General features: G+C 38.9%; 47 protein-coding genes and 1 pseudogene. 45 read left to right on the forward strand and 3 right to left on the reverse strand.

Annotated features, from left to right (window positions below):
- Window positions 1-149: 149 nt before the first annotated feature.
- Complete coding sequence (locus HY841_07105) at window positions 150-1,241, reverse strand: glycosyltransferase (GenBank protein ID MBI4930512.1); 1,092 nt, start codon at window positions 1,239-1,241, stop codon at window positions 150-152.
- Window positions 1,242-1,324: 83 nt separating this feature from the next.
- Between HY841_07105 and trmB the strand changes: the two genes are divergently transcribed.
- The 24 genes from trmB (at window position 1,325) to HY841_07225 (ending at window position 32,846) form a co-directional block, all read left to right on the forward strand.
- A complete protein-coding gene (gene trmB / locus HY841_07110) occupies window positions 1,325-1,987 on the forward strand; it encodes a tRNA (guanosine(46)-N7)-methyltransferase TrmB (GenBank protein ID MBI4930513.1) in 663 nt (220 codons plus the stop codon).
- A gap of 167 nt (window positions 1,988-2,154) precedes the next feature.
- A complete protein-coding gene (locus HY841_07115; GenBank protein ID MBI4930514.1) occupies window positions 2,155-4,395 on the forward strand; it encodes a bifunctional (p)ppGpp synthetase/guanosine-3',5'-bis(diphosphate) 3'-pyrophosphohydrolase in 2,241 nt (746 codons plus the stop codon).
- Between the two features lie 23 nt (window positions 4,396-4,418).
- Entirely contained in the window at window positions 4,419-4,886 is a 468-nt protein-coding gene (locus tag HY841_07120) for a transcriptional repressor (protein ID MBI4930515.1), read from the forward strand.
- The gene (locus HY841_07125; protein MBI4930516.1) at window positions 4,865-5,269 is read left to right on the forward strand and encodes an STAS domain-containing protein; all 405 of its coding nucleotides are present in this window, start codon (window positions 4,865-4,867) and stop codon (window positions 5,267-5,269) included. Before HY841_07120 ends, HY841_07125 begins: the two co-directional genes overlap by 22 nt.
- Window positions 5,270-5,278: 9 nt before the next feature.
- On the forward strand, window positions 5,279-5,824 hold the full coding sequence (locus HY841_07130) for a hypothetical protein (GenBank protein ID MBI4930517.1): 546 nt from the start codon (window positions 5,279-5,281) through the stop codon (window positions 5,822-5,824).
- Window positions 5,821-7,656 carry a tetratricopeptide repeat protein gene (locus HY841_07135; protein ID MBI4930518.1) on the forward strand — a complete coding sequence of 612 codons (1,836 nt, stop codon included), beginning with the start codon at window positions 5,821-5,823 and terminating at the stop codon, window positions 7,654-7,656. Before HY841_07130 ends, HY841_07135 begins: the two co-directional genes overlap by 4 nt.
- A gap of 35 nt (window positions 7,657-7,691) precedes the next feature.
- Entirely contained in the window at window positions 7,692-8,465 is a 774-nt protein-coding gene (locus HY841_07140; protein MBI4930519.1) for a hypothetical protein, read from the forward strand.
- A gap of 347 nt (window positions 8,466-8,812) precedes the next feature.
- Window positions 8,813-10,699, forward strand: coding sequence for a 2-oxoacid:acceptor oxidoreductase subunit alpha (locus tag HY841_07145; GenBank protein ID MBI4930520.1), 1,887 nt, complete (start codon window positions 8,813-8,815; stop codon window positions 10,697-10,699).
- 208 nt (window positions 10,700-10,907) lie between these two features.
- The gene (locus HY841_07150) at window positions 10,908-11,864 is read left to right on the forward strand and encodes a 2-oxoglutarate oxidoreductase (protein ID MBI4930521.1); all 957 of its coding nucleotides are present in this window, start codon (window positions 10,908-10,910) and stop codon (window positions 11,862-11,864) included.
- Window positions 11,865-11,881: 17 nt separating this feature from the next.
- On the forward strand, window positions 11,882-14,398 hold the full coding sequence (locus HY841_07155) for a ferredoxin (GenBank protein MBI4930522.1): 2,517 nt from the start codon (window positions 11,882-11,884) through the stop codon (window positions 14,396-14,398).
- A 3-nt stretch (window positions 14,399-14,401) separates the two neighbouring features.
- Window positions 14,402-15,295, forward strand: a complete 894-nt coding sequence (locus HY841_07160) for a Fe-S cluster protein (GenBank protein MBI4930523.1) — start codon at window positions 14,402-14,404, stop codon at window positions 15,293-15,295.
- Window positions 15,296-15,448: 153 nt separating this feature from the next.
- On the forward strand, window positions 15,449-19,201 hold the full coding sequence (locus HY841_07165) for a 4Fe-4S binding protein (GenBank protein ID MBI4930524.1): 3,753 nt from the start codon (window positions 15,449-15,451) through the stop codon (window positions 19,199-19,201).
- A gap of 6 nt (window positions 19,202-19,207) precedes the next feature.
- Window positions 19,208-20,554, forward strand: coding sequence for an electron transport complex subunit RsxC (rsxC, locus tag HY841_07170; GenBank protein MBI4930525.1), 1,347 nt, complete (start codon window positions 19,208-19,210; stop codon window positions 20,552-20,554).
- Window positions 20,555-20,651: 97 nt separating this feature from the next.
- Complete coding sequence (locus HY841_07175; GenBank protein ID MBI4930526.1) at window positions 20,652-21,656, forward strand: RnfABCDGE type electron transport complex subunit D; 1,005 nt, start codon at window positions 20,652-20,654, stop codon at window positions 21,654-21,656.
- Window positions 21,656-22,369 carry an FMN-binding protein gene (locus HY841_07180; GenBank protein MBI4930527.1) on the forward strand — a complete coding sequence of 238 codons (714 nt, stop codon included), beginning with the start codon at window positions 21,656-21,658 and terminating at the stop codon, window positions 22,367-22,369. The genes HY841_07175 and HY841_07180 overlap by 1 nt, the downstream gene beginning before the upstream one ends.
- The gene (locus tag HY841_07185; GenBank protein MBI4930528.1) at window positions 22,366-23,001 is read left to right on the forward strand and encodes an electron transport complex subunit E; all 636 of its coding nucleotides are present in this window, start codon (window positions 22,366-22,368) and stop codon (window positions 22,999-23,001) included. The genes HY841_07180 and HY841_07185 overlap by 4 nt, the downstream gene beginning before the upstream one ends.
- 2 nt (window positions 23,002-23,003) lie before the next feature.
- Window positions 23,004-23,582: an electron transport complex subunit RsxA gene (locus HY841_07190; protein MBI4930529.1), complete on the forward strand. Its 579-nt coding sequence runs from the start codon at window positions 23,004-23,006 to the stop codon at window positions 23,580-23,582.
- Window position 23,583: 1 nt separating this feature from the next.
- Window positions 23,584-23,778 carry a hypothetical protein gene (locus tag HY841_07195; GenBank protein MBI4930530.1) on the forward strand — a complete coding sequence of 65 codons (195 nt, stop codon included), beginning with the start codon at window positions 23,584-23,586 and terminating at the stop codon, window positions 23,776-23,778.
- Window positions 23,775-24,215 (forward strand): hypothetical protein, encoded by a 441-nt coding sequence (locus tag HY841_07200; GenBank protein ID MBI4930531.1) that lies wholly within the window; start codon window positions 23,775-23,777, stop codon window positions 24,213-24,215. Before HY841_07195 ends, HY841_07200 begins: the two co-directional genes overlap by 4 nt.
- Window positions 24,216-24,257: 42 nt before the next feature.
- The gene (locus tag HY841_07205) at window positions 24,258-25,538 is read left to right on the forward strand and encodes a citrate transporter (protein MBI4930532.1); all 1,281 of its coding nucleotides are present in this window, start codon (window positions 24,258-24,260) and stop codon (window positions 25,536-25,538) included.
- Between the two features lie 224 nt (window positions 25,539-25,762).
- Window positions 25,763-26,125 carry a hypothetical protein gene (locus HY841_07210; GenBank protein MBI4930533.1) on the forward strand — a complete coding sequence of 121 codons (363 nt, stop codon included), beginning with the start codon at window positions 25,763-25,765 and terminating at the stop codon, window positions 26,123-26,125.
- 87 nt (window positions 26,126-26,212) lie between these two features.
- Window positions 26,213-30,571, forward strand: coding sequence for a CusA/CzcA family heavy metal efflux RND transporter (locus HY841_07215; GenBank protein MBI4930534.1), 4,359 nt, complete (start codon window positions 26,213-26,215; stop codon window positions 30,569-30,571).
- Between the two features lie 12 nt (window positions 30,572-30,583).
- Window positions 30,584-31,720, forward strand: coding sequence for an efflux RND transporter periplasmic adaptor subunit (locus HY841_07220; GenBank protein MBI4930535.1), 1,137 nt, complete (start codon window positions 30,584-30,586; stop codon window positions 31,718-31,720).
- 121 nt (window positions 31,721-31,841) lie between these two features.
- Complete coding sequence (locus tag HY841_07225; protein ID MBI4930536.1) at window positions 31,842-32,846, forward strand: gliding motility-associated C-terminal domain-containing protein; 1,005 nt, start codon at window positions 31,842-31,844, stop codon at window positions 32,844-32,846.
- A 67-nt stretch (window positions 32,847-32,913) separates the two neighbouring features.
- On the opposite strand, the gene HY841_07230 is transcribed toward HY841_07225, so the two are convergent.
- Complete coding sequence (locus HY841_07230; GenBank protein ID MBI4930537.1) at window positions 32,914-33,942, reverse strand: FAD:protein FMN transferase; 1,029 nt, start codon at window positions 33,940-33,942, stop codon at window positions 32,914-32,916.
- A 307-nt stretch (window positions 33,943-34,249) separates the two neighbouring features.
- Here HY841_07230 and HY841_07235 point away from each other — a divergent pair, with 307 nt between their 5' ends.
- From HY841_07235 to HY841_07315, 17 genes and pseudogenes are all read left to right on the forward strand, one after another.
- Window positions 34,250-36,166: a 2-oxoacid:acceptor oxidoreductase subunit alpha gene (locus tag HY841_07235; GenBank protein ID MBI4930538.1), complete on the forward strand. Its 1,917-nt coding sequence runs from the start codon at window positions 34,250-34,252 to the stop codon at window positions 36,164-36,166.
- Between the two features lie 20 nt (window positions 36,167-36,186).
- A complete protein-coding gene (locus tag HY841_07240; protein ID MBI4930539.1) occupies window positions 36,187-37,629 on the forward strand; it encodes a T9SS type A sorting domain-containing protein in 1,443 nt (480 codons plus the stop codon).
- 41 nt (window positions 37,630-37,670) lie between these two features.
- Window positions 37,671-38,054 carry a four helix bundle protein gene (locus HY841_07245; protein MBI4930540.1) on the forward strand — a complete coding sequence of 128 codons (384 nt, stop codon included), beginning with the start codon at window positions 37,671-37,673 and terminating at the stop codon, window positions 38,052-38,054.
- Window positions 38,055-38,099: 45 nt separating this feature from the next.
- A complete protein-coding gene (locus HY841_07250; GenBank protein MBI4930541.1) occupies window positions 38,100-39,131 on the forward strand; it encodes a 2-oxoacid:ferredoxin oxidoreductase subunit beta in 1,032 nt (343 codons plus the stop codon).
- 43 nt (window positions 39,132-39,174) lie between these two features.
- Window positions 39,175-41,547, forward strand: coding sequence for a T9SS type A sorting domain-containing protein (locus HY841_07255; GenBank protein MBI4930542.1), 2,373 nt, complete (start codon window positions 39,175-39,177; stop codon window positions 41,545-41,547).
- A gap of 6 nt (window positions 41,548-41,553) precedes the next feature.
- Window positions 41,554-41,928 (forward strand): carboxypeptidase regulatory-like domain-containing protein, encoded by a 375-nt coding sequence (locus HY841_07260; GenBank protein ID MBI4930543.1) that lies wholly within the window; start codon window positions 41,554-41,556, stop codon window positions 41,926-41,928.
- 287 nt (window positions 41,929-42,215) lie between these two features.
- A complete protein-coding gene (locus HY841_07265) occupies window positions 42,216-42,905 on the forward strand; it encodes a carboxypeptidase-like regulatory domain-containing protein (GenBank protein MBI4930544.1) in 690 nt (229 codons plus the stop codon).
- A gap of 72 nt (window positions 42,906-42,977) precedes the next feature.
- Window positions 42,978-43,421 carry a rhodanese-like domain-containing protein gene (locus HY841_07270; protein MBI4930545.1) on the forward strand — a complete coding sequence of 148 codons (444 nt, stop codon included), beginning with the start codon at window positions 42,978-42,980 and terminating at the stop codon, window positions 43,419-43,421.
- A 179-nt stretch (window positions 43,422-43,600) separates the two neighbouring features.
- Window positions 43,601-43,813 carry a cold shock domain-containing protein gene (locus HY841_07275; GenBank protein MBI4930546.1) on the forward strand — a complete coding sequence of 71 codons (213 nt, stop codon included), beginning with the start codon at window positions 43,601-43,603 and terminating at the stop codon, window positions 43,811-43,813.
- Window positions 43,814-43,958: 145 nt separating this feature from the next.
- Complete coding sequence (gene rffA / locus HY841_07280) at window positions 43,959-45,158, forward strand: dTDP-4-amino-4,6-dideoxygalactose transaminase (GenBank protein MBI4930547.1); 1,200 nt, start codon at window positions 43,959-43,961, stop codon at window positions 45,156-45,158.
- A 66-nt stretch (window positions 45,159-45,224) separates the two neighbouring features.
- On the forward strand, window positions 45,225-45,959 hold the full coding sequence (locus HY841_07285; protein MBI4930548.1) for a WbqC family protein: 735 nt from the start codon (window positions 45,225-45,227) through the stop codon (window positions 45,957-45,959).
- Between the two features lie 43 nt (window positions 45,960-46,002).
- On the forward strand, window positions 46,003-47,961 hold the full coding sequence (locus HY841_07290) for a hypothetical protein (GenBank protein ID MBI4930549.1): 1,959 nt from the start codon (window positions 46,003-46,005) through the stop codon (window positions 47,959-47,961).
- A gap of 14 nt (window positions 47,962-47,975) precedes the next feature.
- Window positions 47,976-48,917, forward strand: coding sequence for a glycosyltransferase family 2 protein (locus tag HY841_07295; GenBank protein MBI4930550.1), 942 nt, complete (start codon window positions 47,976-47,978; stop codon window positions 48,915-48,917).
- A 5-nt stretch (window positions 48,918-48,922) separates the two neighbouring features.
- Window positions 48,923-49,951, forward strand: a complete 1,029-nt coding sequence (locus HY841_07300; GenBank protein MBI4930551.1) for an NAD(P)-dependent oxidoreductase — start codon at window positions 48,923-48,925, stop codon at window positions 49,949-49,951.
- 44 nt (window positions 49,952-49,995) lie between these two features.
- Entirely contained in the window at window positions 49,996-50,526 is a 531-nt protein-coding gene (locus HY841_07305) for an acyltransferase (protein ID MBI4930552.1), read from the forward strand.
- 87 nt (window positions 50,527-50,613) lie between these two features.
- Window positions 50,614-50,802, forward strand: coding sequence for a cold shock domain-containing protein (locus tag HY841_07310; protein ID MBI4930553.1), 189 nt, complete (start codon window positions 50,614-50,616; stop codon window positions 50,800-50,802).
- Window positions 50,803-51,104: 302 nt separating this feature from the next.
- Window positions 51,105-52,211, forward strand: a pseudogene (locus HY841_07315) (DEAD/DEAH box helicase).
- A 338-nt stretch (window positions 52,212-52,549) separates the two neighbouring features.
- Here HY841_07315 and HY841_07320 read toward each other — a convergent pair.
- Window positions 52,550-53,080 carry an IS1 family transposase gene (locus HY841_07320; GenBank protein ID MBI4930554.1) on the reverse strand — a complete coding sequence of 177 codons (531 nt, stop codon included), beginning with the start codon at window positions 53,078-53,080 and terminating at the stop codon, window positions 52,550-52,552.
- A gap of 162 nt (window positions 53,081-53,242) precedes the next feature.
- On the opposite strand from HY841_07320, the gene HY841_07325 reads away from it, so the two are divergent.
- From HY841_07325 to HY841_07340, 4 genes are all read left to right on the forward strand, one after another.
- Complete coding sequence (locus HY841_07325; GenBank protein MBI4930555.1) at window positions 53,243-53,653, forward strand: LytTR family transcriptional regulator; 411 nt, start codon at window positions 53,243-53,245, stop codon at window positions 53,651-53,653.
- Between the two features lie 103 nt (window positions 53,654-53,756).
- Complete coding sequence (locus tag HY841_07330; protein MBI4930556.1) at window positions 53,757-53,957, forward strand: hypothetical protein; 201 nt, start codon at window positions 53,757-53,759, stop codon at window positions 53,955-53,957.
- Window positions 53,958-53,997: 40 nt separating this feature from the next.
- Complete coding sequence (locus tag HY841_07335) at window positions 53,998-54,813, forward strand: T9SS type A sorting domain-containing protein (GenBank protein MBI4930557.1); 816 nt, start codon at window positions 53,998-54,000, stop codon at window positions 54,811-54,813.
- Window positions 54,814-54,830: 17 nt separating this feature from the next.
- Window positions 54,831-55,133 (forward strand): hypothetical protein, encoded by a 303-nt coding sequence (locus tag HY841_07340; GenBank protein MBI4930558.1) that lies wholly within the window; start codon window positions 54,831-54,833, stop codon window positions 55,131-55,133.
- The last annotated feature ends 118 nt before the right edge of the window (window positions 55,134-55,251 follow it).

Here is a 55,251-nt window from a genome sequence, read left to right on the forward strand (position 1 = left end):
ATTGCGAGTGTTACTAATAAAATCAAACCGTTCAAATTGACAATGGTTGCGCTTTGGGGACGATTAATGAAAGTATTTGAAAAACAATATTTTACTTTATTCTTCCACATACTTGTCAATGGCAGTCCCGCTGTCATGCTGAACTTGTTTCAGCATCTGCAGAAAAAACTCCGTGAAGCAATCTCACAGAAAGAATCTACCGCGCTTTTAAATTCCTCTCCCGAATACTTTTCTATAAATCCGGAATAGTTTTCTGATTCCTTCAGCGCAATTTGTACATCAAATTCTTTCTGCGAAATCGAATAAGCAATTTTCTTTTCTGAAAAATACTTTGCCAGATACTCTTGTTCCGTTTGTCCGGGCGTTGGAACAAAGATTGCTTTCTTGCCAAGCACAGCTAAATCCATCACGGATGAATACCCCGGTCGGCATAAAATAATTTCCGAAGAGAGAATTTCTTTCTGCAATTCAAGAGAAGTTAAGTGCGAAACTATTTCAGCATTCTGGGAAATCTTTCTGCGCTCAGCTTTTTCTGTAATGCCTTGCACAATCAGAACTCTTTTCTTAATAGAAGAAGCTTGCTCCGTTATTTTTTTTTCAAAAAGAGTCCGCTGCGGTTCGGGGCCTGACAACACAACGAGAAATTTGTATTTATTTTCCACATGTAAAGTGGAGCTATGGGGGATTTGAAATCGTGAAAGCACTCCAATATATTTTGCGTTCTTCGGCAGAGGAAACTTATGGGCTAAATCTCCTGACAAATTATTTTTCTCAGCAACATCAGGAATCCAGCATTCAGAATATTTTGAAATATATTTTTTGTTAAGCTTATGAATCAGGTTTTCACCAAACGGGGACTTCACCATCAACTGGTGAGTCATAATCACACAAGGAATTTCTTTTGACCACAAACCAAATCTGTTATCAGAAATTACTGCATCAATCTTTTTCTCTTTAATTATTTTTTTCAGAAGTTTATGTTCGCGTTTAATGCCTGAAAGTATTTTCGGAATCTGGGAAGCCATTTTCAATACCATTGAACTGTTCTTCGGGTAGGAAATATTGTAACCGGACATTACTACAAATTCACACGATGGGAATTCTTTTTGCAGAAGTTGAATCGGTCTGCCGTCTGAGCCAATAATTACTTCACATTTTTTTTCAAGTAGATACCTTATTATAGGAATACATCTAGTGGCATGTCCGAGTCCCCAGTCGAGTGGTGCGATTAAAATTTTCATTGGTACAGATAACTAATCACTGCGAATCTACGAATTACGAATGTCTTTGATTCGTAGATTCGCAACCATCCGCTATCCGCACTATGCCTAAGAATAAACTCCAGCGCTTTGCAGAACTCCGCACTTTTGAGAATGTGCATGAATTTCTTTTTACGGAAAGGAAAAATGATTTCAAACTGAAAGGAAAATGGAATAAAGAATATTTCAAAAACGAAAATCCCATTGTGCTTGAACTTGGCTGCGGAAAAGGAGAATACTCCATCGGGCTGGCAGAAAAGTATTTCAACAAAAATTTTATCGGACTGGATATAAAAGGCGCGAGGATATGGCGTGGTTCCAAGAATGCGCAAGAAAAAAATCTGCACAACGTTGCATTTCTGAGAACACAAATTGAATTTATAGAAAGCTGTTTTGCGAAAGATGAAGTGAGCGAGATATGGCTAACCTTCCCCGACCCTCAGCCGAATAAAGAAAAAAAACGGCTAACACATATGATTTTTTTAAACCGCTACAAAAATGTTTTGAAACCAAATGGAATTGTCCATCTGAAAACCGACAGCGCTGAACTGCATGAATTCACTTTAGAAGTTATTACAGAGAATAAAATAAACTTGCTTGATTCTACAAATGATTTGTATGGTAACTCAGAACCCGCAAGAGAAGAAGTGAAATCAATTAAAACTCACTACGAAAAATTATTTACTGCGAAGGGAAAGAAAATAACTTACTTGAAATTCAGATTCTAGTTTACGTTAAGGATGAAGGCAATTGTCATGTCTTTTTTACGTTTAGTAAAAAAGTGACTGCTGACAAGCCTGACCCGAAGGGAAATGCCCAAGAAATTCCACGCTACTTCGTGACACCCCTTTTAGAAGGAGGAATATTCTTAACTTTGTAAGGAGAAAAAATATTTATGTCAAAAGTTACCCATGTACCAGTTATTGATACCGAAGAAGAAAAGAAAGAACTTCTCAGGCGCTACCGCGGGTTGCTGAAATCGTGCAGGAGAAAGTTAGACAAGAACGACAAACTTCAGATACGCAAGGCGTTTGATGTGGCGATGGAAGCGCATCAGAATGCGAGGCGAAAATCTGGCGAGCCCTACATTTATCATCCTATTGCCGTGGCGCAGATCTGCGCAGAAGAAATCGGACTGGGCGCCACTTCGGTCATCTGTGCGCTGCTGCACGATGTGGTGGAAGACACCGACATGACGCTTGCCGACATGCAGGGAATGTTTGGTGAAAAGGTTGCGCAGATCATTGATGGACTTACGAAAATAAAAGGGATGGAGGTGATTGATCCTACCAACTTTTCCATTCAGGCGGAAAATTTCCGTAAGATGCTTTTGACTTTGTCGGATGATGTGCGCGTAATCCTCATCAAACTTGCCGACCGATTGCACAACATGCGCACGCTCAACTCTATGAGCGAACATCAGCAGCGGAAAATTGCTTCTGAAACTTTATATTTATATGCGCCTCTTGCCCATCGTTTGGGATTGAACGCCATTAAAACCGAGTTGGAAGATTTAGGTTTGAAATACACTGAGCCCGAAGTGTATCACACTATTGAAACAAAATTAAAAGAGACAGAACCGGAGCGCAAAAAATACATTAATAAATTCATCGAGCCGGTTTTAGAAGCGCTGATTGAAAACGGATTCAAGCTGCGGATTTTCGGCAGGCCCAAATCCATTTTTTCTATCTACCACAAGATGCGAACTAAAAATCTTTCGTTTGAAGAAGTGTACGACATCTTTGCCATACGCGTAATTATTGACACGAAAGAGGAAAAAGAAAAATCGGATTGCTGGAGAGTTTATTCTGTGGTGACGGATTTTTACTATCCGAACCCTGAACGTTTGCGCGATTGGATTTCGACTCCCAAAGGAAACGGCTATGAGGCGCTTCACACCACGGTGATGGGTCCTGAAGGAAAATGGGTGGAAGTACAGATTCGCTCTGAGCGGATGGATGATATTGCCGAGCGTGGATTTGCCGCGCACTGGCGCTATAAAACCGGAGTGGAAGATGCGGTAGATAAAGAATCTCAGCTGGATGACTGGCTGAAAAAAATTCGCCACATGCTGGACAGCGCGGATGAAAACGCGCTTGATTTTTTAGACGATTTCAAACTCAATCTTTTCGCTGAAGAGATTTTTATTTTCACTCCGAAGGGAGAAATGCGCTCTCTTCCTTCATCTGCCACTGCGCTGGACTTTGCTTTTGAAATTCATTCAAAGGTTGGTGAACAGTGTATTGGCGCGAAGGTGAATCATAAACTCGTGCCACTCAGCTACGCACTTAACAGCGGTGACCAGGTGGAAATTCTTACTTCAGCAAAACAATCTCCGAAACAGGAATGGCTTGGATTTGTGGTGACGGCAAAAGCCAAATCAAAAATAAAATCCGCTCTCAAAGAAGAAAAAAGAAAAGTTTCTGAAAAAGGAAAAGAACTTTTGCAAAAACGGTTCAAAACGCTGAAGCTTTCTTTCTCGACCGAGAACATAAATAAAGTGGTTTCTGGCTTCAAACTTCCGAATGTGCAGGAGCTTCATTACCGGCTGGCGATAGGAAACATCAAGTCTGGAGAAATAAAAGATTTCAGAAAAGAAAAAAACAAACCGGTTGCTGAACTGAAGAAAGAAAATATTTCGCTCGAGCAGATGGTGAGCAATGTGCGCGGGGGAAAATCAGATGAATTACTGGTGATTGGTGATAACATGGATAAGATCGAGTACAAACTTTCTCCCTGCTGCCATCCGATTCCGGGCGATGATGTGTTCGGATTCATCACCATAAACGAAGGAATAAAAATTCACCGCGTGAATTGTTCGAACGCCACGAAGATGCTTGCCAACTATGCCTACCGTGTTGTGAAGGCGAAATGGACAAATCAGGAATTAATTTCTTTTCTGGCGGGAATAAAAGTTACAGGAAGTGACCGTGTGGGCATGGTGAACAATATCACAAAAATTATTTCTGATGAACTGAGTGTGAATATGCGCGCTCTCAGTTTTGATAGCAACGATGGCGTGTTTGAAGGAAAAATCATGCTTTTCGTTAACGACACCAAGCACCTCACCGAACTGATGACCAAACTGAAAAACGTGGATGGAGTGGTGAATGTTTCCCGATTCGATACGAATTAATATCTTCGCTCAATATATATTCCATGTCAGCAGTAAAAGATTCAGTTAAGAAAATTTTCACCGAATATTTGGAGCAGCACGGCCATCGCAAGACAAGAGAGCGCTATGCCATTTTGGATGAAATTTATTCCGACAACGGGCATTTTGATATTGATGCGCTCTACTCAAAAATGAAAAGCAAAAAACATCGTGTGAGCAGAGCTACTGTTTACAACACGATTGAACTCTTGCTCGACTGTGATTTAGTGGTCAAACATCATTTCGGAAAAAATATTTCACTTTTTGAAAAAGCATATGAATACAAACAGCACGACCATCTCATCTGTGAAGATTGCGGAAATGTTATGGAATTCTGCGATCCGCGCATCCAGCAGATAAGGAATAAGATGGGAGACATACTTGCATTTAACATCTCATCACATTCATTAAATTTGTATGCTCATTGCAGGAAACTTTCAGAAGCAGGAAAATGCGAAAACAAAAAAAAATAAAATACAAACCAAAACCAACCACCATGTTCTTTACTTATTCATCTGAGAAACAAGGCAACATTCACATCTTTATATTGAAAGGGGATTTGATTGACAAAAACCAGGCAGACAAACTCATAGAGGAAGTGAATGAAATCATTCTGAACAACCACATTCGGTTTGTAGTTGATTTGGGGAATTTAAAATATCTCAACAGTTCCGGGCTTACTATCTTAATTCAGATTCTGACGAAAGCACGCAAAGCAGGAGGAGAAGCGGTGATAGCTAATGTTGGAAAAAGAATTAAAGAACTTCTCGTCATCACAAAACTGAATACTGTTTTCACAGTAGCAGATACTGTTGAACAAGGAATTGCGAAATTGAATAAGCTAGTATCAAATTGACTTATTTCTGTGAAGCATTTTTGCCTATTGCTTATTGCCATTTGCTTGCTTTTCTTTTCCTGCAGGAATAAAACCGATTACTCCAAAGAAATTTTTCGTCTCGACAGCGCGAAAGTTGTTTTATTGAGTGCAGAAAAAAATCTCCTCTCAGTTGATACAAGCATGCTTCGATCTTCTTATAATTCCTGCGCTGAGAATTTACATTCCATTATGGAAAAACTTTCCAAAGATACAGTGAAGAAAAGAACGGCAATATTTTTGTCGGATGCTTATGAACAATCGGGCAACATTCTGAATCTGCTTGATAATAAAAAATATCTTGAACGCGCTTTAATAGAATCTCAGCAGAGAATCAGCGATCTGAAACACGATTTGACAGAAGATTTGATCGAGAAAAATAAATCAGATGCGTATGTCGTTAATGAAATGAACGCCTCGCAGAAAATTTATGAAGCAGTAAGTAAAGTAATAGAAAAAGCAAAAAACTCCTCAGCAAAATTAGATTCATTGAAAATACAAATTTCTTTTATTGCGGATAGTTTAAAATTAAAATGAAAAAAATCAGAAACATAATTTGCATCTTTCTTGCTTCTTGGCTCTTGGCTCTTGGCTCTGCATTCGCTCAACCGCAAACCACAGATGAAAAACTTGCTTTTCAATATCTCCAGAACAAAGAGTTTGACAAAGCGATTGTGTATTATGAAAAATTCTTCAGCAAGAAAGAGGGGATTACTTATTATAATCCCTTCCTGCTTTGCCTTGTAAAACTTCAGCAGTATGATAAGGCGGAAAAAATGATCAAGAAAGTCATCAAACAATATCCGAAGAATCCAACTTACATTGTTGACCTCGGTACATTGTACAAAGAAAAAAAAGAAACCGACAAAGGAAATTCTCAATATGAAAAAGCAATCAGGCAATTAAATCCTGACCAACAGCAAATCACTGCACTTGCAAATGCATTCATTCAATTGCAGGAATGGGATTTCGCAATTAGTACTTATAAAGAAGGAAGGAGATTGCTGAGAGGTTTTTACCCTTTTAGCGCGGAAATTGCGGATGTGTATTCAAAGAAAGGAGATATTGAAGGAATGGTGAATGAATATCTTTCTCTTCTTGACTATGGAGATGATCAACTGCAAATTGTTCAGAACGGATTACAGCCATCGTTCGTGGAAGACAAGGATGAGAAGAAAAATGAAATTATCAAAACAGAACTGATGAAAAAAATTCAGTCACAGCCCGACAAAACTGTTTTCTCTGAATTGCTGATTTGGTTTTTTATACAAGAGAAAAATTTCAATGGAGCGTATGTGCAATCAAAAGCGCTTGACAAACGAAAGCACGAAGAAGGAGAGCGCTTGATGGCGCTCGGACAATTATGCGTTTCAAACGAAGATTATGAAACTGGCGCGAAATGTTTTCAGTATGTAATTGAGAAAGGAAAAGAGAATTACAATTATATCAACGCAAGGATGGAATTACTGAATGCGTTGTACAAAAAAGTCACTACTAAATTTAATTATACGCAAGTAGATTTGCAGGAACTTGAAAAAAATTTCAATTCCACTCTGGCTGAACTCGGAAAAAGTTCCGGCACTGCCATCCTGATAAAAAATCTTGCGCACTTGCAGGGATTCTTCATGGGCAAAACAAAAGAAGCAAGCGATTTGCTGAATGAAGCCATCAAACTCCCGGGCATCAATGAAACAACACAGGCGGAATGCAAACTCGAACTCGGAGATATTCTTTTGATGACGGGAGAAATTTGGGATGCATCTCTTTTGTATTCCCAGGTTGAATTTGATTTCAAGCACGAGCCGCTTGGCAACGAAGCAAAATTCCGCAATGCGAAACTTTCTTATTTCAACGGAGAATTCAAATGGGCGCAGGCGCAGTTGGATGTACTCAAAGGTTCCACGGAAAAATTAATTGCGAATGACGCTATGTTCCTCTCCCTCACCATCAGCGACAATTTAAAAGAAGAGGGCGATTCACTCGCTCTTAGTATGTTCTCACGCGCTGATTTATTTGTTTTCAGAAATCAATTTGATAAATCTTTGCTCACACTGGATTCTATATTGCAAAAATTCCAGAACACTTCTCTCTCGGATGATATTCTCTATAAAAAATATCAGATCAAAATAAAAGAAGGAAAGTTTACAGAAGCAGGAGACCAGTTGCAGAAAATTCTCGACAATTATTCTTTCGATATTCTTGGAGATGACGCTATGTTCAAACTTGCTGAACTCAATGAACTTTATCTGAACAACACCGAAAAAGCAAAACAACTTTACGAAGAACTTCTCACCAAATTCCCAGGCAGTTTATTTACTGTGGAAGCAAGGAAAAGATTCAGGATATTGAGAGGAGACAGTGTTAATTAGTTTCTTATAAAAATCTACCTTAATATTTTTTCTTTATGATAAATAATAAACAGTTTTTATTGGCCGTACTATTTCTCCTGATGGTTTTAAATTCTCATAGCCAAACCAAGCATATCAAGCATCTGTTTTATTTTTCATGGGGATATAATAAAGAATGGTATGCAGATAATAATATCCGCATCAACCAGCCATCTCTTCAAAACAAGTACACATTTGAGAAAGTAAAGGGAGTTGACAAACCGGGATGGAACACCGGGATATTTAATAAAGATTTAACCATCCCTCAATACAATTACCGACTTGGTTATCGCATCAATAAAAAATGGAGCGCAGAATTAAATTTCGACCACACAAAATATCAGGTGCCTGACCAAACACTTCATATCACCGGAACATACCATAGGTCAACCATTGATTCTTCTTTTGCACGCACAGGTGATAATCTCACTTATCAATTGAACAATGGCGCGAATTTCTTTTTATTCAACGCAGTGAGGCTGGTAAATCTTTTAAAAACCGACTCTTCAAAAATAAATATAAACCTACTGCTGAAAGGCGGAATTGGGTTTGTTTATCCTCATGTAGAAAATACAATCATGAGTCAGAAAAATAATTCAGGTTTTCAGTTTGGCGGCTTTGATGCTGGAACAGAAGCGGGAATACAAATTACTTTTTTTAAATATGTTTACTTAGAGTACACCAACAAAGTTGTTTTTTCCAGATACCGCAACCTTCAATTATATGAAGGCACTGCAAAGCAAAATCTCTCCTGTTATGAGATGATTTTTTCTTTGGGAGTTTGGTTTTAGCCTCCGTTATTATCTCCGCAATTTTCCCAACAAGAATTCATTCGAACAAAAACCTGAGTAATCTCAGCATAATATCCCATCACTTTTAAAAAAGAAAAAAAAATTCATATTTTACTTATTATATTAATGACATTTATCATAGTTTAATATGACGGTTAAAGGTTATTTTACAAAAATATTTCAAAAAAAACTTATCCTATATTGAGATTACTCCGATTTCCGAAAAGACAAATACAGATTACACCGATGAAAGGCATAAACATAATCGGTGTAATCTTTCTAAAATCTGTGTAATCATATTATATAATTCCAGTAGCAACAATTTTTCTTAACAAAAATAAATGAGTATGAGCACCACACAAAGTATTCCGGTTGCAAAGAAAAGTAAAGGCAGTGCCGTTACTGTAAACCAGCATGTCGTTGAAATTGTAAGCGACTCCGGAGAAGGGGCACAAAAAGCCGGACAAAGTTTCGGTTCTATTTCTGCCAAGATGGGAAATGGAGTTTGGACGGTAGAGATTATTCCTGCCGAAATTCAGCCACCCGCAAGGTCAAGAGCAGGCGCTTCTGGTATTCGCATCCGTGTGGGCTCGGAGAAGGTTACAAACATGGGCGACCATGCCAATATTGTTGTCGCTCTGAACGAGCAAGTACTTTACGGACGAATATCTCAGGATGCTTATACTGAAGGCACGGTGATTTTACTGGAGAACAAATGGGCAAACAGCGATATTGATTCCATAAGAAAAGAATACGCAACGGCTCTGGCTGATTTTAAGTCCAAAGGATATAAAGTCATCGGAATTCCGATGGAAGAAGAATGTATGAAATTTGTTTCCGATGCGCGGAAAGGAAAAAACATGTGGGTGCTTGGTATGCTTTGCCATATCTACAACCGTGATTTAACAAAAGCGGAAGAGCAAATCAGATATATCTTCAAGAAGAAAGCGGAAAAAGTTTTTGAAGCGAATGTGAACCTTTTAAAAGGCGGATACAATTGGGCAAAAGAAAATTTAGAGCTCAATTTTGAAATTCCTCCCTTAGAGAATGCCGGTGACCAGGTTGTGATGAACGGAAACGAAGCCATTGCATTGGGCACCTTGGCAGCCGGAATCGAAGTATGCGCAATGTATCCGATTACTCCAGCAACTTCTGCTTCTCACAAACTTGCCGAGTGCATTGAAAATGCCGGAGGAATTCTTCATCAAGCCGAAGATGAAATTGCTGCGATTGGTTTCGCCATTGGTTCTTCCTACGCAGGAAAAACGGCCATTACAATTACTTCCGGACCCGGTCTTGCTTTGAAAACAGAATTTATCGGATTGGCTGTGATGGCTGAAGTTCCCTTAGTAATCGTAAATGTACAAAGAGGTGGCCCCTCAACAGGTTTACCTACCAAAGTTGAACAGGGTGATTTGTTAGCTTCCTTATACGGAGAAGCCGGAGATGCTCCGAAAATAATTATTGCTCCCGCAACTATTGAAGAATGTTTTCAGTTTGTAATTCTGGCACGAAAACTTGCTGAGGCGTTTCGCACTCCGGTTATTATACTGACTGACGCAAATCTTGCTACCGGTGTTTCACCTTTCCCTCGCCCGAAAATAAATGCAGAATGGCTTGCGGCTCCCATTGACCAAAGCCGCTGGAAAAAAGAAATCGCTCCTTACAACTGGGATCCTGAAACCGGGATAAGTCCTCGGCCAATCCCCGGACAGAAAGACGGCATGTACCGATTGACCGGACTAGCGCATGACCATAACAGCAAAGTGGCTTACGATCCGGAAATAAATCAGAAATCAAGTGAAGCCAGAAGCAGAAAGATGGCTGCTGTGCTGCAAACATTGAAACCGCCCAAAGTGAATGGTGATGAGAGCGGAGATTTACTGGTTGTTGGATGGGGTTCTACAAAAGGCGCAATTGAAGAAGCCGTTGCCTCAGCCAGAAAATCGGGACTTAAAGTAAGCAGTTTGCATATACATTTCTTAAGTCCGCTTGAGCCGGGATTAGAGGAAATATTTAAAAAATTTAAAAAGATAAAAACGGTTGAACTGAATTACAGCGATAAGATTGGCGATCCGCTTATCACCAAAAAGAGCAGACGATACGCTCAGTTAGCTTGGCTTCTCAGAGCACAAACACTTGTGGATGTGGATTGTTACAGCAACGTTTTCGGACAGCCAATTAATCCAAGCAAAGTACTGGACATGATAAAAGAAGAATTGAAAGCAAAATAAGTGTCAATGTTAGTATTACGGAGATATACAACACCAACTTTGCTTTCTGCAACACTATTTCATAGCCATGAAGTAGTGTTGCAGAAGCGAATTTTGGATAAAATAAGTAGAATTTTGAATAAAACGAGTAAAAAAAATAAATAAATAAGCCGATTGAAAGTCCTTCCCTTCGGGAAGGATTTAGGATGGGCTCTTAACCAATTACCATATGTTCGGATTAAAACCAGACCTCTGCAATGTTCCGCTCAGTGATGAACATTATTCATTGGAAGATTATGAAGGTGGTGTAGCCCGTTGGTGCCCCGGCTGTGGCGACCATGGCATTCTCACCTCTGTGCAAAAGTTGTGCAGAGAAAAACAATTAGTGCCTGAGAAAACTGTTTTCGTAAGCGGAATTGGATGCAGCAGCCGTTTCCCTCATTACATGAACACTTATGGTTTCCACGGCTTGCATGGAAGAGCGTTTCCTGTTGCTTCAGGCGTAAAATTCCGCAGACCTGATCTGAATGTGTTTGTTGTCACAGGTGACGGAGATTGTTGTTCCATCGGCACGGCACATTGGATTCATGCAATCCGATACAATATGAATATGACGGTTCTGCTGTTGGACAATAGCATTTATGGTCTCACAAAAAAACAAACCAGTCCGACAAGCGCTAGAGGAACTAAATCAAACACACATCCTGCCGGCTCTATTCTACCTCCGATAAATCCAATCCAAACGACCCTGGGCGTATCCAATGTTTCTTTTGTTGCACAAACTGCCGATTGGAATCCCGCTCATGTTTACGAAACCATTAAAGCGGCATATGAGCATCCCGGATTTTCATTTGTACGCGTGGTTCAGCGATGCCCTGTATACATGCGCGATTTATACGATGCGGCTGTGACAGATCCCACTGCATTGACATTGCTTACGCATGAAAATGGAATTAAGCTTCATGAGAAGGTGGAAAAAAGTTTTAAAAATATTATTAAGCACGATCCAAGCGATATTAATAAAGGAAGAGAATATGCTGAATTGAAAGACAGTATTCCAATCGGGCTTTTCTATCAGAATAAGAATGCCCCCCGTTACGATGAGTACGGAGCACACAACATTGGAATGCCTGTGGAAGAACGCCTTGACGCTATTAATAAAGAGCTAGATAAATATGCAGTGTAAATAAACCTATTAATCATATGGTGAAATCAAAAAACACTTCAAAAGAATTACTGTTTAATGAATTCCTGAAGGAAGAAGCACTTACATCCGCACAAGAAGTTGAAGTTGCTTTAGAGATTGACAAAACAGAAACCATAAGCTACAAGTTTCCTGCTCCTTCAGCAGCAACAGAAGATGAAATAAAAAACCAGTGGCGCACCATAAGAAATTATTTCCGCACGGGTGAAAAACCCAAAGGCGCTGAATCCGCGGGACTCATGCCCGTTTTACTCGCACCATATCTTACCAGTGAAGAGTTAACCACCGATTATCCTGTTTTTCTATCCGAGGAAAATGAGATTGCAAATTGCTGCTTTTCTGATTTACTTGGCCGCACTTTCAAAAAAACATTTAAAGAAAAAGAAGCAGCAATCTTATTGAAATACTTTCCCAAGATCGAAAGTTCCGTCAGGAAACATGTTTCCAAAGCAAATAATTTCTGTTCGTTGAAATCCGCTGTTGATAACGCTCTCCATGAGCTTTCCAAAATAAAAGTAAATGGCGAAGACGGAATTAATTTCTTAAAAGACATTGAAAAGTTCAAAATCAATCTTCCGACAACAGGAAATCTGCTGGGATTTTCACAACAGACACCGATACACTTGCTCGTTCATTTACTAAAGTATCAGTTTCATCAAAAGAGAAAAACCTTCCTGTTAGAAATTCACCGCTTAAAGTCCGGGCTGCAGGATTTAATAGCAGTTGAAAAGGGCAATGTTTCAAAAGATGAAACTTTTGATTTTGCTGATTCGCTTATTGAATTTAAAAAACTGGACACGCTTATGCCCGAAAGCGCTTCGGTGTCAATGCCAAAGAAAAGAACGGAACGTATTGTTAATTGCATCAACGCTCTGGACTCCGCGGAAAATTTATTGTTAAACAATGAGAGTATCATATATATAGGTAAAGCTTTATCCGAAAATTCAAATTTCAAATGGAAAGAACTGCTACAGAGTCTTGATGTGCGAATTGCCGCTGCCAATGAAAGTTGCTCATCCGCGGTCGATAGTTTCAAAACACATATTTCCAAGCTTGCTAAATTAATTGGGCAAGTGAGGATTGCTGAGTTAGAAGTTAAAAATAACTATGACGAAGAAATCCACTCGGATTATTTTACACGATTCAACTGGCATTATTTCACCGAAGAAGAAACAGCACTTTGTCCTCCGGTTGTTTTAATCGAGGAAACTCAAAATCTTTTAAGAAAAGAGTTGCCGCATTTTTCTGCATTGATATCTTCAAACAAACCAATAAAAGTGTTGGCAATTAACAGGCCTACTCCTTTTAAAATAAATAAGAACGGAAATGAATCGGATGAATTACTTTCTTTTCAGCAGGAACTGAGCGCACTGGCTGTTTCTCACAGAAATGCTTTTACACTTCAAAGCGCTTCACATAATCCAATTCATCTTTTATCAGGAATGGAATCGGGACTTGCTTCATCCGCTCCTGCTTTGTTTCATGTTTTAATTTCTTCCGGTTTAAATAATACTGAGAGTCAGAATTTTCTTGACATCAGTTCAGCAGTGGAAGGAAGGCAGTTCCCTTTATTCACGTACAATGCAAAAGATAAAAGGTGGGGAAGCAGATTTAACATTAATGCTAATCCTCAACCCGATAAAAACTGGCCAAAATATTCTTTTGAATTAAAAACCGATAAAGAAAAAAATGAAAAACTTGAGCTGGCATTCACCTTCGCGGATTTCTATGCCGTGAATACTGTCAACAATAAAAATTTATTTATTGTTCCTCCTTCCTGCTGGTCAGAAGATTTAATTCCTTTGAGTGAATATCTTGAACAGTCTTCCGAGAAATTGTATTCTAAAGTTCCGTTCATCTGGCTGGCAGATAACGAAAACACTTTGCATAAAGCTGCAGTGCCCTATTCACTTGTGATTGCCGCAAAAGAACGTTTGGATTTCTGGAATTTCATTCAGGAATTAGGCGGAGTAAACAGTTATCATGTTGAACAGGCAGTGAATCGCACACATCAGGAGTTGCAGGAACAAAAAGAAAAAGAGATTAAGGAAATTGAAAGCAAGTTTGAAAAACAAATAGAAGAAGTCCGGTCAACTGCTGCCGGAGAAGCAATGGATAAACTGGCAGGAATTCTGCTTGATCTTGACAGCATTTCCACTTCACCAGCAACAAAAATTTCAAAAAAATCTTCTTCCTCCGAAACCAAAGAAATAAAACCGGGAGAAACTTCTCCTGCTGTTACCACAATCGAAAAAGAAGTTTCAGTTTCTACCGAACCCTGGATTGAAACTTTCAGATGCACTTCCTGCAATGATTGCACAGATAAATATCCGAGAGCATTCAAATATGATGGAGAGAAACAGGCATACGTGGATGACCCCACAACCATAACTTACGCTCAAATGGTAAAGGCGGCAGAAGCTTGTCCCGCAAAATGTATTCATCCCGGCATGCCGTTAAATCCAAACGAACCGGGACTGGAAGAATTAATCGCAAGAGCGAAACCATTTAACTAATCTATGGTTAATGAAATAATCATAGCCGTAGTTATTCTCACGGGACTTGGTCTTTTGTTTGCCGCTATTCTTGCTATCGCCTATAAGAAACTTAAAGTGTGGGAAGACCCGCGCATTGATGCTGTTGAAGGAATGCTTCCGAAAGCAAATTGCGGTGCCTGCGGTGTGCCCGGATGCCGCGCTTTTGCGGAAATGGTAGTTAACAAAACAATTAATCCGGGAAAATGTACAGTGAGTTCACGTGTTGCAGTTGATAGCATTGCAAGTTACATAGGTGTTGAAGCAAGTATCGGAGAAAAAGTTGTCGCGCGCCTTTTATGTGCGGGTGGAAAAAATGAAGCTCATAACATAGCGGATTACAAAGGAGGTTTAAGCACTTGCCGCGGTGAAGCGCTTGTTGCTGGCGGACCAAAACAATGTTCGTGGGGATGTTTAGGATTAGCAGATTGTGAAAAGGTTTGCGCTTTTGATGCTATAAAAATGAATGACAACGGACTTCCTGTTGTGGACATTGTCAAATGCACCGCGTGTAATGATTGTGTTGAAATTTGCCCCAAGGGAATATTTGTTTTGATGCCTATTGGACAGAAATTAATTGTTCAATGCAAATCGCTGTTGGAAGGAGATGATGCGGAAGATAAATGCTCAGTTGCCTGTACTGCCTGCGGAAGATGTGTTGCCGATGCTGCACCCGGATTGATAGAGATAAAAAATAATCTGGCCGTGATTAATTACGAATTAAACAAGCTTTCTTCTCCCGAAGCAATCAAACGCTGTCCGACAGATGCAATAGTATGGCTGGAAAATTCCAAACAGTTTGACATAACAGAAAAATCAGAACTGCCTATAGGAAAAGTGGAAAGTTTATCTGATTTAGAAAATGTTTATTATCAATAAACAAAGATTACAATGATTTCAGAAAAACAAAAACGAGATTACAGAGATGAAATAGTACATAATCACCGTAATCTTTTTTTCGAAAATCTTGTAATCTCAGTATAAATGAATATGAAAACAAATTATCATAATCTATTGGGGAAACAAATCAGCATGTCAGCAAAAAATGCTGCATGGTATCTTTCCTCTTCAATTTGCGAAAGTATTTTGTCTTCTGAAAGCAGCAAGTCAGCCGATAAAAATATTTTCGGACGGCCGTTAGCTTTTTCAACTTCAAGTGATATTTCTTTTTCAATTGGTTTTGCTTCAACAGGATTGAGAGCAGGGACTATTTTGAATTCAAGTGAAATATCATCCAATATTGAAAGCATTGCGAATGCAGTCAGATTGCATATTCCGCTTGTAATTTTTTCCAGCGTTGAATCTCAGTTTCAGGTAAATCAGTTTTCGCAAACAGGAGCAGTGGTTTTTTCTGCAGTCACTTCTCAGGAAGCTTTGGATTTGTTGCTTGTCTCTTATCGAATAGCTGAATTGTCACTCATTCCTGTTGTGGTTTGCATGGAAGAATCAATTAGTAATACAGAAGAAAATATTTTATTTCCCGAAAAAGAAACTCTGATAAATTTTGCAGGAAGCACAGACATTCTGATTTCAAGCCCTACTCCTTCTCAGCAAATGATTTTCGGCAAAAGCAGAAAAAGAATCCCAAACTGGTTCAATATTGACAATCCTGTTTCCATCGGTGCTGGAAAACAACTGAACGAAGCAGGACTCGAAACAGCTGCGCAGCAGGAATATTTTTATAATCATCTGGAAGCAATTATTAATGATTCATTTCAGGAACTTAATAAAAAAGCCCATCCCCCAACCCCTTCCCAAAGGGAAGGGGAGTGGTGTATGCAAGTCCTTCCCTTCGGGAAGGATTTAGGATGGGCTTCTTATCTGGTAATTAGTTATGGCGGTATTTCTCCTGCAGTGGTGAAAGCTATTGACGAATATAATTCGAAGAATAAAATTAAAACCGCTTCCGCGCGACTTGTTCAGATAAATCCATTCCCAGCTAAAGCAATCAAGACGATTCTTGCAGGGAAAAAAGTTATTACTATTCTTGAGCAGGCAACCGAAGGAATTAATCATTCGAATATTTTTAAAGAAGTTTCTTGTTTATCCGAAGCGAAACAATTAAAAGTTTTTTCAGGAAATTATGGCTCTATTCCCACTTCAAATACTTTGCTTGAGGTAATAGCGAACATGTTGCCAGGTGGAAAAGGAAAATCAAAATTCTGGATTGATATTGATTTCACACATTCCAATTCCAATTATCCCAAACATCAGGTATTGATGCAGGCGATTGACAGGGAATATCCCGACATTCAAAATAAAATAATTACTGCGGAAAATAAGTTCCAAATCCCAAGTTCCAAATCCCAAGCTCCAAATATCACAACTAAAATCAGGAGATATAACGATCAGGGTCCTGCCTATACAAAATTGTCGAGGTTCTATGATGACACTGCAAGTTTCTTTCATACAAATCCAGAAGAACTTGTTGCAGATCCGTTTCAGGCAATTCCTGTAATGCCCCCGTCAACTGCGAATTTCAATTATGCCGCTTCAGAGAAAAAACTTTTGCCCGTCTTCCTTTCGGATAAATGTACCGGATGCGGAGATTGTTTTCTGCATTGCCCGCATTCAGCAATAAATCCTTTAGTGATGGGCGTAGAAAATTTAATTAAAGCGGGTATTGCTATTTCAAGTTCTAACGGAGTTAAGATTACCCAACTCACTCCTTTAGTAAAAAATATTGCTAAAAATATTCACGAAGTAATAAAACAAAACAAAGGAAAGATTTATTCTGTATCCGATTTCATTCCGACTGCCTTTGAAAATGTCGCTCAACAAATGAAATTGGAGGGCGATAAGTTGCAGGCAGCAAAACAAGATGCTGAATCAGTAACCTCCGCTTTAAAAAAATTGCCCATATCGGTTACTGATATTTTTTACAACACTCCCGAACTCATTAAAAAAGGAAGTGGAGAATTATTTTCATTGACGATTGACACTAATTCTTGTACCGGTTGTTCCGTTTGTGAAACTGTTTGCAATGATGATGCTCTGAAAATGACAGAACAAAATTCCGGAATCATTTCCGTGCATCAGGAAAAGTATTCTTTGTGGGAGCAAATGCCCGATACCAGCGGTGAAACTATTTTACGGCTGCTGGATGAAAAAAAATACAATTCATTCTCTGCAATATTGCTGAGCAGATATTTTAATCAAGCGTTGAACGGGAAAAGCAGTACCAAAGATGGTGACGCAAGCAAATCAATAATTCATCTGGTGACAGCAGTTGCCGAAGCAACAATTCAACCGAAGATAAAAGAGGCAATAAAGACCATTGACGAATTGATTACAGGATTGTCCCAGAACATTCACGATCAGCTTGGTTCTGCGTTGCCATCACAGGACTTTGAAGCACTTTCAAAAGTTCTTTCGGAAATAAAGGAAGACCGAAAACCTTTTGAAGAGGTGATTGAAAAACTCGGAACTGGAGATCGCCTTAAACTGGTGGATACAAAAAGTTTAAAAAGAAAAGTCGACCTGACTGAAGCACTAAAAAAATTAAAATGGCTTACCAGCGATGGTTCTACAGGAACAGGCAGGGCAAGAATGGGAATTGCATTAGATGCTTCTTTAGATTGGAGCAATTCATATCCATGGAATAATTTTACTTCTCCTGTGTTAATTCAACTGGGTGGCAGCACTCCGGAACTTGCAAAAGGAATTGTGCAGGGACATATCCGGCAAGTTCTCGACAATATCAAAATTTTACGAAGAGCAGAACTTGAAATTAACGGCAAGTACGAGCCGGGCATTAACGATGCACAGATTGCTTCGCTAACATGGAATGACTTAACAGAAAAAGAAAAAAATCTTGTCCCTCCGATTATTCTTATTGGCTGTAGAGCCAGACTTGCAGGAAAAAATTTGAATTCACTGGGCAACATGCTCGATTGCAATTTTCCGCTAAAGGCGATTGTACTTGATGATGCAGTTCCTTCGATAGATAATTCCGCTGCTGATATTATTGGAGGTGTCGGAGCATTGCTTCCTGCATTGGCATTGCAAAATGCACATGTAATAAAAAGTTCTCTCGCGGTTCCGCAACATTTGTTTGCCGGATTGTCAGAAGCATTTCAAAGTAACAAGCCGGCTTTAGCATGGGTGTTTGCTCCGGCACCTTCAAAACATTTAATTCCTTCCGAATCATTTCCGAAATTACATTCCCTCAGTCTGAGTTCAAGAGCATTCCCGATTTTCAATTTCAATCCACATCGGGATGGAAAATTGCTTTCGTCAAAAATTGAACTGGAAGGAAATCCTCAAAGTGAATCTTTTTGGATGCAAAGCGATTTGGTCTATAAAGAAAATGGAGAAGATAAAACGCTCTCTTACTCTTTAACATGGGCTGACTGGGCTTACACCTTGAAATCCTGGAAAGAAAATTTTATTCTTCATAATGAGGCAATGGGAAAACCAGTTCTAGTTTCTGAATTTGTTTCATTATCAAAATCAGAACGAACAGGAAAATCTCCAGTAATATATCGAATCAACCAAAATGCAGAGTTAATAAAATACAACGTATCGGAGAAAGTGATTGCAGCTACAGAGTCATGTATCAAAGCATGGCAGGTGTTACGGGAAATCAGCGGTGAGTTATCGGACTTCCCTGAAAAATTGCACAAGAAAATGGAAACGGATATTTCTGATAAGTATGAAAAAAAGAATTCTGAAGCAAAAAAGGAGTTTGAAAATAAAATTACAAATCTTGAACATGAACATCTGCAGAAAATACGAATTAAACTGAAAGAGAAATTGGTAATGCTTTCAAGGAATAAGGTATAAGAAATTATGAATTCAACATTAACCTTCAGGCACGGAATCCATCCCGAAGAATACAAAGAGCTATCGGAACATTGCAGGGTGGAACGAATGCCTTTTGTAGAAGAATATATTTTACCTCTTGCACAACATTTGGGAGCGCCAAGCAAACCCCTGGTGCAAAAAGGAAATAAAGTAAAACGAGGACAAAAAATTGCAGCAGCAAACGGTTTTGTTTCTGTTGCACTTCATTCACCAGTTGACGGAACTGTTACCGGAATTTCTCTTGCTGAGAATCCGAACGGACAAATGGTTCAAAGCATAATTATCAAAGCAGATCCTTTTTCTACACAACAACTTACTCCTTCTATTCCGAAGTCCTATGAAGAAATGAATGTGAAAGAATTTATTGCTTCGGTTCAGGACGCAGGCATTGTTGGATTGGGTGGCGCTGCATTTCCGGCTCATGTTAAATTTTCTATCCCCGAAGGGAAAACCTGTCGCTACATCATGCTGAATGGCTGCGAGTGCGAACCGTTTCTTACTTCTGACCACAGAACAATGGTTGAATATCCCGATGATGTGATGGATGGAATCAGAATCCTCCAGCATTTTTTAAAAGCAGAAAAAATATTTATAGGTATTGAAGCAAACAAACCTGATGCGATAAATATTCTTCATGAGAAAGCCAAAAACTCAGGACTTCCAGTAGAAGTAATTCCATTAAAAGTAAAATATCCGCAGGGAGCAGAAAAGATGATGATCAACGCCATCATTGCCAAGGAAGTTCCAAGCGGAAAACTTCCATTGGATATTGAAGCCCTTGTAACAAACATCAGTTCCATTGCCGCCATCAGCCAATGGTTCCGAAAAGGACAGCCGCTCATTGAAAGGATTGTTACCGTAACGGGCACAGCAGTGAAAAGACCTGCAAATATTTTAGTTCCCTTTGGAACTCCCATGCGTGATGTAGTGGAATTGTGCGGAGGAATTACTTCCGAGGCTGCAAGAATTTTACTCGGTGGACCCATGATGGGCATGGTTCAGAAATCACTTGACATTCCTGTTGTAAAAGGAACTTCCGGAATTCTGATACTGACTTCGGATGAAGTAAAAGACCTTTCACAATATACTTGTATCCGGTGCGGCAGATGTCTGGAAGCTTGTCCCATGTATCTCAATCCTTCTCTGCTTGGCATGCTGGCAAAAAAAGGTCTGTGGGAAGAAATGGAAACGAATCATATATTGGATTGCTTTGAATGCGGATGTTGTTCTTACGTTTGCCCTTCGGGAATTCCGTTGGTGCAGAGTTTCAGAGTAGGAAAATCTATTATTCGGGAACATAATGCCAGAGAAAAGGAAAAAGAAAAAGTATAAACAATGATTACGAAGATTTCAGAACAGATTACAGAGATTTTGGTTATGGTTTTTTATCGCTGTAATCTTGTAAAAATCTTTGTAATCTCAAAATAATATGAGCGAAGAAAAAAAATTAACAGTTTCTACATCCCCTTTCTTACACGACAAGGCAACTACTCCCTGGATTATGTATCAGGTTGTATTTTCTTTGATTCCAATCATCGGAGCTGCTTATTATTTCTTCGGACTGGGAGCAATGGCTGTACTGTTTTTTTCAGTTGCGGGGTGTTTTTTTATCGAACAATTATTCAGTAAATCTTTTTTCAGTGGCGATAAAATAAAAGACGGAAGCGCATTAATCACCGGTCTTCTGCTGGGATTAACATTGCCTCCGGGCTTTCCTTTGTGGATGGCTTTTCTCGGAGGAATTGTTGCTATCGGAATGGGAAAATTAATCTGGGGAGGATTAGGCATGAATGTTTTCAATCCCGCTTTGGTAGGAAGGGCTTTTTTGCAGGCGGCATTTCCTACTGCCATCACAACATGGTCGCCACCCGATGGAAGATATTTTAGTTTCAGAGGAACAAACATCGGCTATCCTTTTTTTCAAGCTGATAATGTAGATGGAATAACCACCGCCACTCCTTTATCCAAAATGAAATTTGACCATGTGTTTGCCAACTGGCAGGATTTGTTTTTCGGCAATACAGGAGGATCTCTTGGCGAAACCTGCGGCATACTTTTTCTGCTCGCAGGAATTTATCTTATTGCCCGTAAAATTATTCATTGGAGAATTCCGGTTGCAATTATTCTCACAGTTGTAATTTTCTCGGGTATCTTTTGGTTGATTGATCCGGCAAAATATCCAAGTCCGGTATTCATGCTTTTTTCAGGAGGACTGATGTTGGGAACAATTTTTATGGCAACCGATTTAGTTACATCGCCCATCACTCCGAAAGGCGCATGGATTTATGCAATCGGAATAGGAATTTTTATTGTATTGATTCGTCTTTGGGGAGGTCTCCCTGAAGGTGTGATGTATGCTATTTTGCTGATGAATGCGGCAACTCCTTTACTAAACATTTTAGTTAAAGTAAAACCATTTGGATATAAAAAATAATGGAAGAAGCTGAAAATACTGACAACAAACCTTCTGCTCAGGAAAGTACCGGAGAAAAAGAACCCAGTTCCCTTCGGCTTATTCTGACTTTGGGTATTGCGGGATTTCTTGCCGGTCTGATTATGGTGAGTACTTATCTTTATACCAAACCATTGATTGAAGCTAACAAAGCTGCGGCTATTGAAAAAGCCATCTTTAAAGTATTACCCAAATGTACTTCCTTCAAAACGCTGGAACTTAAAGACGGAAAACTTTCAGAGTTTGACATTAAGAATAAAACAGCAAAAGGAGAAGCGCCAAAGCTTGTTTACCAGGGATTTGATTCCACAAAGGCGATGATCGGCTTTGCAATACTCGGCAGCGAGATCGGATTTGCTGATGTAATCACTATTTTAATGGGATACGATGCCAACAAGAAAATCATTATTGGCTATGAAGTGCTGGAATGCAAAGAAACTCCCGGACTGGGAGATAAGATTTTTAAAAAAGCTGACTTCCTGAAAAACTTTACTTCTCTCTTGACTGAACCTGAAATTAAATTCGCCAAGCATGGAGAAAAGCATAACCCAAACGAAGTGGAAGCGATTACAGGCGCAACCATCAGTTCAAAAGCCGTCATTCGTCTTCTGAATAAATCAATGAAAGAATGGAAAGGACCCATAAATGATTTTATTAATTCCAACGACAATAAACCTTCTGAAGCAAAAAAATGAGCGAAGAAAATAAAAGCCGGGCGATGGAGGAATTCACAAAAGGATTGTGGAAAGAAAATCAGATTTTCGTTACCATACTCGGAATGTGTCCTTCGCTTGCTGTCACCAACTCTGTCATTAACGGTTTGGCTATGGGAATTGCAACAACGTGCGTGCTTATCCTCTCAAATTTGCTGATCTCACTTTGCAGAAATATAATTCCAAACCAAGTGCGGATTACTGCTTTTATTGTAATCATTGCTACACTTGTTCAGGTCATTGATTTCTTTATGGCGGCACTTGTTCCGGATGTTCACAAAGAACTTGGCGCTTTTATCGCCCTCATAGTTGTTAACTGCATTATCCTTGGCAGAGCAGAATCATTTGCTGCAAAAAATAATCCATGGCTTTCTGTTGTAGATGGAGCCGGAATGGGATTAGGATTTACGTTTGCTCTAACTGTGATTGGAATAATCCGTGAAATCCTTGGCAACGGCTCGCTGTTTAATATTTCTTTATTCGGACCTAAATTCGAACCCTGGATAATTATGATACTTCCTCCGGGTGGATTTATTACTCTTGGATTTTTGTTATTAGGATTCAGCTGGTATGCTCAGCGAAAAATAAATAAGTTACAACAAAAGAAAAAATAGCTATGGAAAATTTAGTTTGGATTTTTGTTTCCGCTTTATTAATAAACAATTTTGTTCTTGCTTACTTTCTGGGGCTCTGCTCTTTTTTTGGAGTCACCACAAAAATTGATACTGCCATTCGGCTGGGCGCAGCAAACACCTTTGTAATGATCATCACAGCTCTTAGTGTCTATGCTTTAAATAAATGGGTACTGGTGTATGCACCCTATCTGCAGATGATTTGTTTCATCGTTGTAATTGCCAGCGCTGTTCAGTTTGTTGAAATGGTTATCAAAAAATTAAGTCCTGCATTATTTAAAGCGCTCGGTATATATCTCCCTTTGATAACTACCAATTGCGCCATACTTGCCATTGCGCTTTTTGCCACTAACAAGGGTTATGGATTGGTTGAAGGATTAGTTTATGCAATTGGTGCCGGACTGGGAATAACTCTTGCTTATGTGTTGCTTGCAGGAATCAGGGAAGAATCAAGACTGACCTACATCCCAAAATTAATTCAAGGCACTGCAATAAATATGATCATCGCAGGAATATTATCAATGGCATTCATGGGCTTTGCAGGATTATTCAGTTCTCATTAATATGGAAAACTATTTAGAATACATTTTACCTGTACTTGCACTTGCTTTATTAGCGGCAGGATGGGTGGTGGTACAAATCATCGCAAAAAAAATGGGAACTAAAAATCATTTTGATTACGGTGGCGGATGTTGCGGTGACTGTGAGAAAAAAGATACCTGCACAAAATCAGAAAACTTATTAAAAACTTCAAAATGAAAATAACGAAACAATCTAAAGAATTGTATCAGCAAGCAAGCGATAAACTTTCGCTGATCAATCAAACATGGCAGAAAGCAGAGACCGATACGGCTTCGTTCATGATCTGCCATAGCGTAAAAGAATGTATGAATGATTTACTAAACTGCTATCTGCTGATGAAAAAAGGCAAGCCGGTCAGTTCAAAAAATTTAGGGGACTTAGTAAATCAATGCGCTGCTCTTGACGAACGATTCAAGCAGATAGATTTGCGCTGGCTCAATTGCAAAGAGCATGATCTGGAAACTGCAGGAGATGTATTCTGTACTTCCATACAACGCATTCAAATCTGCACATGGATTGCCAATGGCATCAAAAAAGTCGTGGATAGCGAGATCAAAAAAATAACAGTGCTTCTTACTGCTTTATTACCTTATTTCTCCCTTATAGAACTATAAAATTTATTCAACTAGTAAACTCACCAAACTAATCCCTTATTTATGCTGAACATTTTTCTCAACTTAGGTACAAGTATAACCGAGCTGGTAAACTCATGCCCCATCCGGATTGAATTTATTTTATTTGCACTCACACTTTTGGGTGTTGCCTTGTTTCATAATCAGACCATGAGAGTGGCTTTAATAGGGCTTTCCTCCATTTTAATTTTTAAATTACTTTTTGTCACTGATTTTAATATTGTTCACCACATCATAGGTGGAGATGGGCACGAAGGAGAGTGGCGCACATTATTAAATCTGCTTGGATTATTATTCGGCTTTGCCATCTTAGCCAAGCTCTTTGAAGAATCAGGCATCCCGCAAAAGTTACCCGAATATCTTCCCAATGACTGGAAAGGTGGTTTTGTGCTCCTTGTTTTGATTATGGTTATCTCTTCTTTCCTCGATAACATTGCCGCAGCCATGATCGGAGGTGCTGTTGCTTTGGTAGTATTTAAAGGGAAAGTTCATATCGGTTATCTTGCCGCTATTGTAGCAGCGAGCAACGCAGGCGGAGCAGGAAGCGTTGTGGGAGATACAACAACAACAATGATGTGGATTGACGGAGTAAATGCGCTGGATGTTACTCATGCTTTTGTTGCCTCTTTTGCTGCCATTCTGATTTTTGGGATCATCGCTGCAAAACAGCAAGACAAATATCAGCGGATAACCAAAGACGCGCCTGTTGGCGGTGTAACAATTGATTGGAAAAAAATTATTGTGGTCGCCATGATTCTTGCGGGCGCAATCATCACTAACTGGACGCTTGATTTTCCCGCTGCCGGTGTTTGGATTGCCATTTTGCTAGGCGCTGCATTTACAAAAACACCATGGAAAGAAGTTCCGAACGCAGTGAAAGGAACCATCTTTTTATTATCACTTGTGCTCTGCGCTTCCATGATGCCGGTGAATGAATTGCCGGGCGCTTCGTGGCATACCGCATTCGCTTTAGGATTTGTTTCTGCCGTGTTTGATAATATTCCGCTCACCAAATTATGCCTTGAACAAGGTGGTTATGATTGGGGAATCCTTGCCTATTCTGTTGGCTTTGGCGGTTCCATGATCTGGTTTGGTTCCTCAGCCGGTGTGGCGCTTTCCAATATGTATCCTCAGGCAAAATCAACTATCAATTATATTAAAGGCGGTTGGCACGTTACATTTGCTTACATCGTTTCATTCTTTATTATGCTTAGCATAGTGGGGTGGCATCCTCATGCTCCTCATAAAAAAGGAATGGTCAAGACAGAAACTGAAATGCCCGCTCCGGAAAGCGAAACACATTAGTTGGGCGCGTCCCTGATCGAAGTGTCAGGGTCGGGCTTTCGCTACTCGCTTTTTTTTCTGTCGTCATTGCGAGGTCGTTTCTCCGAAGCAATCTCTCAGATGAACTTCTACCTGCAAATCATTTTATGTGCGAAGCTGCTGGCTTTCCACGGAATTTATCCCTCGCCTGCCGAAGGAATCCCACACGCAAAAAAAAGAATAAAAAACTTTCTTATCTTTGCCCGATGAAATTATTAATCCCTAAATTATTAATAGCGATTGCCGGTTCTTTTCTACTGGGGCATAATCTCTCGCCCCATCTTGACAATTCTATCGAAATCACACAACACCATCACAATGATGACGATCAAGAGCACAGCATTTTCTCTTTCGGACAATTAGACGGTAATTTCATTCCTGCAAAAAGCCCAAGTATTGTTAACCCTGATTTTATATCGCAATTATTTTTTCTTCCTAATATCACTTTACTGACTAACCTTTCTTTTACAGAAAGAAATACAGAATACGGAACTTATCAGGAATTTCCACCGCCTGAAAATTATAATTGTTCCGCTTCTCTTCGCGCTCCCCCTGCTCTTATTGGTTAATCTGCTTTCCGAAAGGTAAGCAAGCACTTGTTACGGCTATCGCTGTAATTAGTGCTTATATTATTCATATATCAATAAGAAAAAACTATGCTCAATAAAATAATTCAGTTCTCTATAAAGAACAAACTCGTCATCGGGATATTTACGCTGTTCCTCATCGGTTACGGTAGCTACGAATTCACAAAACTCCCGATTGACGCAGTGCCCGACATCACCGACAATCAGGTACAGGTAATCACCATCACTCCAGCGTTGGGTGCTCCCGATGTAGAACGGCTTATTTCTTTTCCCATTGAACAGGTGAACAGCAACATTCCCGGCTTGAAAAATATCAGAAGTTTTTCCCGCTTCGGTTTGTCGGTGGTTACGATTGTGTTTGACGATGATGTGGATATTTATTGGGCGAGACAGCAAGTTACAGAACGGCTTCAACAAGCGCAGGAACAAATCCCAAAAGGTTTTGGAACACCAACGCTCGCACCCGTTACAACAGGGCTTGGAGAAATTTATCAGTATTCTGTACGCGCAAAAAAAGGATATGAAAATAAATATGACGCGATGAAACTTCGCACCATTCAGGATTGGATTGTAAGAAGGCAGTTGCTCGGTGTGAAAGGAGTTGCCGATGTAAGCAGTTTGGGTGGATACTTAAAGCAATATGAAATTGCCGTTGACCCCGCAAAGTTGCTTGCAAATAATATTACTATCAATGATATTTTCACTGCGCTGGAAAATAATAATCAGAACACAGGCGGAGCATACATTGAAAAGGGTCCGACAGTTTTATTTATCCGCAGTGAAGGATTGGTTGGAACTTTTGACGACATAAAAAATATTGTGGTCAAAAATCTTCCTAACGGAACACCGCTTTTGATTGGCAATGTAGCGGATGTTCGTTTAGGAAGCGCGACACGATACGGAGCAATGACTTACAACGGAAAAGGCGAAGTTTCAGGTGCAGTGGTAATGATGTTGAAAGGCGCAAACAGCAATGAAGTAATTGAAAGAATAAAAGAACGCATCGTGCTAATTCAAAAAACATTGCCCGAAGGAGTGGTGATTGACGCTTTCCTTGACAGAACAAAAATGGTGAACAGCGCCATCGGCACGGTAGAAACAAATTTAATGGAGGCCATTTTGATTGTACTTTTTGTGTTGGTTTTGTTTCTCGGAAATTTCCGCGCAGGTTTTTTAATTGCATCCGTCATTCCGCTCTCCATGTTATTCGCGGTAATCATGATGAACCTTTTTGGCGTGAGCGGAAATTTAATGAGTTTAGGTGCGCTTGATTTCGGTTTGATTGTGGACGGAGCGGTAATTCTTGTTGAAGCCGTAATGCACCGCCTCACGCACAGCAAACATTTTGTAAGCATAAATAAATTAAGTCAGCCCGAAATGGACGGAGAAGTGGGAACATCCGTAAGCCGAATTATGAACTCTGCCGTGTTCGGACAAATAATTATTCTCATAGTATATCTGCCGATTTTTGCGCTCGAAGGAATTGAAGGAAAAATGTTCAAGCCGATGGCGCAAACCGTTGTGTTCGCTTTGCTTGGCGCATTCATCCTTTCGCTCACTTATGTTCCGATGATGAGCGCACTATTTCTGAGCAAAAAGATTGCGCACAAAAAAACTTTTTCAGACAGAATAATGAACCGCCTCGACCGCATCTATCAGCACACGCTTGACAAAGTTTTGAATTTTCCAAAAACAATAATTGCATCAGCAGTTTTACTTTTTCTCATTGCAATTTTTGTAATGACAAAATTAGGCGGTGAGTTTATTCCTTCATTGGAAGAAGGCGACTTCGCTGTTGAAACCCGTGTACTCACAGGGAGCAATCTCACCACTTCTATGAATGCAGTTTCAACAGGAGCGAGAATTTTATTAGAGAAATTTCCAGAGGTAGAAAAAATTGTCGGCAAAACAGGAAGCAGTGAAATTCCCACCGACCCCATGCCAATAGAAGCAACGGATATGATGATTATTTTGAAAGATAAATCAGAATGGACATCAGCAAAAACTTTTCCCGAACTCACCGAAAAAATGAGCAAGGCACTGGAAGATGTGCCCGGAGTTACTTTTGGTTTTCAATATCCCGTGCAAATGCGTTTCAACGAATTGATGACGGGCGCAAGGCAGGATGTGGTCTGTAAAATTTTCGGAGAGAATTTAGATACGCTCGCCCGCTACGGAAAAAAATTAGGCGACATCAGCAACACCGTTCAGGGCGCAAGGGATTTATATGTAGAAGCCGTAACGGGAATGCCTCAAATTGTAATTCAATACAACCGTTCTGCCATTGCCCAATACGGTTTGAATATTTCCGACATCAATAATGTGCTGAACACCGCATTCGCAGGACAAAGCAGTGGATTGGTTTACGAGGAAGAAAAGCGTTTTGATTTGGTAGTGCGTTTGAGTGGAGAGCAACGGAAAAATTTACAGGATGTGCAAAATCTTTTAATCCCCACTCCGAATGGAACGCAAATTCCCTTAAATGCAGTTGCAAAAGTTGAAATCACAGAGGGTCCGAATCAAATACAAAGACAAGACGCGCAACGCAGAATCATTGTCGGTTTCAATGTGAGCGGAAGAGATGTGCAAAGTATGGTGAAAGAATTACAGGAAAAAGTTGACAAGCAAATAAAATTACCCCCTGGATATTTTATCACTTATGGAGGAGCGTTTGAAAACCTTGAAAAAGCAAAACAAAGATTATCCATAGCAGTTCCCGTTTCGTTACTGCTTATTTTTCTTCTGTTATATTTCACTTTCAATTCTGTGAAACAGGGATTGTTGGTTTACTCCGCAATTCCGCTTTCCGCCATCGGAGGAATATTTGCGCTGGCAGTTTGCGGAATACCTTTCAGCATTTCAGCGGGCGTTGGTTTCATTGCATTGTTCGGGGTGGCGGTGCTGAACGGAATTATTTTGATAGCGGAATTTAACCGCCTGAAAAGTGAAGGCGTTGACGATGTAAAAAGAATAGTCATTCAGGGAACAAAAATCCGCTTGCGTTCCGTGTTAATGACAGGAGCAGTTCCCGCATTAGGATTTTTGCCGATGGCAATAAGTCAGGGCGCAGGCGCATCCGTGCAACGACCATTGGCAACCGTTGTAATCGGAGGTTTACTCATTGCAACATTCCTCACTCTTTTTGTTTTACCAATCTTATACATCATGTTTGAAAAAGGAATTTCATTCGGAAAGAAAAAAATAAATGTTACAGCATCAGTAATAGTTTTCTTCGCAACATTTTTGTTTGCAAATAATTCATCTGCTCAAAACCCGATTACGCTTCAAAGTGCGATTGATACCGCTCTGAAAAATAATCTTTCATTGCGGAATGAAAAACTAAACGCAGATTATTTACAGAAACTCAAAGGCACAGCATGGGATATTCCGCAGACAACCGTTTCATATGATTACGGACAAATCAACAGCGCATTCACCGATAATAAATTCGGAATAACGCAAAACATAAAGTTCCCTTCGGTATATGCACGGCAAAAAACTGTTTTCAACGAAGAATGGAAAAGCGGAATATTGAATGTTGCCGTGAAGGAAAATGAATTGAAAAAACAAGTCACGGAAGTATATTATGAATTGCTGTATTTACAGCAAAAACAAAAACTCTTACAGCATACCGACAGCATTTACGCAACCTTTCTGCAAAATGCAGAACAGCGTTTCAGCAAAGGAGAAAGCAACATTCTTGAAAAAACAACTGCCGAAACACAACGGGGGCAAATTAAAATTCAGTTATCAGAGTTGGAAAATGATTTGGCAATTCTGAAATTGCAATTCAAATTACTGCTCAATACAAATACAGATTTTATTCCCTCCGAAAGTAATTTCAAAATATCTCCGCCTGTATTAGCCGATACATCCGCAATTCAGCAAAATCCATTTATAAAACAATTAGAACAACAACAACAAATCGGATTTGCAAAATATAAATTGGAAAAATCAAAACTCCTCCCGAATCTTTTTGCTACCTATAATAATATGAGCATACAGGGAAATGGAGCGGATAATATTTTTTATACTTCTTCCAATCGTTTTCAATCCTTTCAGGTAGGTATCGGAATCCCTTTATTTTTCGGCTCGCAAAAATCAGGTATCGGGGCAATGAAAATATACTGGCAGATTTCCCAGAACAATTATTTGCTCGGAATGCAAACAATGAAAACCGAATACCAGCAAGCAGTTTTAGAATACAATAAAAATCTGCAAACAGTAAATTATTACGAAAGCACCGCCAATAAAAATGCGGATGTAATTATTAAAACCGCCAACCTTCAGTTTCAAAATGGCGACATCAATTATTTAGAATGGGTAATGCTTACCAATAACGCCATCGCCATTCAAAGCGAATATCTGGACGCAGTAAAAAATCTGAATCAAAGTATCATCAAAATAAATTCATTAACAAACAAGTAAACTAAAAATAAAATGAAGAACATAATTATCGTATCAATTTTGTTTGCAACGCTGACCGCTTGCAACAATAACGAGCAAACAAAAAATAAAACAGAAGCAACGGTAAACGAAAACATGGTTCAACTTACCGAAGTGCAATTAAAAAATGCGAGTATTGCAACGGGAAAACTGGAACAAAAAAATATTTCCTCCATTCTGAAAGTAAATGGAATGATTGATGTTCCACCGCAAAATATGGTATCCATCAGCGTTCCATTGGGCGGATATTTGAAATCCACTAAACTTTTGCCCGGCATGCATATCAGCAAAGGAGAAACTATTGCAGTGATGGAAGACCAGCAATATATCCAACTGCAACAGGATTATTTAACAGCAAAAGCAAAACTCATTTTCAGCGAAGCGGAATTTAATCGGCAGAAAGAACTTAATCAAAGTAAAGCCAGCAGTGATAAAATTTTTCAGCAAGCGCAAGCCGATTACACTTCGCAGAAAGTATTGGTGAAATCGCTTTCGGAAAAACTGCAACTCATCGGAATCAATCCCGAAACGCTGAATGAAAATAATTTATCACGAAGCATAACCATCCCTTCTCCTATTGACGGATTTGTTTCAAAAGTAAATGTCAACATAGGTAAATACGCAAAGCCAGAAGATGTATTGTTTGAAATAGTGAACCCTGCTGACATACATCTTGCGCTCACTATTTTTGAAAAAGACATCAATAAACTTTTCATCGGGCAGAAACTTATTGCTTACACAAACAATAATCCTGAAAAAAAATATCCTTGTGAAATAATTCTTATCGGGAAAGATTTCGGGCAGGATAGAAGTGTTGAAGTCCACTGTCATTTTGAAAAATATGACGCTACGCTTATCCCCGGAATGTTTATGAATGCAGAAATTGAAGTGCAGAGCAATAACGCTTTGGTTTTGCCTTCGGAGGCTGTTGTAAGTTTTGAAAACAAGCAATATGTTTTCATAGCAAAAAACAATACTGAATTTGAAATGACAGAAATAAAAACAGGTAACACCGAAAACGGATTTACAGAAATTGTTTTGCCAACGGATAAAACTTTGGGAAATCGTAACTTTGTCATCAAAGGGGCATATTCCTTACTGATGAAAATGAAAAACACATCAGAGGAGTAATGGAAAATGAAAAATGAGGATGGATATATTAAAAAGTATGCGATTATCTTCTTTTCCGGAGTAATAATTATTTACGCTCTTATCATTTGGGGAATCTTGCAATTAGTAAAATGTATGTGAAATGAAAAGAATAATCTTTAAGCCAATTCTTTTTATTATTCCTTGCTTGATAGCAATTTCCAATTCATATTCGCAAACCGCTCAATTGATTGTATCTCCAAATGATACTGTTTGTCCTAACGATTCGGTCACAATAACAATTCAAAATTCTACAGGCACAGTTTTCTGGAGCACAGGTTCTTTTGGTCTTTCTATTATGGTGAATCCCACAATCACTACTACCTACTATGCCATTAATGATTATGGCGGAACGAATGACACGTTATATGCGACAATAACTGTAAGGACTGTACAATCCTTTATTGATATTCATCCCGGTGGAATGTATTGTAAGGGCGATACTTTTTTTTCTATCCTTCTCATAAATCCTATAGGCAGTGTGTTATGGAGTACAGGTGATACAACAAACGTTATATTTGTCAGCCCGCCAACTACACAGACATATTGGTTTATAAACGATGTCGGTACTAACTGTGCCGACACTGTATATGAAACTATTTCCGTATTTCCTGACGCTACACCTGTAATAACTACCACAAGCAGTATATTTTGCAATGGCATGCCTGCAACTGTTTCCTTGAACAATCCTGTAGGAAATATTTTATGGTCAACAGGAGAAACTACTTCTTCTATTTCAGTTATACCTTCTTTCAATAGTTACTTGTATGTGATAAATGATTATCAGGGCAACTGTCCTGATACAGGATATATTTCTATCAATGGAATACCCTCAGAAATTTGGCTTCCTAATGCTTTTTCTCCGAATGACGATGGAGAAAATGATGACTTCAAAATTTATGGCGGAACACCTTCGGAATTTAGGTTAAGAATTTTTAACCGGTGGGGAGAAAAATTATTTGATTCAAATAATCCCAATGAGGGATGGGATGGAAAACACAAGGAACAAGAATGTCCATCGGGAGTTTATTCATGGGTGGTATCCTATTTTAATTCCTGTTCTGATAATATGCAACAAATATCGGGCAATGTAACTTTATTGAGATAATATCGGAAATTCAATGACTGCAATGCAACCGCTTCCTTCATTTTTTACTCTAAAGTCTTAACACATCTTAGGGTACGACAACGCCCTTTATGGTTGAAGTCATCATAACTTTCATCTCTCCTTTTTCATCAGCATAAATCAGGTAAACATTCAGCGTAGAATCTTTTTGTAAATAGTTCAAAGTTTTTTCAAGTCCCATCACCATAAATGCTGTAGCAAACGCATCGGCTGTCATGCAATCATCGGCAATAACTGTAACGCTCAATAAATTATTCAGCGCAGGATAGCCCGTCATCGGGTCAATTTCGTGAGAGACTTTTTTTCCGTTTCGGTAATAAAAATTCCGGTAGTTGCCAGAAGTCGCCAATGATTTGTTTTCCAATTTAAGAATATCTTTCAACTCATGATTGGCTGCACTTGGGTCATCAATAGGTTTCTCAACTCCAATTCTCCATACTTCCCCTTTTTCATTTTTCCCTTTTGCTCTCACTTCTCCGCCAATCTCTGCCATATAATTTTCAATTCCTCGTTCCTCCAGCAACATTCCCACCAAATCAACTCCGTATCCTTTTGCAATGGCGCTGAAATCAACTTGTATCCGTTTGTCTTTTTTTCTCACAAAATACTTTTCATTTCTTTCTATTAAACCAATATTCCTATACCCCACTAATTGCTGCAACGAATCCACAACAGCACTATCCATTCTGATTGTATCTGTATATCCAAATCCCCACCCATTGACTAAAGGCATCACCGTTATATCAAATGCTCCATCCGTTTTTTCAGAAACATCCTGTGCTTTTCTGAAAACTTCAACAAAATATTCATCCACTTCAATCATCGTATCTGGCTTATTCACTTTGGAAATAGTGGAAGAAGGAATATAAGTAGAAACTGAATTATTAAATTCAACAAGAAGTGAATCAATCTCAGTCTGAAAATTAGTTGAATTACTGCTCATGTCTTTTTTATCGGAAGACAAATAGGAAATATGATAGGTCGTTCCCATTGTTTTTCCTTCCAACTTTACTAATTGCTTTTCACCTGAATTGCAAGCCAGAAAAAAAATAAGTGATAACCAGTAAAATTTTTTCATACTTCTATTTTGGGAATAGGGTATAAGGTATTGGGTAAATGGAAATAGATTTCTCCTCTTATGGGCATCTCTAAAATCTATTTTGAATGAAGAACATTTGAACAGCGAACATTCGAAGTGAATGCATTTTACTTCTGATTTCGTAATTCAAATGTTCAATTATTCTATTGTTCACCCCGTTGGATAAGTATCCTATGGGGTTCATGAGTTTTTAGAGGTTCCCTTATGCCTCATACCTTATTCCCCTATACCTCTATACAAATATATTTAATTACTTTTGTCTGCAATTAACGATATAATAAAAAGTATGACAACCCCCACTCAAGAAAACACAAAACAAAAAACGAAGAAAGAGTTAAAGGAATCAGTCGTTCTGTTTGCAGGAGATTCAGGTGACGGCATCCAGTTAACCGGAACGCAGTTCACCAACACCAACGCACTTTTCGGAAACGATATCAGCACTTTCCCGAATTATCCGGCAGAGATACGCGCGCCTGCAGGAACGCTCGCAGGAGTTTCGGGCTTCCAGTTGAACTTTGGCAGTGTGAATATTCACACCGCAGGCGACCATTGCGATGTTCTAGTAGTGATGAATGCCGCTGCCCTGAAAGCAAGTTTGTCTTCTCTCAGACTCAACGGAATAATTATCGCTAACACAGCAGGATTTGAACCAAAAAATCTTGAACTGGCGAAATATCCGAAAGGAGTCAATCCGCTAAAAAATGGTTCGCTTGATAATTATACTGTTCACGAAATTGATATCACAAAACTTACCCGCGCTTGCCTGGAAGGATCCGGCATGGGCGTGAAAGAAATTGACCGTTCCAAAAATATGTTTGTACTCGGTTTCATTTTATGGATGTACAACCGCTCCATGGAACCTTCAATTAGTTTTTTGAAAGAACAATTCAAAAAGCGCCCCGAACTTATTGATACCAACATAAAAGTTTTAAAAGCCGGATACAATTACGGTGACACCACCGAAACTTTCACTACACGTTACGAAGTGAAAGCCGCTCCCATGCCGAAAGGAATCTATCGGAGCATAATGGGAAACCAGGCAACCGCCATCGGGTTAATTGCCGCAGCAAAAAAATCCGGGCTCACACTTTTCTACGGAACGTATCCGATAACACCTGCATCAGATATTCTTCACGAACTTGCCAAGCATAAAAATTTCGGAGTAAAAACTTTTCAGGCGGAAGATGAAATTGCTGCCGTGTGCTCTGCTATTGGCGCATCCTTCGGAGGAAACCTTGGCATAACAGGTTCCTCTGGTCCAGGCATTGCGCTGAAAGGCGAAGCCATCGGTCTTGCCGTAATGCTTGAACTTCCGCTCGTAATTATTAATGTGCAGCGTGGCGGTCCTTCAACCGGGCTTCCCACAAAAACCGAACAAGCCGATTTGCTCCAAGCGATGTACGGAAGAAATGGCGAATGTCCTTTGGTAGTGGTTGCCGCTTCTTCACCATCCGATTGTTTCACGATGGCGTATGAAGCATGCCGGATTTCTCTGGAGCACATGGTTCCTGTAATGCTGCTGACTGACGGATACATTGCGAATGGATCTGAGCCATGGCGTTTCCCGAAAGCTTCTGAACTTGCAGACATTAAAGTGAATTTTGCAACAAAGAAAAATTCCGTAATACAGAATGGCGCAGAAACTATTGAAAAATATCTCCCTTACCTGCGTGATGAAAAACTTTCACGCCCCTGGGCAATTCCCGGAACAAAAGGATTGGAGCATCGAGTGGGAGGAATAGAAAAAGAACATGAAACCGGAAATATTTCTTACGAGCCGGACAATCATGAATTCATGGTGAAGATGAGACAAGCGAAAGTGGATAAGGTAGAGGATTATATTCCCGAACAGAAGATTGATAGCGGACCTGCCCCTGTTCTTTCGGGGAAAGAAAAAGGAAAAATTCTTGTTCTCGGATGGGGTTCTACTTATGGTTCTATTAAAACTGCTGTGAAAGATTGCATCGCAAGTGGCATTGATGTTTCTCACGCGCAGGTGAAGTACATGAATCCTCTTCCAAAGAATCTCGGTCGCCTTTTGAAGAACTTTGACAAAGTGCTGATGCCGGAAATCAACAACGGACAGTTTTCTAAAATCATCCGTGATAAATTTCTGATAGATGCTATTCCGTTCAATAAAATAAAAGGAAATCCTTTTACATCAGGAGAATTGAAAAAGAAAATTGAAGAACTAAATAAATAAAACTAATACAACTAAACACAATGAAAAAAATCATCTACTCCGCAGCGTTCGTTTGCATAAGCGCTATTGCTAATGCACAATCAATTCCCAACGGGAATTTTGAAGCATGGACTTCGGGTACTTATGAGTATCCTCAATACTATCCGTACACATCAAATACAGATGCGTTTTTCAGATACCAAACTCCCTTTAATTGTGTGAAGACAACAGATGCTTATCAGGGAACTTATGCCGTGCAACTTACTACCAATGCATCTGCAACCGATACAGCGGGCGCCTATTTTGTAAACCCAATCAATGGTGAAGACCCCTCCACATGGACAGGAGGAATACCCTACACTCAAAAACCGACAGGGATAAGAGGGTATTATAAATACAATGTTGCTTCTTCTGATTCAGGATTAATTATTGTGACTTTCAGTAATGGAGGAATCAATATCGGAAGTTATTTTTTCAAAGTAGGAGGTATCAAAACTACGTATACGTTGTTCAACTTTACGTTAAGTCCTGCGCTTGCTATCACTCCCGATTCGGTAGTGTTTGCTGCCACTTCAAGTGATTTTATGGTGGGCAATGGTATTCCGGGAAGTATTTTAAAAATAGACAGCATCTCTTTTACAGGAGTAACCAGCCAGCCCGCACAAATGAATGGCTCTTTTGAAACATGGCTAAGCCAAACAGTTAACAGACCTGACAATTGGTATTTGGGTGGTGGTGATGGAAATGGAATGAACAGAACCACCGATGCTGCTGCCGGCAATTATGCAATAGAATTAACCACTTATCTTGGAAGTAGTAAGAGTGGACCCCCAACTGCCCGCTCAGGACAAGTTTCAACCGGATATTACAAAAATAATTGCAGCGGTCCTAATTGCCAAAAAGGCGGATACCCTTTTTCCAACCAACAAGATACGCTGGTGTTTTCTTATAAATATGTTCCTTCCGGAAATGACAGCGCGCAGGTATGGTTAAATTTTAAAAAGTCTGGCTCACAAATATGGAGCACAGGAAAAAATCTTGCTGCATCTGCAACGTATCAAACAGTTCAGATTCCATTCAATGTTGGGCAAGCGCCTGATACGGTAATTGTACAAGCGCAATCTTCACTGTGGCAGGATTCTGCGCTTACGTATATCGGATCGAATTTAAAGATTGATGAAATACATTTCAAATCACAGCCGCTGAATACATCTGTTCCGGTTTTTTCATTTGACAATCATATTTCTGTATTCCCGAATCCTTCAAACGGAAAAGCAAATGTGATAATTAGCCAATTTGAAGATTTGAAAATGAAAGACATTGAAATATATAATATGTACGGAGCAGAAGTGGCTGCTAATTTTCAAATTAACTCATCTTCAAATTTTCAAATTGATTTGAGCGAACAGCCCGATGGAATTTATTTAATTAAGATGACATCGAACGGAAAAACATTCACAAAGAAGTTAATTGTAAATAAATAAACAGCCGTCATTCATGGTCATTCTATGGTCATTCATTGTAAATACATATAAAAATGGATATTGAAGAATTAAGAGTTTATCAGCAATCAATGGCACTTGGAGAAAAAGTTTGGGATATTGTTTTGAAGTGGAATTGGTTTGCAAAAGACACGGTTGGCAAACAATTAGTAAAAGCAGTTGATTCTGTTGCATCTAATTTGAGTGAGGGCTTTGGAAGATATCACTACCGCGAAGCAGTACATTTTTATTATTACTCAAGGGGCTCTCTTTACGAAACTAAAACATGGCTGACAAAAGCAAATAATCGCAAACTTATTTCCGATAATGATTTCAAATTTTTTATGAAAGAGATTAAAGATATTGGTGTAAAACTCAATAATTATATTAATTCAATCGGGAAACAAAAACAACCGAATGACAACTGAATGACATTTAATATGTATAAACAACAATAAACGAGAAAAGATAATATGAGTACAGCAAACCCCACATCTGAAAAAACAACACCGAAAGATTTTGTCAGCGATCAGGAAGTGCGCTGGTGTCCCGGCTGCGGAGATTATTCTATTCTCAAGCAGGTGCAAACCATCATGCCTGATTTGGGAATTCCAAGAGAGAAGATTGCGTTTGTTGCCGGTATCGGATGTTCTTCACGCTTTCCATATTATATGGATACGTACGGATTGCACAGCATTCACGGGCGTGCCACTGCTGTTGCATCGGGCTTGAAAGTAACCCGTCCTGACCTGAGCGTGTGGCTTGTTACCGGTGATGGCGATGGACTTTCCATAGGAGGAAATCACATGATTCATCTTTTGAGAAGGAACATCAACATTAACATTCTTCTTTTCAATAATGAAATTTATGGCTTGACAAAAGGACAATATTCTCCCACTTCGCACGAAGGGGCTGTAACCAAATCAACTCCGCTGGGTTCGATTGATCATCCATTCAATCCGCTTGCGCTTACGCTGGGTGCCGGAGCAACTTTCATCGCGCGAAGCATGGATAGAGATCCGATTCATTTGCGCACCATTCTGAAAAGAGCGCACGAACATCACGGAACTTCATTCGTAGAGATTTATCAGAACTGCAACGTGTTTAACGATGGAGCGTTTGAAGTGTTCACCGAGAAAGCCAGCAAGAAAGAAGAAACTATTTTTATGGAACACGGCAAACCGCTTATCTTTGGAACGAACAATGATAAAGGAGTTAAACTTGATGGCTTCAAGCCTGTGATTGTAAACGTTGCTGATGTTTCGGCAAACGATTTATGGATTCATGATGAGCGCGATGAAATGAAAGCCACCCTGCTCACACGCTTCTTTGACGATCCGAAAAAAGAAGGACATTTGCCAAGACCATTCGGAATCTTTTACATTGAAGACCGTACTATTTATGAAGATGCGATGACCGCACAGATAAATGAAACCAAAAAATCAAGAGGCGAAGGAGATTTGGATACATTACTCAGAGGAAGAGAAACATGGACGATTAATTAGCAGATTAATTAATTTGAAGATTTGAAAATGTGCAGATGAGTAAATGAAAAACCTTAAACACATACTTGTATTCATCAGCATATCCGCATATCTGCTAATCAGCACATTTGCCTTTGCCCAATCCTACATCCGCACCGATACTATCCCAGTAAAAGAAAACGGCAACTGGCTGAAATTTCCCTGGGTGGGCGGGCACAATTATGTTCAACTCTCAGCTATTGATATGAACTTTGACGGCATCAAAGACCTTTTTGTTTTTGACCGAACCGGACACAAAACAACTGCCTACATTAATGGCGGCACTCCGAACACAGTAGATTATTATGATTCCACTGCAAAGTATGCATCCAAGTTTCCTCACCTCGAAGATTGGGTTCTCATCCGCGATTACAATTGCGATGGACTACCGGATATTTTCACGTATGCAATCACTATTGGCGGAATAAAAGTATGGAGAAACACTTCTACAGCCGGAAACCTACAGTTCACCTTGCAAACAAACTATATTCAATCCGATTATACACCAACTGTTACTACTGATCCTCTGACAAATCTTTTCGTGAGCCGTGTGGATATTCCAACCATTGACGATGTGGATGGTGATGGCGATTTAGATGTGCTCACGTTTGATTTCGCCAATACTTTTCTTGAATATCACATCAACAGATCTCAGGAAAAAGGATACGCCTGCGACAGTTTGATTTTTCAATTAGATACAAACGGATGCTGGGGAAATTTTACAGAAGACCTTAGCGGATGCGGTGTAAACCTTATTTCATGCAGGATAGGAAATTCAAGCCCCACTCCAACGAGCGATGCTCGCAACCTACGGTTGTCCATTGGGGAGGGAGAAAGTACATCCAACTCCTCCCCTAACGGGGGAGGCAGGGAGGGGGCTTTGCATGCCGGCAACTGCTCCCTCTGCATTGATTTGGATGCCGATGGCGATAAAGAAATTTTGCTCGGGCAATTATCCTGCTGCAATTTTGTGATGCTGACCAATGGCGGTACACCAGCTTCCGCTAACATGATTGCCAAGGATACCACCTTCCCTTCCTATAATATACCCGCATCGCTCACCGCTTTTCCTTGTGGATATTTTGTTGATGTGAACAACGATAATAAGCGCGATCTGATTGTTTGCCCCAACGCCCCCAACATTTCCATTGACAAAGCAAGCCTCTGGTATTACGAAAACACAGGTACAGACAGCGCGCCCATCTTCTCGCGTAAGAAAAGAAGTTTCCTTCAGGAAGATATGATTGATGCGGGCGAAGGCGCTGACCCTGTTTTTTTTGATTTCGATAACGATGGGCTTACCGATCTGCTCATTTCTAATTACACCATGGTTACCGATTCATGTCCTGACACTTATTCTTATAATGTGCATGCCTATAAAAATATCGGCACTGCTTCCGCTCCCAAGTTTGACCTTGTAAATACCGATTACGCAAATCTTTCCGCACAATTGCCCAATGTTTCAGGAAAACACCTTACGTTCGGTGACCTTGACAATGATGGTGACGCGGATATGTTTATAGGTGAGTATGGCGGCTATATCGATTATTTTACAAACACAGGTGGAGCAGGTCCAGCTATTTTTACGCTCACCACACAATACTATCAAAATAACTTAGGCAATCCAATTGACGTTGGCGATTACGCCACTCCTCAACTGATAGATGCAGACCGTGATGGAGATTTGGATTTGATAATCGGAGAACAGTGGGGCAACCTGAACTATTACAAAAACATAGGAACGCCAACCGCAGCATCCTTTTCTCTTGCTACAACATCTTTTGGCGGAGTAGATGTATTGAAGGCATGCTGCACCGGATACAGTGTTCCGTTTATGTATGACAGTGCCGGAAGTTACAGATTGATTGTTGGCAGCGAAGCAAACAGAAATTATCCGCCACAGGGCTGGCTCTGGCAGTATAAAAATATTGACGGAAACCTTGCAGGAAATTTCACACGCGTAGATTCCATGTATCAGAATATCTGGGAAGGAAAACGCATGACCGTGAATGGAAAAGATATGACCGGTGATGGCATGCTGGATCTGGTGGTTGGAAATTTTTGCGGTGGTGTTGCGTTTTATATGGGAGATACAAATGCTACCGGAATTCAGGAATTAAATAACGAAACCTCTTTTGACTTCAGCATTTATCCGAATCCAACAAGCGGAAAAATAGAAGTAAGAAGTAAGATGTCAGGAGTCAGAAGGTTAGAAATCTATAATGTATTTGGTGAGTTAGTGTATTCACTTAACCCCGTAGGAAACAATTCCAACGGGGTAAATCCCCCATTCACTCAATCACTTATTGACCTGAGCGAAGCGCCCAATGGAATTTACTTTTGCAAAATAAGTGGAGAAAAGTTCTTCAAAACAAAAAAACTTATTGTACTAAAATAAGATCGTATGAAAAAAGTTTATTGTTTACTGCTTATTGTTTACTGTTTACTGTTTTTCTCCTGCCACAAAGAAGGTCCGGGCGGGAAAGCCACCATTAAAGGAGTTGTAAAACATAATTCCGTGGCGATTCCGGGTGCAGCGATGTATATTAAATACGGAGCAAAAGAATCTCCCGGAACCAATGTTACCTATTATGATGAAAGCGTGACTTCCGATGCGCAGGCAAATTATAAGTTCGCGGATCTAAGAAAAGGTTCTTACTATTTGTTTGCCGTGGGCTTTGACAGTTTGATTATTCAAACCGTGACAGGTGGCATTCCTATAGAGATAAAAAGCAAAACCGAAAATGTGGAAGCTGATGTGCCGGTGACGGGACCGTAATCCGTAAATCCCGTACGAATATCCAACGGGGTAAATCCTGAATCTAAACTTTTTCAAATTAACGTATGAATATCCCTATGGGTTACAGTGCTTGTTTCAATAGGGGTCACTATTCTCCCTTCAATAATCCAGTATTTACAAAGGTTTCCTTTCCACTTTTCCTCGTTTTTTCACCACTTACTAAAAAAATAGCGCCACTTACTAATTACTGTTTGCGTATTCATTCTTTTCTTCTTCTCTTTGTATAGGAATCAGATACGAAACATTAACAATTAAATCCTTCATCCATGTTAAAAAAAATCTTTTTTGCCATTGCACTTCAAGGAAGTGCCATGTTGTTTGCACAGGAAGGCGTATTAAAAATAGAGCTGACTGATAAAATCAGTAAAGAGCCTTTGGAACTGGCAAATGTACTTGTTGAAAGCGCGGGTGTTACTGCGTGTAAAGGCATTACAGACAGTAAAGGCAATCTTGTCTTTAAAAATCTTGCACCGGGAACGTATAATGTAAAATCAATTTACACTGGCTATCCGAAAAACATGATTACCGGAGTTCTCATAAGAAATAATGAGACCACTTATCTGGAAATCAAACTTTCATCTGAAAATGTCATGGATGATTTTGTTGTAACTGAATATAAAAAGCCGCTGATAGATCCGATTACTTCCATAAAGACAATTTTTACAATTGATGATATCAAAGCAAGCCCTTATACTAACGTGAATGATTTTATGGGTTCTGTCGGTGGAGCTGTACAGCCGAAGGAAGGAAGAACTCCGAATTTCAGAGGAGCTCGTTCAGAAAGTGTTGTTTATATTCTTGATGGGCAAAGAATGATCGGCACCTACGGAATTCCTAAAGGAGCCATAGAGCAGATGTCAGTAACCCTGGGTGGAGTTCCTGCAAAGTATGGCGATGCAACCGGAGCTTTTATAGAGATAGAAACGAGAAGTGGTTTGGTAAATACAGGAAAGTAAGAAGAATGCCTTCTGTGTAGGAATGGGAGAGAGTACTTAGAAGATAAATTTTACCTTTGACAAAATATTTTTATGAAAAAGAAACTATTTTCTCTGATTGGATTTGTATTGGCTCCTGTAGTATTTATTTTTTTATCCTGTTTCCAGCAAAGTGATCCGTGGACGGAGAAACAATTAATGCAACCTGCTGATCTTGCAAAAATCATTTCTGATTCCACAGCAAAAAAGCCCTATATATATTCAATCGGTCCTTCAGCAACCATCCCTTATGCAATTGATATCGGTCCCGGAAAAGAAAAAGGAAACATTGAAAAACTAAAACAGCAGTTAAGCAAACTTCCAAAAGATGCGAACATTGTAATTTACTGCGGATGCTGCCCGTTTGCGCCTTGTCCGAATGTGCGCCCTGCATTTGCTCTGCTCAACGAAATGAAATTTACCAATCACAAACTTTTGAATCTTTCGCAGAATTTCAAAGCAGATTGGCTTGATAAAGGGTATCCTGTAAAGAAGTAGAAGTTCTGCCTCGCCAGAACTTCGATTGTTTTACGAATAATTTCAAAACCTGTCTGCTATTTTTGTATTTCATTGTTAGTTGGAGATAATATCTTTTCTGATTTACTCCCTTGCCTCGCTTATTATGCCTACATTTCAAAAATAATAATAAATATCCCGATAGTTATCGGGGCTATAAAATGAAAAAAGGAAAACTAAAATTTTACAACCGCTTCAAGGGCTACGGTCTTATCAAGGATTTTGAAACAGGAGAAGAATATAATGTGAGTCCTGCCGGCATGCAGGATGCTCTTATTAAAGATGGAGACAATGTTATTTTCGAAGTCACCGAAGGCAGAAACGGAATGAATGCCGTTGATATCCGACTCGATACATTTATACTTAACACATAATAGTATTTTCCGCATCCTTCCTCGAAAGTCTTATTAGCTGTGGAGAGTAAACCAGTAACCAATCCCACTGTTCACAACTTGTTCATAACTGCGCAATTTCCCCTCTTCCAGTAGATTTACATTTATCAGAGTTTAAAAAGAAAAAGTGACTATTGAATTTAATAAACCCCATTTGACTGGGAAGGAAGCGCATTATATGTATGAAGCTGTTCATAACCGGCATATTTCCGGTAATGGAGTTTTTACAAAACGCTGCCATCAATTCATTGAAAAAAAATATGGCATTAATAAATGCCTGCTCACAACTTCCTGCACCGATGCGCTTGAAATGGCTGCCATCCTTTCCAATATTCGTCCTGGTGATGAAGTAATAATGCCAGCCTTCACATTTGTAAGCACAGCCAATGCATTTGTTCTGCGTGGTGCTAAAATTGTTTTTGCAGATAGCTATTCCCATAATCCAAACATTGATGCATCAAAAATTGAAGAGCTCATTACTGAAAAAACAAAAGCCATTATCCCTGTACATTACTCTGGAGTGGCATGCGATATGGATATGATAATGGAGCTGGCAAAAAAATATAATCTTATTGTTATAGAAGATGCAGCGCAGGCGATAGACAGCTATTACAAAGGCAGGCCGCTTGGCAGCATCGGACATTTAGGCGCCTATTCATTTCATGAAACTAAAAATATTATTTCCGGTGAAGGCGGAGCATTGATTGTTAATGATAAGCAATATGAAAATCGTTCTGAAATAATCTGGGAGAAAGGAACCAACCGCGCTGCCTTTTTCAGGGGAGAAGTAAATAAATACGGATGGGTGGATATTGGTTCTTCTTTTTTGCCATCCGATATTACTGCTGCTTTTCTTTTTGCACAACTTGAAGAAGTAGAAAAAATTCTGGAGAAAAGAAAATGGATATGGAACCGTTATTACAAAGCACTGCTTCCATTAGCGCAGGTGGGATGTTTCCAATTGCCCTTAATTCCTGATTATGCTACCATCAACGGGCATATTTTTTATCTTACTTGCGAAAATCTGGAAGAAAGAACTTTGCTGATTAATTACTTGAACCAAAAAGGTATCCATGCCATCTTTCACTATCTCACATTGCATCAAAGCCCGTTTTTCCTAAATCAGCACGATGGTCGTCTCCTGCCAAACGCAGAGTATTTTACTAACTGTCTTGTACGGCTTCCTTTGTATCATGATCTGGATGAATCAACAATTGACTATATCGTTGATGCTGTATTTGAGTATTATGAAAATTTTGTTCCGACACCTTCAGAACTTTTGCCTGAAAGAAGGAAAACATATTTAGACATGGTTCATAGTACATGACTTCTTTCTTTCTCTCAGGGGAGAATTTATATTTTATCCGAAAATAATATTTATGTTTACTTTCAGATGAGCCCTTCTGAAAAAACCAAAAAAGTTTTTATCTGCCAGTCAAACTACATTCCATGGAAAGGATATTTTGATGCCATTAACCTTGCAGATGAATTCATTATTTATGATGATATGCAGTTTACTAAAAACGACTGGCGCAACCGTAACCAGATTAAAACATCACAAGGCTTGCAATGGCTTACAATACCCGTATTGATTTCAGGAAAATTCGGACAAAAAATCAATGAAACAAAAATTGCTGATCAATCCTGGCAGATAAAACATTGGAGGGCTATTCAATTTAATTATGCCAAAGCAAAATATTTTTCAGCTTACAAGGATTTTTTCTTTGAACTATATGACGTTGTTAAAAGTGAATACCTGAGCGAAGTAAATTATTTTTTTCTTTCTTCTCTGTGCAAGTTGTTGGGCATAACAACAAAAATCCGCAGGTCAAGCGAATTCAATCTGATTGAAGGAAGAAACGAACGATTGCTGGATTTGTGCATTCAAACAGGTACTACGGATTACTATTCGGGTCCAGCTGCAAAAAATTATATTGACGAAAGTTTGTTTCTGGAAAGCGGCATTAAACTCCATTACATTGATTACACTAATTACCCGGCTTATACTCAGCAATGGGGAGATTTTGTTCATGCCGTTTCGGTTATTGATTTGATTATGAATGAAGGAGAAAATGCATCAAACTATATGAAAAGTTTTTCATCGGTGCCGATGAAAAAGGAAATTTGAAAAATAAAATTATTTATTATTACAACAGATAAACAGCAGCCCGATGGCATTTTTTGAATTGATATTTTTTTTGTTTCTTACTTTTCTTGCCTTGCTTTTTTTTGTCTTTTGTGGAAAATTAATCGCTCCGCTTTTCACAAAATACATCGAGAAAAAGCCATTTCATAATTTTTTTATGGAAGCCCTCTTTGGGTTAATAGCTGTAATAACAATTTACTCTTGTATTTGCACCGTATTTACAACAGTCAATGTTGTTTTTTTCATATGGGCTGGTCTTGTTATTTATGTTAATGGTATTAATCCTGCATATGCAGATGAGGTGAAAAAAAGATTGAACGACTTCTCTGTAAAAATACTGCTCTATGCTTTTATAATTTCAATTTTAGTGATGTGTTGTTCAGTGGTATTTCCCTTGTCACTGAATATTGACAGTGATATGATATATTATGCAGAAGTATCAAATAATTTAAGCATCAGCGGACGTGAAAACGTATATCATTATTTTAATTTTTTCATTCCGGACATTGAGGGCACTTCGCCCTACCATTACTTTGAACTCTGGGTTGGAAATATTTTTATAAGGACAACTGAACTATTTTTTCCGCACATTATTATTTTGCAGTATGGAAGTTTGGTTTTCTTTAAAATTCTTGTTTGTATCGGTGTGTTATCTCTGATTGAGAACATTCGTCAGGTTAAGATATATGATCTGTTTATTGTTGTTCTTCTTACGTTTTTTAATTTTTCTTCCATGACTGAAATCGGCAATAATTCCTGGGATATAAAAACCAATATGTGGGGTCGCCCGGCTTTTACAATTTACATGATGTTTCTTATTCCTTTTCTTCATTTTCTAATTAACCGGCAGATTGCACTTGCATTTTATTACCTGTTATGCCTTCCTATATGTTCCATAGTTACCGCACCGGCTGTTTTTGCATTCTCGGCTGCGTTTGTTGTTTTATATTCTTTAAGAATAAAAAATATATCAAAAGATGCGCTGAATATTTTTATTGGAAGTATTTGTATTGGAGTTGCTATTTTTCTTTTTTATAAGTTTTCCGGAATTAAAAATGAACTCATTGCAGCTGGAGATAGCGGCATAATGGATATAATCCGCTATGACCTTACTATATGGAAGGCAATCGTATTTTTCCTTGTAACACTCCCATTGCGTGCGCTTTCTATCATTGCTCTGCCTTTATTGCTTATCCTGTTTGTTTCTTTTAAAAAAGGAATGAATGTGATAAAGCAAAATGCTTTAGCGATTTTCTGCGTTGTGTTGTTTGTTTTTTGCGGCATCATTCTGTTTCAATGCATACCTTATTTTGATAATGCTTATCAACTGCCTTTTGTGGCATATACTTCTTTGCACTTATTGTTTATCTGGCTTTTTTACCTTCTGATAACTGAAGCATCTTATACCGCATTTAAGAAAGTGATATCTGGAATTTTTTCTATACTGATGATTTATTTTTTCTTTCGCGTTTCAAAATTCGATTACCCTGAAAAAACACTGGAGTTTTCGGGCTTGATGCGAAAGGGATATTCTGAAAATTATATTAAACAACTCCAGAAATTTTTTGAGGGCAATGATTCTCTGAAAGTCGGAGGATTTCTTTATGACGCTAAAGATTTGACAACGCTGTATGATGGGCAGCGTTTTTCTTTGGTATATCAATTGGGTTCCTACATTGTGTGTTTTAATTCTGATGTAATGTTGTTGCCATTAACTCCACCTCAGGTTTTGCACGAAGGCATTCTAAATAAAACTTTTTATGATAAGGTTTTGAATTTTGATAACATGATGCCTTATTATAAGAACTACAATATACAAGATGAAGAAACCAGTCTTAAAAATTTTATAACAGAGAATCACATAAGTTTTTTGGTAGCAAGCAAGAATTTCGACATCAATAAAATCCGTAATTTGGACATCAGAAAAAGTTTCTCAGACCTTGCAAGCGGAGACCAGATAATAATTCTTAATTCCTCAAAATAATTTTTTTGTGTATAATGAATCCTGAATCAAATATTGAGTTGTCGGTAGTTTCTACCATTTATAATGATGAACGAATTGTCCCCTTGCTTGTAGAAGAAATTATTTCTGCTATAAGACCAATCGAAATTTCTTTCGAAATTATTCTTATCAACGATGGCAGCGCTGATACTAGCGATGAAGCTATAAAAAAAGTATGCGAAAAATATGATTTTGTTAAAGGACTCTCGCTCTCTAGAAATTTCGGGCAGCAAATAGCAATGAGTGCAGGCATGCGCTATGCAACAGGTAAGTACATTTTAATTATGGACGGAGATTTGCAGAATCCTCCATCTGCAATTCCCCTGCTATATAATAAAATTAAAGATGGGTGTGATATTATTTATTGCATATCCATCCAGAGAAATAATTTTTTTGATAGAATTACTTCAACAGTGTTTTGGTTTCTCTTGGTGAAAATATTTAAGGTTGATATTATCAAAAATCAATTGATGATGAAAATTATGACCCGGAAATTTGTTGAAGAGTACAGCAGGTATGATGAAGTGAACAGGACAGTGTCAGGCATCGTAAAGGACATTGGTTTAAAATACGACACCATTGAGGTTGAAAATAATAAAAGGTATTCCGGTAAAAGCAATTATAATTTTTTAAAACGCTTCAACTTAATGATTGACATAATAATCAGCTTGAGTACGGCTCCTCTTAATTTCATGATTTATTTTGGTTGTTTGATTTTTGTTTTCACAGGAGTTGCATCTGTATATTATTTATTTAAATATATATTCTATGATATTACGCCTGGTTTTACTTCCATCATATTATTGCTTCTTTTCTTCGGAAGCGTTATTATTTTAATGCTCGGTTTCATTGGCAGGTATCTGTCCAATATTTATTCTGAAGTAAGGAGAAGACCTTTGTATATCATTCATAAAAAATATAATCTTAATGGCGATTAATTAGTATGAAGAAAAAAAAGATTGTTGTTTTTGGTGCGGCAGGTTTTATCGGAACTTATCTGATTGATGAACTTCTGAAACAAGGGCATGATGTTGTGGCATCTGATATCAGCGCTATTGGAGAAAAATATTACCGTGAGAATAAGATTCAATACGTGTCCGTTGACATTACGAGTAAGAACGATTTTGAAAAATTGAATAATACCGAATACGATGCTGTAATTCATTTAGCGGCTCTGCAACCCGCAAATTTTAGTTCTGATAATTATCAACCGCAGGATTATATTAATATAAATGTTGTTGGCACATTAAATATCCTTGAGTTTTGCAGAAAAAAAAATGTAACAAAAATTATTTATGCCAGCTCGCACAGAAATACTTCCGGCTTATGGATTAATAACAAAGCCATCAAAGAAAGCGATGGAAGGTCGCTTCAATACGATGGAGAATATTCCATGTTCAGTATTTCTGAAAGCGCGGCTCAGGATTGTGTTGAATACTACCGGGCTAATTATAATCTGCAGGGAATAATATTCCGTTTGCCACCGGTATATGGCTTCGGACCCCATCTGGAAATATTTAAAAACGGCAAACCGTTAAAAACAGGTTTTCAGACATTCATTGAAAATGCCATGGCATGCTTGCCCCTTGAAATATGGGGAGATAGCAGCATAGGCAGAGATATAATTTATGTGAAGGATGTTGTATCCGCATTCATGAAGGCACTTGAAAACGAAAAAGCAGGTGGTTTGTATAATATCACTTCTTCTTATTGCCTTACGTTGCGCGAAGAAGTTGAAACCATTGCGAAGATTTTTTGGGGAAGCGAGTCAAAACCAATATTCATTGAACGCCCTGAAAAGATCCATACAATGGATTCTTTTCTTTATGATAACAGCAAAGCAAAGCTGGAGTTGGATTGGTGTCCGCAATATAATTTTGAAAAGATGCTGCTCGATTATAAAAAAGAAGTAGATGGCAACAGATTTGGTTTTCTGATAGAGAAAAGGAAAAAAATGTTTAAGGAGAACTGATTTTTTTTATTTTTATAACACTAACCGTTTTTAAATAACTCATCATGTATAATCTTCTGGGAATAGAATTAATGGGGGATAATGTCAGAGACAAACTAAGGTCGTGCGGAGAAGGAGTGAAAATTAATCCTATGGCAAAAATTGTCCGCCCACAGGTGGTTGATTTAGGTTCTCATTGCAGGATAGGGGACTTTGTATTTATTTTTGCCGGTGAAGGAGTGAAAATAGGTGAGCACACAGATGTTCAGCCCCATACTATTTTTTGGGGAGGTGGTTTAACAATTATCGGCAGCAGGGTTTCTACTGGACCGGGAACTGTATTTTTATCCGCCACCTATTCGCATGCAAAAGGATTGAAAATGGTAGATGGCTTGGGCGAAGGTTCTGCAAAAGCAATTGGAGGAAAGTGCATCATAGGTGATGATGTTTATATTGGAGCAAGAAGTGTGATCATGCCGGTAACCATTGGCGAAGGAGCCGTAATCGGAGCAGGAAGTTTTGTAAATAAAGATGTAGAGCCATGGGCGATATATGTAGGAAGCCCCGCCAAAAAAATAAGCGAAAGACCAAGGTGATAATCCCCGCCATTATTTTACCGTTGTACGAAACAAAATCATTGTATATTCGCACTCTTAATTATTAATCGTTAATATTTTATTATTATGGAAAAAGGAACAGTAAAGTTTTTTAATGATGCAAAAGGTTTTGGTTTCATTAAAACAGAATCAGGAAAGGAACTATTCGTTCACTCTTCAGGTCTTATAGACAAAGTGCGCGAGAATGACAACGTCACCTTTGATGTGCAGGAAGGCAAAAAAGGTCCGAACGCTGTTAACGTTAAGTTGGCGTAACCAGCTTTTTCAGCAAAGACAAATCTTTTATCTGAGCATTCTTCTCTCTACGAATAGGGGAGGAGCATGGTGTCTTTTGCCCTATTGCTGCTGCGTGGATAATAGTCGTATCTTTGAGCACTTTCTTTGAAGATTGTGGATTGTACCCAATCTCTTTGTGATACCCTCCTGACAAGTAAGTTCACATTACAATTTTCTTAAAAGTTATAAATTGAAAAGCTGATTGGCATTTGCCATTGAGCGATTTCATCAATAATAATTTAACCCGTTGCAATAGCTTCGGAAATAAAACAAAAAGTAATATGACATTTGAAAATTTAAACTTACTGCCTCAGATTCTTACTTCTCTGAAAGCCAAAGGATACATCATCCCCACGCCTATACAGGAAAAATCCATTCCTCACATACTGGAAGGAAAAGATATTTGTGGTTCTGCCCAAACAGGCACCGGGAAAACCGCTGCCTTCGCTTTGCCGATTCTCCAACTCCTCTTTAATAGTAAAGCGCATCAGCGAAAAGGAATCAAAGCGCTCATCCTTGCGCCAACACGCGAACTTGCCCAGCAAATCAGCGACAGCTTTCGCGATTACGGAAGAGGACTTCATATCAAACACACTGTAATTTACGGAGGAGTGAGCCAGCGCCCGCAAACAGATGCATTGCGCACAGGAGTTGATATTGTGATTGCAACACCCGGCCGTCTGCTCGATTTAATTAATCAGGGATATGTCCGTTTGGGCACAGTAGAGTTTTTCGTTCTTGACGAAGTAGACCGCATGCTTGACATGGGCTTCATCAACGATATCAAAAAAATCATTCACGAGCTCCCGGCAAAAAAGCAAACCATTTTCTTTTCCGCTACCATGCCAACTACAATAAAAAAACTTTCTGATTCTCTGCTTCAGCACCCCGTAATGGTACATGTGAACCCCGGCTTATCAGCCGCAGTAAGCGTAAAGCAGTTTGTTTATTTTGTTGATAAAGGAAGTAAAAAAGATTTGCTGAAAAACTTTTTAACCCAGGAAGTCAAACCGCACGTGCTTGTTTTCACCCGCACAAAACGCGGAGCGGATAAACTGGTGAAAAGCCTGATAGCTGACGGAATAAAAGCAGAAGCCATTCACGGAGATAAAACACAGGGCGCACGCCAGCGCGCGCTGGCAGCGTTCAAAAAAAGAACCGTCAGCATGCTGGTGGCAACCGATGTGGCTTCCCGCGGGTTGGACATCACTGATATTTCTCACGTCATCAACTTTGATTTGCCTGAAGATGCAGAAACTTATATTCACCGCATCGGCAGAACAGGCAGGGCAGGAGCAACAGGCATAGCCATTTCATACTGCTCGCAGGATGAGCGCGGCTTGCTTCGCGATATTCAGAAACTTGCCAAGAACCATATTGAGGTGGTTTCCACACCGCCATTCGCTAAATCATTATCGCATCATGAGCCGAGGCATTATGAATCAAGACATGAATCAAGGCATGAACCGAGGCACGAACCAAGACATGATTCCAGACACGAGCCAAGACATGAACCAAGGCGCGAACCAAGGCATCATCAATCAAACGGGAGTTCAACTCCAAGCCACAATCAGAACCGCTCCCATAATCCCCCTGACCGAAATGGCAGTGCTGATGGAAAAAAATTCTTCCCAAAGAAAAAGCGATGGAACAATAACTGGAAAAAAAAGAGAAACAATGAGCGCTCGTTTGATTAAACAGCTTACCTGAGTTTATTAATAGAAGATTACTCTTCTTCCCAACAGAGTTTCCGTTTTCGGGACTTGGATTTGTTGTGCGCAAAAACACTCTCAAGGAGTCCTTCTGACCATTGGGTTTTCTTATTTTCTCTCGGCACTAATTCAACGGTAATGATTTTGTTCCTGAAAACCTTTGAATGGCTTTTAATAAACAATCCGCCATTTCCGTTTATGGTTTTACGTGTTACCAAAACATGATACTTTTCTTTTTGCTCAAACCGGTGATGAAGCAGGGGTTCTTCTAATTTATATTTTGCAATCCATTTCCGTATCGTCTTCTCGCTTATTTTCCTTCGGCTTACAGATATTTCCTTTGCAATTTGCCGGTAACTCAGCCCCTCAAGAAATAATTGAAGAGCCACGAAACGGTACTCTTCAAAAGTTTCTCTCCTTTTTGTGAGCGTGAACTGACCATTACAAAGTCCGCACTTATAACGCTGGCTTTTTCTTGCAAAACCATACTTATGGCATTTTTCAGAGTCGCATTTGGGGCATCTTATCTGTTTAGCGAGTTCCATATTTATAGCAAATATACCATTCTTTTATTCCCTGTCTCCAAAATGAACTTTCCACCTAAAATTTTCATGAACATGAATTAACTTTCACCCTGTAATCTAAAACACAGCAATGTTTTTTTTACTCCAATACATAGTTACACTAACTAAAACAAAATTTATGTAATGCACTCCCTTGAACACGATGCGGAAACACTCGCCTCCGTATTGCATAAAGAAGAAGAGCTTGATGCGGCACGCATCAGATACATAATGGCGTATGACAATTGCTGTTATATTTTTATGACTGACGGCAGAAAGATTTTTGATAACAAAACAGTAAAGCATTACGAAACCATTTACTGTTACAAAGAATTTTACCGCATCCATCACAAATACCTTATTAATACTGCCGGTGAAATAATAATCAAGCCGCTGAGCGCGAGAAAATACATGGTAATACTGCCCTGCAATACCGAACTTGAAATATCCTACCGCAGAAAAGATGGCTTTATATTGTATCTGGCAAACAGAAAGCGCTTGAACTGCGACCGCATGAATGAACTTTTTGTTAATAACCGCCCTGTTTCCTGTTAACAACAACGCACTTACTATAATTTGCTTGACAACACCTAAACCCTAATTACATTTGTACAATTATTTTTTTTGTAAATGCTCTCGTTGCGAAAACTACCCGAACATGAAAAAGAAAAACAAACTGCTGAAGAACCTGATGCTAAGCGATAAAATGAAATTAATTGAAGAAATGATAATGCGAAATGAATTGATTCTTTTTGATGAAAAGGCAAGTACATTATACACACAACCTGATTTTGGAAACAACAATTTAAAATGCGTATGCAAAAACGGAAAATCTGTTCAATTGAATCTTTGTAAATAATTATGTAATACATTTGAGGTAAACCAAAACCTCAAATAAAATGAAAACAAAACTTTTAATCACCGCCAGCATTTTAATGTTTAACACTGCAAACATAAAAGCGCAAGTGAATTACGAGAATACATATACCGTTGTAAACGGAAGCGAAGAGTTATTTCTAACTAATCTCGGGAATAATAATTATAAATATGTATTTTGGAATTATTATCAGAATAAATTTAGTTTATATAATTTAAATCATTCTCCTTATTTATTAAATATTTCTCCTCCTCTAATATCTGATACGGCACATTTTATTGGATATATTACAACAACATTATTTGATTGTGATAGTACCAATATAGAATATGCAGTAATGACCCAATCGCCTGACATCACTAAGAAATTTTATATCTATAGGACAGATGGAACACTTGTTTTTTCAAGAGATAGTGTCACAGTTCAATATTGCTTTGGTTGCAATGTTGGAAGTGTGCAATATAATGGCATTGTAAATACTCCTGCTGGTACAAAATTATTTCTCTTCAACGGAAGCAACCAACGTTTTATTTATGGTCTTTGCGGTACTTTGCCGGAAAATATTACAGAGATAAATCAATCGAGTTCTTTTGTAAAAGTTTTTCCCAACCCTTCTTCTCACCAAATTAATTTTCAAATTACTCCGCCAAGTAATTATCAGGAATATGAATTAACAATTTTTAATTCAGCATTTCAAACAGTTAAAACAACTGTAATTACGGGAGCAACTACTCAAATAAATATAGATAGCGAATTATTGAGTGCAGGAGTATATTTTTATTCATTGCAAAATAAAAATAAAGTATTTCAAACAGGAAAAATCAATATTATACATTAACAATTAACACAAATCAAATGAAAAAATTAATTCAAACGATAGTAATTGTTGGAATGATGATACTATCAAATTTCAAAGTGAATGCACAGGTTTCAGTAGGAAGTAATTCTGGCGTATCAACTGATTATGTTGGCTGGGACGCAAATCAAAATTTTCCATTAATCATAGCGCAAAAAAGAACAGCAGCACCTCAGCCAATAGATTTTTATACAAATAATACGAAGTATCTATCCTTAACTACAAATGGCGATTTAGATCTTGTCAGTTCCAGTAAAGCATATAAAATCGCTGGCAATACTATTTTAATGACCCCGGCATGAACTCCCTGTGGTCTTGCCACAGGGATGAAATGCCGTTGCGCGAAGCGCAAAAGAGTATGTTTACTTCATGGTAGACACGAGCGAGGAGATATGGTACTGGCATCACAATGTATCGGAG

The organism is Bacteroidota bacterium, assembly GCA_016213405.1.
Lineage (GTDB): Bacteria > Bacteroidota > Bacteroidia > Palsa-948 > Palsa-948 > Palsa-948.

Coding starts and splice junctions, on each gene's coding strand:
- HY841_07105 (MBI4930512.1), bottom strand. CDS start 1,241: ATGAAAATTTTAATCGCACCACTCGACTGGGGACTCGGACATGCCACT.
- trmB (MBI4930513.1), top strand. CDS start 1,325: ATGCCTAAGAATAAACTCCAGCGCTTTGCAGAACTCCGCACTTTTGAG.
- HY841_07115 (MBI4930514.1), top strand. CDS start 2,155: ATGTCAAAAGTTACCCATGTACCAGTTATTGATACCGAAGAAGAAAAG.
- HY841_07120 (MBI4930515.1), top strand. CDS start 4,419: ATGTCAGCAGTAAAAGATTCAGTTAAGAAAATTTTCACCGAATATTTG.
- HY841_07125 (MBI4930516.1), top strand. CDS start 4,865: ATGCGAAAACAAAAAAAAATAAAATACAAACCAAAACCAACCACCATG.
- HY841_07135 (MBI4930518.1), top strand. CDS start 5,821: ATGAAAAAAATCAGAAACATAATTTGCATCTTTCTTGCTTCTTGGCTC.
- HY841_07140 (MBI4930519.1), top strand. CDS start 7,692: ATGATAAATAATAAACAGTTTTTATTGGCCGTACTATTTCTCCTGATG.
- HY841_07145 (MBI4930520.1), top strand. CDS start 8,813: ATGAGCACCACACAAAGTATTCCGGTTGCAAAGAAAAGTAAAGGCAGT.
- HY841_07150 (MBI4930521.1), top strand. CDS start 10,908: ATGTTCGGATTAAAACCAGACCTCTGCAATGTTCCGCTCAGTGATGAA.
- HY841_07155 (MBI4930522.1), top strand. CDS start 11,882: ATGGTGAAATCAAAAAACACTTCAAAAGAATTACTGTTTAATGAATTC.
- HY841_07160 (MBI4930523.1), top strand. CDS start 14,402: ATGGTTAATGAAATAATCATAGCCGTAGTTATTCTCACGGGACTTGGT.
- HY841_07165 (MBI4930524.1), top strand. CDS start 15,449: ATGTCAGCAAAAAATGCTGCATGGTATCTTTCCTCTTCAATTTGCGAA.
- rsxC (MBI4930525.1), top strand. CDS start 19,208: ATGAATTCAACATTAACCTTCAGGCACGGAATCCATCCCGAAGAATAC.
- HY841_07175 (MBI4930526.1), top strand. CDS start 20,652: ATGAGCGAAGAAAAAAAATTAACAGTTTCTACATCCCCTTTCTTACAC.
- HY841_07180 (MBI4930527.1), top strand. CDS start 21,656: ATGGAAGAAGCTGAAAATACTGACAACAAACCTTCTGCTCAGGAAAGT.
- HY841_07185 (MBI4930528.1), top strand. CDS start 22,366: ATGAGCGAAGAAAATAAAAGCCGGGCGATGGAGGAATTCACAAAAGGA.
- HY841_07190 (MBI4930529.1), top strand. CDS start 23,004: ATGGAAAATTTAGTTTGGATTTTTGTTTCCGCTTTATTAATAAACAAT.
- HY841_07195 (MBI4930530.1), top strand. CDS start 23,584: ATGGAAAACTATTTAGAATACATTTTACCTGTACTTGCACTTGCTTTA.
- HY841_07200 (MBI4930531.1), top strand. CDS start 23,775: ATGAAAATAACGAAACAATCTAAAGAATTGTATCAGCAAGCAAGCGAT.
- HY841_07205 (MBI4930532.1), top strand. CDS start 24,258: ATGCTGAACATTTTTCTCAACTTAGGTACAAGTATAACCGAGCTGGTA.
- HY841_07210 (MBI4930533.1), top strand. CDS start 25,763: ATGAAATTATTAATCCCTAAATTATTAATAGCGATTGCCGGTTCTTTT.
- HY841_07215 (MBI4930534.1), top strand. CDS start 26,213: ATGCTCAATAAAATAATTCAGTTCTCTATAAAGAACAAACTCGTCATC.
- HY841_07220 (MBI4930535.1), top strand. CDS start 30,584: ATGAAGAACATAATTATCGTATCAATTTTGTTTGCAACGCTGACCGCT.
- HY841_07225 (MBI4930536.1), top strand. CDS start 31,842: ATGAAAAGAATAATCTTTAAGCCAATTCTTTTTATTATTCCTTGCTTG.
- HY841_07230 (MBI4930537.1), bottom strand. CDS start 33,942: ATGAAAAAATTTTACTGGTTATCACTTATTTTTTTTCTGGCTTGCAAT.
- HY841_07235 (MBI4930538.1), top strand. CDS start 34,250: ATGACAACCCCCACTCAAGAAAACACAAAACAAAAAACGAAGAAAGAG.
- HY841_07240 (MBI4930539.1), top strand. CDS start 36,187: ATGAAAAAAATCATCTACTCCGCAGCGTTCGTTTGCATAAGCGCTATT.
- HY841_07250 (MBI4930541.1), top strand. CDS start 38,100: ATGAGTACAGCAAACCCCACATCTGAAAAAACAACACCGAAAGATTTT.
- HY841_07255 (MBI4930542.1), top strand. CDS start 39,175: ATGAAAAACCTTAAACACATACTTGTATTCATCAGCATATCCGCATAT.
- HY841_07260 (MBI4930543.1), top strand. CDS start 41,554: ATGAAAAAAGTTTATTGTTTACTGCTTATTGTTTACTGTTTACTGTTT.
- HY841_07265 (MBI4930544.1), top strand. CDS start 42,216: ATGTTAAAAAAAATCTTTTTTGCCATTGCACTTCAAGGAAGTGCCATG.
- HY841_07270 (MBI4930545.1), top strand. CDS start 42,978: ATGAAAAAGAAACTATTTTCTCTGATTGGATTTGTATTGGCTCCTGTA.
- HY841_07275 (MBI4930546.1), top strand. CDS start 43,601: ATGAAAAAAGGAAAACTAAAATTTTACAACCGCTTCAAGGGCTACGGT.
- HY841_07285 (MBI4930548.1), top strand. CDS start 45,225: ATGAGCCCTTCTGAAAAAACCAAAAAAGTTTTTATCTGCCAGTCAAAC.
- HY841_07290 (MBI4930549.1), top strand. CDS start 46,003: ATGGCATTTTTTGAATTGATATTTTTTTTGTTTCTTACTTTTCTTGCC.
- HY841_07295 (MBI4930550.1), top strand. CDS start 47,976: ATGAATCCTGAATCAAATATTGAGTTGTCGGTAGTTTCTACCATTTAT.
- HY841_07300 (MBI4930551.1), top strand. CDS start 48,923: ATGAAGAAAAAAAAGATTGTTGTTTTTGGTGCGGCAGGTTTTATCGGA.
- HY841_07305 (MBI4930552.1), top strand. CDS start 49,996: ATGTATAATCTTCTGGGAATAGAATTAATGGGGGATAATGTCAGAGAC.
- HY841_07310 (MBI4930553.1), top strand. CDS start 50,614: ATGGAAAAAGGAACAGTAAAGTTTTTTAATGATGCAAAAGGTTTTGGT.
- HY841_07320 (MBI4930554.1), bottom strand. CDS start 53,080: ATGGAACTCGCTAAACAGATAAGATGCCCCAAATGCGACTCTGAAAAA.
- HY841_07325 (MBI4930555.1), top strand. CDS start 53,243: ATGCACTCCCTTGAACACGATGCGGAAACACTCGCCTCCGTATTGCAT.
- HY841_07330 (MBI4930556.1), top strand. CDS start 53,757: ATGAAAAAGAAAAACAAACTGCTGAAGAACCTGATGCTAAGCGATAAA.
- HY841_07335 (MBI4930557.1), top strand. CDS start 53,998: ATGAAAACAAAACTTTTAATCACCGCCAGCATTTTAATGTTTAACACT.
- HY841_07340 (MBI4930558.1), top strand. CDS start 54,831: ATGAAAAAATTAATTCAAACGATAGTAATTGTTGGAATGATGATACTA.